Annotated in this window: 49 protein-coding genes and 1 pseudogene (2 of these 50 cut by a window edge); 24 read left to right on the top strand and 26 right to left on the bottom strand. The window is 62.3% G+C overall.

The annotated features are described in order from the left end of the window. Nucleotides 1-270 carry the end of a GNAT family N-acetyltransferase gene (locus tag D906_RS13005; protein ID WP_019099616.1) on the top strand. It extends 321 nt beyond the left edge of the window, so the window shows 270 of its 591 coding nt (coding positions 322-591); the start codon falls outside the window, past its left edge; the stop codon is at nt 268-270. 154 nt (nt 271-424) lie between these two features. Here the strand turns inward: D906_RS13005 and D906_RS13010 are convergent, their stop codons facing one another. Then, the gene (locus D906_RS13010; protein WP_012274004.1) at nt 425-1,948 is read right to left on the bottom strand and encodes a fumarate hydratase; all 1,524 of its coding nucleotides are present in this window, start codon (nt 1,946-1,948) and stop codon (nt 425-427) included. 248 nt (nt 1,949-2,196) lie between these two features. Here D906_RS13010 and D906_RS13015 point away from each other — a divergent pair, with 248 nt between their 5' ends. Beyond that, the gene (locus D906_RS13015) at nt 2,197-3,117 is read left to right on the top strand and encodes an iron-sulfur-binding ferredoxin reductase (protein WP_027615392.1); all 921 of its coding nucleotides are present in this window, start codon (nt 2,197-2,199) and stop codon (nt 3,115-3,117) included. A gap of 119 nt (nt 3,118-3,236) precedes the next feature. Here the strand turns inward: D906_RS13015 and pyk are convergent, their stop codons facing one another. After that, entirely contained in the window at nt 3,237-4,691 is a 1,455-nt protein-coding gene (gene pyk, locus D906_RS13020; RefSeq protein ID WP_016713620.1) for a pyruvate kinase, read from the bottom strand. A gap of 179 nt (nt 4,692-4,870) precedes the next feature. Between pyk and D906_RS13025 the strand changes: the two genes are divergently transcribed. The 3 genes from D906_RS13025 to sbcB all read left to right on the top strand — a co-directional run bounded on the left by D906_RS13025 (nt 4,871) and on the right by sbcB (nt 7,216). Continuing rightward, nucleotides 4,871-5,257, top strand: a complete 387-nt coding sequence (locus D906_RS13025; protein WP_019099615.1) for a hypothetical protein — start codon at nt 4,871-4,873, stop codon at nt 5,255-5,257. 123 nt (nt 5,258-5,380) lie between these two features. Further along, the gene (locus D906_RS13030) at nt 5,381-5,740 is read left to right on the top strand and encodes a PilZ domain-containing protein (protein WP_025753934.1); all 360 of its coding nucleotides are present in this window, start codon (nt 5,381-5,383) and stop codon (nt 5,738-5,740) included. 42 nt (nt 5,741-5,782) lie between these two features. Then, the gene (gene sbcB / locus D906_RS13035) at nt 5,783-7,216 is read left to right on the top strand and encodes an exodeoxyribonuclease I (protein WP_027615393.1); all 1,434 of its coding nucleotides are present in this window, start codon (nt 5,783-5,785) and stop codon (nt 7,214-7,216) included. A 73-nt stretch (nt 7,217-7,289) separates the two neighbouring features. Here the strand turns inward: sbcB and mvaT are convergent, their stop codons facing one another. Beyond that, entirely contained in the window at nt 7,290-7,667 is a 378-nt protein-coding gene (gene mvaT, locus D906_RS13040; RefSeq protein WP_019099612.1) for a histone-like nucleoid-structuring protein MvaT, read from the bottom strand. A 285-nt stretch (nt 7,668-7,952) separates the two neighbouring features. Here mvaT and purU point away from each other — a divergent pair, with 285 nt between their 5' ends. Continuing rightward, nucleotides 7,953-8,804 (top strand): formyltetrahydrofolate deformylase, encoded by an 852-nt coding sequence (gene purU, locus D906_RS13045; protein WP_016713625.1) that lies wholly within the window; start codon nt 7,953-7,955, stop codon nt 8,802-8,804. 205 nt (nt 8,805-9,009) lie between these two features. Here purU and D906_RS13055 read toward each other — a convergent pair whose 3' ends face one another. The 5 genes and pseudogenes from D906_RS13055 to D906_RS27035 all read right to left on the bottom strand — a co-directional run. Continuing rightward, nucleotides 9,010-10,002, bottom strand: coding sequence for a lysylphosphatidylglycerol synthase transmembrane domain-containing protein (locus D906_RS13055; RefSeq protein ID WP_019099611.1), 993 nt, complete (start codon nt 10,000-10,002; stop codon nt 9,010-9,012). Continuing rightward, the gene (locus tag D906_RS13060; protein ID WP_019099610.1) at nt 9,999-10,763 is read right to left on the bottom strand and encodes a DUF2334 domain-containing protein; all 765 of its coding nucleotides are present in this window, start codon (nt 10,761-10,763) and stop codon (nt 9,999-10,001) included. Before D906_RS13060 ends, D906_RS13055 begins: the two co-directional genes overlap by 4 nt. Continuing rightward, nucleotides 10,756-11,877 carry a glycosyltransferase family 1 protein gene (locus D906_RS13065; RefSeq protein ID WP_019099609.1) on the bottom strand — a complete coding sequence of 374 codons (1,122 nt, stop codon included), beginning with the start codon at nt 11,875-11,877 and terminating at the stop codon, nt 10,756-10,758. The genes D906_RS13060 and D906_RS13065 overlap by 8 nt, the downstream gene beginning before the upstream one ends. A gap of 237 nt (nt 11,878-12,114) precedes the next feature. Then, nucleotides 12,115-12,879, bottom strand: coding sequence for a methyl-accepting chemotaxis protein (locus tag D906_RS27030; protein ID WP_371105072.1), 765 nt, complete (start codon nt 12,877-12,879; stop codon nt 12,115-12,117). A 93-nt stretch (nt 12,880-12,972) separates the two neighbouring features. Continuing rightward, a pseudogene (locus tag D906_RS27035) lies at nt 12,973-13,989 on the bottom strand (cache domain-containing protein); the annotation flags it as partial. Nucleotides 13,990-14,157: 168 nt separating this feature from the next. Here D906_RS27035 and D906_RS13080 point away from each other — a divergent pair. Continuing rightward, nucleotides 14,158-15,633 carry a helicase HerA-like domain-containing protein gene (locus D906_RS13080; RefSeq protein WP_027615394.1) on the top strand — a complete coding sequence of 492 codons (1,476 nt, stop codon included), beginning with the start codon at nt 14,158-14,160 and terminating at the stop codon, nt 15,631-15,633. A 108-nt stretch (nt 15,634-15,741) separates the two neighbouring features. Here the strand turns inward: D906_RS13080 and D906_RS13085 are convergent, their stop codons facing one another. Both D906_RS13085 and D906_RS13090 read right to left on the bottom strand, forming a co-directional pair. Beyond that, nucleotides 15,742-17,214, bottom strand: a complete 1,473-nt coding sequence (locus D906_RS13085) for an inorganic phosphate transporter (RefSeq protein ID WP_025753929.1) — start codon at nt 17,212-17,214, stop codon at nt 15,742-15,744. A 308-nt stretch (nt 17,215-17,522) separates the two neighbouring features. After that, entirely contained in the window at nt 17,523-17,723 is a 201-nt protein-coding gene (locus D906_RS13090) for a hypothetical protein (RefSeq protein WP_025753928.1), read from the bottom strand. Nucleotides 17,724-18,198: 475 nt separating this feature from the next. Between D906_RS13090 and pcaR the strand changes: the two genes are divergently transcribed. From pcaR to pcaC, 7 genes are all read left to right on the top strand, one after another. Beyond that, nucleotides 18,199-19,074 carry a pca regulon transcriptional regulator PcaR gene (gene pcaR / locus D906_RS13100; RefSeq protein ID WP_019099604.1) on the top strand — a complete coding sequence of 292 codons (876 nt, stop codon included), beginning with the start codon at nt 18,199-18,201 and terminating at the stop codon, nt 19,072-19,074. A gap of 321 nt (nt 19,075-19,395) precedes the next feature. Continuing rightward, on the top strand, nt 19,396-20,742 hold the full coding sequence (locus tag D906_RS13105) for an MFS transporter (RefSeq protein ID WP_019099603.1): 1,347 nt from the start codon (nt 19,396-19,398) through the stop codon (nt 20,740-20,742). Between the two features lie 219 nt (nt 20,743-20,961). Then, nucleotides 20,962-22,164, top strand: a complete 1,203-nt coding sequence (pcaF, locus tag D906_RS13110; protein WP_027615396.1) for a 3-oxoadipyl-CoA thiolase — start codon at nt 20,962-20,964, stop codon at nt 22,162-22,164. Nucleotides 22,165-22,365: 201 nt separating this feature from the next. Next, on the top strand, nt 22,366-23,655 hold the full coding sequence (locus D906_RS13115; protein WP_025753926.1) for an MFS family transporter: 1,290 nt from the start codon (nt 22,366-22,368) through the stop codon (nt 23,653-23,655). Between the two features lie 9 nt (nt 23,656-23,664). After that, complete coding sequence (locus tag D906_RS13120; RefSeq protein WP_019099601.1) at nt 23,665-25,017, top strand: 3-carboxy-cis,cis-muconate cycloisomerase; 1,353 nt, start codon at nt 23,665-23,667, stop codon at nt 25,015-25,017. Between the two features lie 11 nt (nt 25,018-25,028). Continuing rightward, nucleotides 25,029-25,820: a 3-oxoadipate enol-lactonase gene (pcaD, locus tag D906_RS13125; protein WP_019099600.1), complete on the top strand. Its 792-nt coding sequence runs from the start codon at nt 25,029-25,031 to the stop codon at nt 25,818-25,820. Nucleotides 25,821-25,830: 10 nt separating this feature from the next. Beyond that, complete coding sequence (gene pcaC / locus D906_RS13130) at nt 25,831-26,223, top strand: 4-carboxymuconolactone decarboxylase (protein ID WP_003251949.1); 393 nt, start codon at nt 25,831-25,833, stop codon at nt 26,221-26,223. 3 nt (nt 26,224-26,226) lie between these two features. On the opposite strand, the gene D906_RS13135 is transcribed toward pcaC, so the two are convergent. The 6 genes from D906_RS13135 to ttgA form a co-directional block, all read right to left on the bottom strand. After that, nucleotides 26,227-26,736 carry a DUF962 domain-containing protein gene (locus D906_RS13135; RefSeq protein ID WP_019099599.1) on the bottom strand — a complete coding sequence of 170 codons (510 nt, stop codon included), beginning with the start codon at nt 26,734-26,736 and terminating at the stop codon, nt 26,227-26,229. A gap of 74 nt (nt 26,737-26,810) precedes the next feature. Continuing rightward, nucleotides 26,811-27,734, bottom strand: coding sequence for a LysR family transcriptional regulator (locus D906_RS13140; protein WP_019099598.1), 924 nt, complete (start codon nt 27,732-27,734; stop codon nt 26,811-26,813). A 200-nt stretch (nt 27,735-27,934) separates the two neighbouring features. Continuing rightward, complete coding sequence (locus tag D906_RS13145) at nt 27,935-29,188, bottom strand: OprD family porin (RefSeq protein WP_019097260.1); 1,254 nt, start codon at nt 29,186-29,188, stop codon at nt 27,935-27,937. A gap of 250 nt (nt 29,189-29,438) precedes the next feature. Further along, nucleotides 29,439-30,893 (bottom strand): AdeC/AdeK/OprM family multidrug efflux complex outer membrane factor, encoded by a 1,455-nt coding sequence (locus tag D906_RS13150; RefSeq protein WP_016713642.1) that lies wholly within the window; start codon nt 30,891-30,893, stop codon nt 29,439-29,441. Further along, entirely contained in the window at nt 30,890-34,042 is a 3,153-nt protein-coding gene (ttgB, locus tag D906_RS13155) for a multidrug efflux RND transporter permease subunit TtgB (RefSeq protein ID WP_025753922.1), read from the bottom strand. The genes D906_RS13150 and ttgB overlap by 4 nt, the downstream gene beginning before the upstream one ends. A gap of 3 nt (nt 34,043-34,045) precedes the next feature. Next, entirely contained in the window at nt 34,046-35,200 is a 1,155-nt protein-coding gene (gene ttgA, locus D906_RS13160) for a toluene efflux RND transporter periplasmic adaptor subunit TtgA (RefSeq protein ID WP_019097259.1), read from the bottom strand. Between the two features lie 257 nt (nt 35,201-35,457). On the opposite strand from ttgA, the gene ttgR reads away from it, so the two are divergent. Beyond that, on the top strand, nt 35,458-36,090 hold the full coding sequence (gene ttgR, locus D906_RS13165) for an efflux transport transcriptional regulator TtgR (protein ID WP_019097258.1): 633 nt from the start codon (nt 35,458-35,460) through the stop codon (nt 36,088-36,090). Nucleotides 36,091-36,173: 83 nt separating this feature from the next. On the opposite strand, the gene D906_RS13170 is transcribed toward ttgR, so the two are convergent. Then, nucleotides 36,174-37,625, bottom strand: a complete 1,452-nt coding sequence (locus D906_RS13170) for an MDR family MFS transporter (RefSeq protein WP_027615397.1) — start codon at nt 37,623-37,625, stop codon at nt 36,174-36,176. A gap of 361 nt (nt 37,626-37,986) precedes the next feature. Between D906_RS13170 and D906_RS13175 the strand changes: the two genes are divergently transcribed. Continuing rightward, nucleotides 37,987-38,856: an oxaloacetate decarboxylase gene (locus tag D906_RS13175; RefSeq protein WP_016713647.1), complete on the top strand. Its 870-nt coding sequence runs from the start codon at nt 37,987-37,989 to the stop codon at nt 38,854-38,856. 257 nt (nt 38,857-39,113) lie between these two features. Here D906_RS13175 and D906_RS13180 read toward each other — a convergent pair whose 3' ends face one another. Then, on the bottom strand, nt 39,114-40,019 hold the full coding sequence (locus D906_RS13180; RefSeq protein WP_019097257.1) for a LysR family transcriptional regulator: 906 nt from the start codon (nt 40,017-40,019) through the stop codon (nt 39,114-39,116). Between the two features lie 102 nt (nt 40,020-40,121). Between D906_RS13180 and D906_RS13185 the strand changes: the two genes are divergently transcribed. Both D906_RS13185 and D906_RS13190 read left to right on the top strand, forming a co-directional pair. Continuing rightward, entirely contained in the window at nt 40,122-40,997 is an 876-nt protein-coding gene (locus D906_RS13185; protein ID WP_016713649.1) for an MBL fold metallo-hydrolase, read from the top strand. Nucleotides 40,998-41,024: 27 nt separating this feature from the next. Continuing rightward, nucleotides 41,025-41,639: an NAD(P)-dependent oxidoreductase gene (locus D906_RS13190; RefSeq protein WP_016713650.1), complete on the top strand. Its 615-nt coding sequence runs from the start codon at nt 41,025-41,027 to the stop codon at nt 41,637-41,639. 36 nt (nt 41,640-41,675) lie between these two features. On the opposite strand, the gene D906_RS13195 is transcribed toward D906_RS13190, so the two are convergent. Beyond that, nucleotides 41,676-42,551 carry a LysR substrate-binding domain-containing protein gene (locus D906_RS13195; RefSeq protein WP_016713651.1) on the bottom strand — a complete coding sequence of 292 codons (876 nt, stop codon included), beginning with the start codon at nt 42,549-42,551 and terminating at the stop codon, nt 41,676-41,678. A gap of 114 nt (nt 42,552-42,665) precedes the next feature. On the opposite strand from D906_RS13195, the gene D906_RS13200 reads away from it, so the two are divergent. Then, the gene (locus D906_RS13200; RefSeq protein WP_019097255.1) at nt 42,666-44,303 is read left to right on the top strand and encodes a 5-guanidino-2-oxopentanoate decarboxylase; all 1,638 of its coding nucleotides are present in this window, start codon (nt 42,666-42,668) and stop codon (nt 44,301-44,303) included. Nucleotides 44,304-44,376: 73 nt separating this feature from the next. On the opposite strand, the gene D906_RS13205 is transcribed toward D906_RS13200, so the two are convergent. Continuing rightward, nucleotides 44,377-45,297: an AraC family transcriptional regulator gene (locus D906_RS13205; protein WP_025753919.1), complete on the bottom strand. Its 921-nt coding sequence runs from the start codon at nt 45,295-45,297 to the stop codon at nt 44,377-44,379. Between the two features lie 202 nt (nt 45,298-45,499). Here D906_RS13205 and D906_RS13210 point away from each other — a divergent pair, with 202 nt between their 5' ends. Both D906_RS13210 and D906_RS13215 read left to right on the top strand, forming a co-directional pair. Further along, entirely contained in the window at nt 45,500-45,793 is a 294-nt protein-coding gene (locus D906_RS13210) for a putative quinol monooxygenase (protein ID WP_025753918.1), read from the top strand. Between the two features lie 16 nt (nt 45,794-45,809). Further along, entirely contained in the window at nt 45,810-46,076 is a 267-nt protein-coding gene (locus D906_RS13215; protein ID WP_016713655.1) for a hypothetical protein, read from the top strand. On the opposite strand, the gene D906_RS13220 is transcribed toward D906_RS13215, so the two are convergent. Both D906_RS13220 and D906_RS13225 read right to left on the bottom strand, forming a co-directional pair. Continuing rightward, the gene (locus D906_RS13220) at nt 46,077-46,682 is read right to left on the bottom strand and encodes a flavin reductase family protein (RefSeq protein ID WP_016713656.1); all 606 of its coding nucleotides are present in this window, start codon (nt 46,680-46,682) and stop codon (nt 46,077-46,079) included. Between the two features lie 117 nt (nt 46,683-46,799). Further along, nucleotides 46,800-47,087 carry a hypothetical protein gene (locus D906_RS13225; RefSeq protein ID WP_027615398.1) on the bottom strand — a complete coding sequence of 96 codons (288 nt, stop codon included), beginning with the start codon at nt 47,085-47,087 and terminating at the stop codon, nt 46,800-46,802. Between the two features lie 342 nt (nt 47,088-47,429). Here D906_RS13225 and D906_RS13230 point away from each other — a divergent pair, with 342 nt between their 5' ends. Next, nucleotides 47,430-48,182: a membrane protein gene (locus D906_RS13230; protein WP_019097251.1), complete on the top strand. Its 753-nt coding sequence runs from the start codon at nt 47,430-47,432 to the stop codon at nt 48,180-48,182. 164 nt (nt 48,183-48,346) lie between these two features. Here the strand turns inward: D906_RS13230 and D906_RS13235 are convergent, their stop codons facing one another. The 4 genes from D906_RS13235 to bglX all read right to left on the bottom strand — a co-directional run bounded on the left by D906_RS13235 (nt 48,347) and on the right by bglX (nt 55,388). Beyond that, nucleotides 48,347-49,666: an MFS transporter gene (locus D906_RS13235; RefSeq protein WP_016713659.1), complete on the bottom strand. Its 1,320-nt coding sequence runs from the start codon at nt 49,664-49,666 to the stop codon at nt 48,347-48,349. Nucleotides 49,667-49,923: 257 nt separating this feature from the next. Next, nucleotides 49,924-51,258 (bottom strand): sigma-54 dependent transcriptional regulator, encoded by a 1,335-nt coding sequence (locus D906_RS13240; RefSeq protein ID WP_019097250.1) that lies wholly within the window; start codon nt 51,256-51,258, stop codon nt 49,924-49,926. Beyond that, nucleotides 51,252-53,009, bottom strand: coding sequence for an ATP-binding protein (locus D906_RS13245; protein ID WP_019097249.1), 1,758 nt, complete (start codon nt 53,007-53,009; stop codon nt 51,252-51,254). The genes D906_RS13240 and D906_RS13245 overlap by 7 nt, the downstream gene beginning before the upstream one ends. A gap of 87 nt (nt 53,010-53,096) precedes the next feature. Then, nucleotides 53,097-55,388, bottom strand: coding sequence for a beta-glucosidase BglX (gene bglX, locus D906_RS13250; protein WP_027615399.1), 2,292 nt, complete (start codon nt 55,386-55,388; stop codon nt 53,097-53,099). A gap of 187 nt (nt 55,389-55,575) precedes the next feature. Here bglX and D906_RS13255 point away from each other — a divergent pair, with 187 nt between their 5' ends. Together D906_RS13255 and D906_RS13260 are read left to right on the top strand one after the other, a co-directional pair. Beyond that, nucleotides 55,576-56,193, top strand: a complete 618-nt coding sequence (locus tag D906_RS13255; protein WP_019097247.1) for a TPM domain-containing protein — start codon at nt 55,576-55,578, stop codon at nt 56,191-56,193. Between the two features lie 56 nt (nt 56,194-56,249). Continuing rightward, nucleotides 56,250-57,453, top strand: partial view of an SAM-dependent methyltransferase gene (locus D906_RS13260; RefSeq protein WP_019097246.1) — the 5' portion only. It continues 11 nt past the right edge of the window; 1,204 of the gene's 1,215 nt are visible here — the first part of the coding sequence; its start codon is at nt 56,250-56,252; the stop codon falls past the right edge of the window.

Below are 57,453 nucleotides of genomic sequence, written 5' to 3' on the forward strand. Positions count from 1 at the left end.
GGTCAGGGCCTGGGGGTGCGCTTCTTCATCGAACGTGAATCTTACGCGCACAAGCTGGCCGAATTTGATTACTGCGCATTCTGTGCGGTCGAGCGGCCAGGCGTGCACCCCAGACGGCCAGCAGACTACAAACCATTGCACGGCTTCTGGCGTAACCGTGGTTTTCTGCACGACCCATCGTTGCGCACAAGCTTTGCCTGGCGAGACCTGGATGATACGGAAAGCACCGACAAACTGATGTCCTACTGGCTCAAGGAGCTGCCGATTTGAGCAGCGTGGCGGCCTGTACCTAGAGTCCTGTGGAAACAACGACGGCCCCTTCGCGGGCTTGCCCGCTCCCACAGGTATCGCATAGCCCTGAGGCCTGCGCTGTCCCTGTGGGAGTGGGCAAGCCCGCGAAGGGGCCGCCGCAGTTACATCAGGCTTACTTCACTTCGACTGCCAGGCTCTGGGCAATCTTGCTCTGCCACAGGGCAGGGCCAGTGATGTGTACCGACTCACCGTTGCTGTCTACGGCAACGGTCACCGGCATGTCCTTGACCTCGAACTCGTAGATCGCTTCCATGCCCAGCTCGGCGAAGGCCAGGACCTTCGACTTGCGGATGGCCTGGGCCACCAGGTAGGCAGCGCCACCCACGGCCATCAGGTAGACGGCTTTGTTGTCCTTGATCGCTTCGATGGCGGTCGGGCCACGCTCGGACTTGCCGATCATGCCCAGCAGGCCGGTTTGCTCAAGGATCTGGCGGGTGAACTTGTCCATGCGGGTAGCGGTGGTCGGGCCGGCTGGGCCTACCACTTCGTCACCGACCGGGTCGACCGGGCCTACGTAGTAGATGAAGCGGCCTTTCAGGTCTACTGGCAGCTCTTCGCCACGGTTGAGCATCTCGACCATGCGCTTGTGCGCAGCATCGCGGCCGGTCAGCATCTTGCCGTTGAGCAGGATGGTCTCGCCCGGCTTCCAGCTGGCGACTTCTTCCGGGGTGATGTCGTCGAGGTTGACGCGACGGGCGCTCGGGCCGGCTTCCCAGACGATTTCCGGGTAAGCGTCCAGCGACGGTGCTTCCAGCTCGGCCGGGCCGGAGCCATCGAGCACGAAATGGGCGTGGCGGGTAGCGGCGCAGTTGGGGATCATGCACACCGGCAGCGAGGCGGCGTGAGTCGGATAATCCATGATCTTGACGTCGAGCACGGTGGTCAGGCCACCCAGGCCCTGGGCGCCGATGCCCAGCTGGTTGACCTTCTCGAACAGCTCCAGACGGATTTCTTCCAGGCGGTTCTGCGGGCCACGGGCTTTCAGCTCATGGATGTCGATGGACTCCATCAACACTTCCTTGGCCATGACGGCGGCTTTCTCGGCGGTACCGCCGATGCCGATGCCGAGCATGCCAGGCGGGCACCAGCCAGCGCCCATGGTCGGGACGGTTTTCAGTACCCAGTCGACGATCGAGTCGGACGGGTTGAGCATGGCCATCTTCGACTTGTTCTCGGAACCACCGCCTTTGGCAGCCACGTCCACTTCCACTTTGTCGCCAGGGACGATCGAGTAGTGGATGACCGCTGGGGTGTTGTCCTTGGTGTTCTTGCGGGCACCGGCCGGGTCGGCCAGGATCGAAGCGCGCAGGACGTTTTCCGGCAGGTTGTAGGCGCGACGCACACCTTCGTTGATCATGTCGTCGACGCTCAGGGTAGCGCCGTCCCAGCGCACGTCCATGCCCACGCGCACGAACACGGTGACGATACCGGTGTCCTGGCAGATCGGGCGGTGGCCGGTGGCGCACATGCGCGAGTTGATCAGGATCTGGGCGATGGAATCGCGAGCAGCGGGCGACTCTTCACGCAGGTAGGCCTCGTGCATGGCCTGGATGAAATCGACGGGGTGGTAGTACGAAATGAATTGCAGGGCGTCGGCGACGCTCTGAATCAGGTCGTCTTGCTTGATCACGGTCATGCAGCGCGCTCCTCTTAAAGACGGGAACATTCATTAAGGCGCTCGACGGTGCCGACCAGCGTGTCGAAGCGCCTTGCAAGGCGCCGGCAGGTCAGGCCGACGGAAAAAGGCGCGGCAGTATAGCGCGCATCCGTGCCGGGCACACCTGCGGCCGGTCTGGACCATGGTCGGCAGTGGTTGGGCATCCTTTTTGCTGCCATTGCGCGCTTGGCTTACAGTGGACTGTGATTTGTGGAGAACGACCAACCATGCCCGAACTTTGCGTGGGCGAGCGCCGCTGGGCGGTGCCAACCGGCAGCAACCTGCTCGATGCCTTGAACGATGCCGGGCTCAACGTGCCTTACAGCTGCCGCGCCGGCAGTTGCCATGCCTGCCTGGTGCATTGCCTGGCCGGGCAACCGCTGGATGCCTTGCCCGAGGCCCTGGCGCTGGACAAGCATGCCCTGGGCTGGCGCCTGGCCTGCCAGTGCCGGGTGGTCGAAGACCTGCAAGTAGCGTTGTTCGACCCGCAGCGCGATGGCGTGCCGGCCCATGTCTGTGCGTTGGACTGGTTCGGTGATGTATTGCGCGTGCGGCTGCGGCCTGAGCGGGCGGTGCGTTACCAGGCGGGGCAGCATGTGGTGTTGTGGAATGGTTCGGTGGCGCGGCCGTATTCGCTGGCCAGTCTGCCGGGGGAAGAGGACTTTCTGGAGTTCCACATCGATTGCCAGCGCCCTGGCGCTTTCTGCGACAAGGCCCGTGGCTTGCGGCTGGGTGATGTGCTGCGCCTGGGTGAGTTCAGAGGCGGTGCGTTGCATTACGATCCGGACTGGCAGGATCGGCCTCTATGGCTGCTGGCTGCGGGCACCGGGCTTGCGCCGTTGTGGGGCATCCTGCGCGAGGCGGTGCGGCAGGGGCATCGCGGCGAGATTCGGGTGCTGCATGTGGCGGGGGACAGCGCCGGGCATTATCTGGCTGGGCCGTTGCAGGAATTGGCAGGTGTGACTGTCGGGTTGGTATTGGCGGAGCAGATGGAGGAGGCGCTGGCGGGGTTACGGCCGACGTCACGGCAGACGGTGGTACTGGTGTGTGGGGCACCGGGGAGTGTCGAGCGGTTTGCCCGGCGGCTGTTCATTGCCGGGGTGCCGCGGGGGCAGGTGTTTGCCGATGTATTTGTCGAGCATGCCTGAGGCATGTGTTGATTGTACCGGCCTCATCGCGACCTTCGGTCGCTCCTACAGAGAATTGCGATCCCCTGTAGGAGCGACCGAAGGTCGCGATGAGGCCGTCAAGCGGACCCCGAGGGCTATCAGCCGACCAGCGGGTCACCAACGTGCAGGATCTTCATGCCGTTGGTGCCACCGATGGTGTGGTAGCTGTCACCCTTGGTCAGAATCACCCAGTCACCTTGCTCCACCAAGCCACGCTTGAGCAGTTCGTCGACTGCGGCCTGGCTCACCTTGTCGGCCGGCAGCGAAGCCGGGTCGAAGGCGATCGGGTACACGCCACGGAACATGTTGGCGCGTGCCTGGGTGGCGCGGTGCGGCGACAGGGCGAAGATCGGCACGTGCGAACGCAGGCGCGACATGATCAGCGGGGTGTAGCCGCTTTCGGTCAGGGCGATGATCGCCTTCACGCCCGGGAAGTGGTTGGCGGTGTACATGGCCGCCAGGGCGATGCTTTCGTCGCAACGCTCGAAGGTGGTGTGCAGGCGGTGGCTGGACTTCTGGCTCGTCGGGTGCTTTTCAGCGCCCAGGCAGATGCGGGCCATGGCCTGAACGGCTTCGATCGGGTACGAACCTGCAGCACTTTCAGCCGACAGCATCACCGCGTCGGTATTGTCCAGCACGGCGTTGGCCACGTCGGACACTTCGGCACGGGTCGGCATCGGATTCTGGATCATCGACTCCATCATCTGGGTCGCCACGATCACCGCTTTGTTGTTGCGGCGGGCGTGCTGGATGATCTTCTTCTGGATGGCGATCAGCTCGGCATCGCCGATTTCCACGCCCAGGTCGCCACGGGCAACCATCACCGCGTCGGAGGCGGCGATCAGCTTGTCGAGGGTCTCGTCGTCGGCAACCGCTTCGGCGCGTTCGATCTTGGCCACCAGCCAGGCGCTGCCACCGGCTTCGTCACGCAGCTTGCGCGCGTATTCCATGTCGCTGGCGTCACGCGGGAAGGACACGGCCAGGTAGTCCAGGTCCATTTCCGCCGCCAGCTTGATGTCGGCCTTGTCTTTTTCGGTCAGGGCCGGTGCGGTCAGGCCGCCACCTTTGCGGTTGATGCCTTTGTGGTCCGACAGCGGGCCACCGATGATCACCACGCAGTGCAGGGCATCTGCAGTGGCGGTTTCGACGCGCATGACCACGCGGCCATCGTCCAGCAGCAGTTCGTCACCGACGCCGCAGTCTTTGACCAGGTCGGGGTAGTCGATACCGACGATGTCCTGGTTGCCTTCGGTCAGCGGGTGGGCGGTAGAGAAGGTGAACTTGTCACCGATCTTCAATTCGATGCGCTTGTTGGCGAACTTGGCGATGCGGATCTTCGGACCCTGCAGGTCGCCCAGCAATGCTACATGGCGGCCGTTCTTGGCGGCGATGTCACGGATCAGGCGCGCGCGGGCCTTGTGCTCGTCCGGAGTGCCGTGGGAGAAGTTCAGACGTGCCACGTCCAGGCCGGCGAGGATCAGCTGTTCGATCACTTCCGGCGAGTTGCTGGCGGGGCCAAGGGTGGCGACGATTTTGGTACGGCGGATGCTCATGCACAGACTCCTATAGTGAAGCGCAGCGAAAGGCTACTCCTGAATCTCGCTGTAGTCATTGTTCCGTTGCACTACCTGCGACCAAGGCAGGGTGGCATTTGAACGGGCAGGGTATGCTTGCAAAACGCTGTGAAGATTTGTTGGCGTTGGCCGATAAACAGGCATCAAAGGAGATCCCCATGCGAGCCCTGATCGTTTTAGCCCTGGCCGCCAGCGTCGTCGGCTGTACCCGCTGGTCCATGGACCACCACCTGAACAATGCCTACCGTGCCTACGACCGTGGCGATTGCGCCCGGGTCATGCTGGAGCTGTCGCAGGTCGACCGCACCAGCCGTGCGCGGCCATTTATCCACCCCGAGGTGTCGCTGCTACGCGGCCAATGCCTGGAGCGCCAGGCGCTTTATGTGGATGCCGCGCAGACCTATCAGTACCTGATCCAGCAGTACCCGGGCAACGAGTATGCCTATCGCGCCCAGGCCCGCCTGCAGACGCTGGAGAAACTGGGCCATTTGCGCGGCGGTGAAACGGCGGTGGCCAAGCCGGCGACGACCGTACCTTGGCGCTAACACCAAGGTGTTGTTTATTTCACGAGATTTGCAGCGCGTGCTGCGCTAATCTGTAACTCAGCTGTTACAACAACCGCCAGTTCCTTGTATTCCTGGCATCAGGTACGGAATACACTTGCGATCATGTTCAACAAGCGCCACATCGAACGCCATCAGCTGCCTTGTGTCCTCAAGGTGTTCAACCGGTTTACCAACCAGGAAATCGGCCAGCTAGGCAATGCCTCCGAAGATGGCTTGATGGTCATCAGCCAGCTCCCCGTGCTGGTCGGGCCGGATTACGAGCTGCAACTGCGCATGCCGTTGGTCGGCGGGGGGCATCAGTTCGTCAATCTCACCGCCAGTTGCCTGTGGTGCCGCGAAGACCTGACGCCTGGGCACTATGATTCGGGCTTCATGCTGCTGCAGGCCCCGCGCGAATACGACGAGTTCGTGCATTCGTTGCGTGATTACTTCAGTTTCCACCCCGCCAACGCTTCTGTCTGAGGCTACGCTAGAATCGGGTCGACCTCGATACAGGACGACCCCGTGACCTCCAGCATTTTCTGGCACGACTACGAAACCACCGGCATCAACCCGCGCTGCGACCGCCCACTGCAGGTGGCCGGTGTTCGCACTGACTTTGACCTCAACGAGATTGACGAGCCGATCAGCCTTTACTGCCGGCCCTCTGACGATATCCTGCCGCATCCGGCCGCTTGCCTGGTGACCGGCATCACGCCACAGCTGTTGGCCGAGCAGGGGCTGTGCGAAGCCGAGTTCATGACCCGGGTGCATGCCCAGCTGGCTCAACCGGGCACCTGTGGTGCCGGCTACAACACCCTGCGCTTTGACGACGAAGTGACCCGCTACAGCCTGTACCGCAACTTTTTCGACCCTTATGCCCGTGAGTGGCAGGGCGGCAACAGCCGCTGGGACCTGATCGATATCGTGCGTACTGCCTATGCCCTGCGCCCGGAGGGTATTGAATGGCCGCAGCAGGACGGCCGCACCAGCCTGCGCCTGGAGCTGCTGAGCAAGGCCAATGGCATCGATCACGGGCATGCCCACGAAGCGCTTTCCGACGTACGGGCAACCATTGCCCTGGCTCGCCTGATTCGGCAGAAGCAGCCAAAATTGTATGACTGGCTGTTCCAGTTACGCAGTAAGCATAAAGTGATGGAGCAAATCCGTTTGTTACAGCCGCTGGTGCATATATCCGGGCGCTTTTCGGCGGCGCGTAATTACCTGGGTGTCGTTTTGCCACTGGCCTGGCACCCGCGTAATCGCAATGCACTGATTGTGTGCGACCTGCATCAGGAAACCCTACCGTTACGACGGGAAAGTGCTGAAGTTTTGCGCCAGCGTTTGTACACCCGGCATGATGAATTGGCCGAGGGTGAATTACCGGTACCGCTCAAACTGGTACAGATCAATCGCTGCCCGGTACTGGCGCCGTTGTCGGTACTGCGCCCGGTCGATCAACAGCGATTGGGCCTGGACTTGACGTTTTTACAATTGCGCGGTGAAGAGTTGGCCAATCAACAGGCGCAATGGCAAGACAAGCTGGAGCACATCTATGGCAAGGATGAGTTTGTCCCGAGTGCGGACCCGGAACAGCAATTGTACGAGGGTTTTATTGGCGACCGTGACCGGCGCTTATGCGAGCAAGTTCGTGCGCTGGAACCGGCGCAGTTGAGCCATGGGCACTGGATGTTCGATGACCCGCGCTTGCCCGAACTGCTGTTCCGCTACCGGGCGCGTAATTTCCCCGACACCTTGAACAGCGAAGAGCGCCAGCGCTGGCATGGCTTCTGCCAGCAGCGCCTGAGCGACCCGCGATGGGGGGCACCGAATACGCTGGGTGACTTTGAGCAGGCACGCCAGCAAGCCTGGGAGGGCGCTGACGAAGCGGGCCGGCGTGTGCTGGAGGCTTGGCAAGTGCATGCCCGGCAATTGCAGGCACAATTTGCAGTTGGCTGATCACCAGACAAACAAAAACGCCGGCGATGTGCCGGCGTTTTTGTTGCGATAAGCAAAAGGCGTAGATGGACAATCAGTCCAGCAGGGTCGCCCAGCTTTCAACCACATCGCCACCCCAAGTGGCTTTCCACTCTTTCAGGGTTTTGTGGTTGCCGCCTTTGGTTTCGATCACTTCACCGTTGTGCGGGTTTTTGTATTGCTTGACCTTGCGTGCACGCTTGGTGGCAACAGCCTTGATCGCACCACGAGGTGCCTTGCTCAGTTTCGACTCTGGGTCGAGCAGGGCAATCACGTCGCGCAGCGACTTGGAGTACTCGCCCATCAGTGCGCGCAGTTTGCCTTCGAACTCCAGTTCTTTCTTCAGCTTGTCATCCTGCGACAGGTTGGCCAGGCGGGCCTGAAGTTCCTTGATGGCTTCTTCGGTGGCGCGGTACTCGTTGATCAGGGACATGGAGTGTTCCTTAATGCGTGTTCAGAAATGTGTGGGGCAATAATAGACAGCCGATAGTCGCAAGTAAACATGCTATTGGGCAATTAACTGTTAATTAAGCTGTGACAACATTTCTCCACGTGAACAAAAATTTACATAAAGGCCCGCTATTTCGTCATGTCTGTCAGACAAGGCGTGCCGCTGCGTTTGCAGACCTGCATAGACCCACGCGGCTGCGATCAATACTGCGTTTTTTCTGTCGGGCCGCTAGAATAGGCGCCTTTGCGAAGTTCTGGAGTCTCATTCATGCGCACCTATCGTCTGGTGATCGCCTGCCCCGACCGCGTAGGCATCGTGGCGAAAGTCAGTAATTTCCTGGCCTTGTACAATGGCTGGATCAACGAGGCCAGCCACCACTCTGATGAGCACAGCGGCTGGTTCTTCATGCGCCATGAAATCCGCGCCGAATCGCTGCCGTTCGGTATCGAAGCCTTCCGCGAGGCGTTTGCGCCAATTGCCGAAGAGTTCTCCATGACCTGGCGCATTACCGACTCGGCGCAGAAAAAGCGCGTGGTGCTGATGGCCAGCCGCGAGTCGCACTGCCTGGCCGACCTGCTGCATCGCTGGCATACAGACGAACTGGACTGCGAGATCCCCTGCGTGATCTCCAACCACAACGACCTGCGCAGCATGGTCGAGTGGCACGGTATTCCGTTCTTCCATGTACCGGTCGACCCCAAGGACAAGGCCCCGGCCTTTGCCGAAGTGTCGCGCCTGGTCAATGAGCATGCTGCTGATGTGGTGGTGCTGGCCCGCTATATGCAAATCCTGCCGCCGCAACTGTGCCAGGACTATGCCGAGAAGGTGATCAACATTCACCACAGCTTCCTGCCGTCTTTCGTCGGTGCCAAGCCTTACCATCAGGCCGCTCTGCGTGGCGTGAAGCTGATCGGTGCGACCTGCCACTACGTTACCGAAGAGCTGGACGCCGGCCCGATCATCGAGCAGGACGTGGTACGCGTCAGCCATGCCGACAGCATCGAAGACATGGTCCGCTTTGGCCGCGATGTAGAAAAGATGGTGCTGGCCCGTGGCCTGCGTTATCACCTGGAAGACCGGGTGCTGGTGCATGGCAACAAGACTGTGGTGTTTGACTGACACTGGCCGGTTGGCGCTGAGACTCTGGGGCGCAAAGCGCCCCCGGGAATCCTGAAAGGAATACCCATGGCCAAGCAACGTAACACCCCCACTGCTTCACCCCCGCCCACCCTCGGCGAAGGCTGCCTGGCCCGCTACGACCCCGAAGCCCTGGATGACACTGACGGCACCGATTTCCCTGGCGCCGCCGAACTCTGGCAGCAGCTCAACCCGCCTGACGTCGCCAGCGCTCCAGCAACGGACGCGCAAGCAGGCACACGAACACCGGCCCACCCGCCAGCAGATAAAAGTAGTAAGTAACCGCCCGCCATATCAGGATCGCCGCCGCTGCGGTCGAACTGCCCACCAAGGGCGTCAGCAGGCTGGCTGAAGTCAACTCGGCGGCACCCGCCCCTCCAGGCAACAGGCTGAACTGGCCAGCACTGAGCGATAGCATCTGCACCAGAAAGCTGGGGATCCACGCCAGGTCCACACCCAGCCCTCTCAATACCAGGTACAGCACGCTGTAGCGCAGCCCCCAGTGGACGCAGGTCAGGGTGAATACCAGGCTCAGGGTGCGTTTGGGCAGACGCCAGGTCTGCGCCAGTGCATCGATGAAGTGAAGCAGTTTGCGTGCCCAGCGGCGCTGGCGCGGCGGGCTTACGCCCAAGTGCTGCAGCAGCCTGCCGTTCATGCGCATTACCGTGCGTCGGTAGCGCAACAGCCCGATCACCCCGACCAGTGCTGCGCATAGCAGCAGTGCGCTGCCCAGCAGCATGCTTTCCTGGCTGCGGCCCAGGCTGTGGAACAAGGCGTAGCCGGCTATCGCGAGCATTGCGCAGAAGAAGAACGCCAGATCGTTCAGCTGGTCCATGGCGAACACGGCGCCGCTGCGTGCCGGGCCGATGCGGTGACGCGCCAGCAGCGCCATCAGGGTCAATGGCCCGCCACTGCCACCGGGGGTCGTGCAGATGGCAAACTCCGTGGCCATGACCACGCCGAGGCTGCGTGCATGGCTTAACTGTTTTGCCTGCTCACCCAGCAACAAGCGCAAGCGCAGCGTGTTGATGACCCAGCACGACAGAATCATGCCAAGCAATATGACCAGCAGTTGCGGGTCGAACCGGCTTAGTCTGGGAAGCAGTTGGCTACCTCCCAACAGCGCTGGCACCAGTGCTGCGCCCAACAATGCCAGCATCAGCAAGGCCCAGCGGTTCATGCTGCCACCTGGCGCTCCAGCCAGGCCGATTTGGTCAGCGGTTCGCGGCCATCCTTCAGCAGTTGTTCCAGTGTTCGCAGCCAATAGTCGCGGGACGAGCGATGGCGCATGTCTACCGGGTGCAGCCCCAGGCGTAATGTGGTCGCGCCTTTCCAGCGACGGCATTGCCAGTCGCACAGCACGCGGGACAACGTGCGACGCCATGCACTGCGGGCGCTCCAGACAAGGCCCGGCGCATCGATAGGGATGAAGTCAGGCAAACGGTACAGGTGCTGTGGTGTGCTGGTGTACTTCAGCGGCAGGCGACGCAACGCTTGCCGAGTGCCCTGGCTCATGAGCCAGGCCGGTGCGACAAACCCTGCCACAGGCCAACCTTGGCCCTCGAACAATGCCAGGCCCTCCTGCAGGCGGGTAAGTGCTTCGGCTTCATCAAGGCTGTAGAACTCGCCTTCATGGGTATAGATACGCCGCATGAAGTAGTCGATGGGGCTGCGCGGTGGTGGCCCTTCGTCCGCATGGGCGTAGCCGTGCAGCGCCAGTTCGTCCCCGTTGGCCAGGCGTTTGTCCAGCAGACGGCAGAACGAGGGCGCCAGGTGCAGCGGATTGCGCCGATGGAAGTCCGGGACCACCAGCCATGTCATGGGGACGTGGCCCAGCGCGTCGACGGCCTCTACGAAGGGCTGGTAGTCCGGCCAGGTTTCCGGGGCTACATCATGCAGTACCAGCATGAGGCTGCGGTGGCTGGAGGAGGGCTCAGGCATGGGCACGCACCTGTGGCTGATAGCCGAGCACGGCCTGGTAGTGCTGGAGCAGGCCCGCGACCACGTTATCCCACGAGTAATGCTGTTCTACATGCCGACGGGCCTGCGCACCCAGCGTGCCTACGCCAGCCTCGAACGCTTCGCGCACAGCGGTTGCCATGGCGCGGCCATCGTTGGCGCGGCACAGGATGCCGCACTGATCATTGATGATTTCACCAAAGGCACCCGCGCGCACGGCCACCACCGGCGTTGCGCTGGCCATGGCTTCGAGAATGACCAGGCCGAACGTTTCCTGGTCGCCAGCGTGCACCAGCAGGTCGGCGCTGGCCATCAGCCGGGCCACCTCTGCAGCCGGGCAGAAGTGGTCGATGACGCTGACGTTGTGTGGCACGTTGGCGGGCATGTTCGAACCTACCAACACCAGGTGGTAGGGGGCGCCGAGTTGCTGTATGCAGTCGAGCAGCACCGGCAGGTTCTTTTCCCGCGAGCCGCGGCCGGCGTAAATCAACAGGCGGCTGGTGTCGGCAATGCCCAACTGCGCGCGCAAGTGTGGGTCGCGCTGGTCGGGGTTGAACGTGGCCAGGTCCACGCCCAGGCGTTGCACATGCACGTTGCGTATGCCCAGGCGGCGCAGTTTGTCCGCCATGACCTGGCTGGGCGCCAGCACCCGGTCAAAATTGCCGTACAGCTTGCTCACGTAGGCCTCGACATTGGGCGTGAACCAGTTGCCCATGCGGTTGCTGACCAGCAACGGCAGGTCGGAATGGTAGAAGCCGATCACTGGCACATCCAGTTGGCGCCTTGCCTCCAGTGCCGCCCAGGCGGTCAGGTAGGGGTCGCCGACTTCGATCAGGTCGGGTTTGAGCGTGCGCAGCGTCTTGCACCAAGGTGCCAGGCGTACCGGAAAGCGGTAGCCCTTGCCAAACGGCAGGGGTGGGGCGGGTACCTGAAAGATGCCATCGGCATGCCGGGCGCTGGCGCCGGGAATCAACAGGCTATGGCGTACGCCTTGGATGGCGTCGAGGCGGCGGTGTTTGGCATCAAGATAAGTACGTACGCCACCGCTGGCCGGGGCGTAGAACATGGTGATGTCGGCGATGTGCACGATCAGCATCCCTCCGGGATCGTCTTCGGGTCTGTCATCCGGCGGTAACGGGCCGGCGATGACGCGCCTAAAGGTTGACCTCTCAGAAGGATAGTTTGTTCGATCGGGGTTGGGCGTGCAGGCCTCGAACGCGGTGTTGGCTTCTTCGCGGGCAAGCCCGCTCCCACAGGTCCACCACAATATTCGAGAGTTGTGGCGATTCTGGGGGAGCGGGCTTGCTCGCGAAGCAGGCGACGCGGTACGTGCTTAGATGCGGAAGCTGCCTACCAGGTGCTTAAGGCGGCCGGCTTGCTGCTCCAGGTCAGAACAGGCGCGCAGGGTGGCCTGCAGGTTCTCCACGCCTTCCTGGTTGAGCATGTTGATCTCGTTGATGTCCATGTTGATGGCCTCGACCACGGCGGTCTGCTCTTCGGTCGCAGTAGCTACGGACTGGTTCATGCCGTCGATCTCGCCAATGCGCACGGTCACGCTGTCCAGCCGCTCACCGGCCTGGTTGGCGATCTGCACGCTGTCCTGGCTGTGGCGCTGGCTCTGGTCCATGGTCTCGACCGACTCACGGGCACCGACCTGGAGCTCTTCGATCATGGTCTGCACTTGTTGCGCCGATTCCTGGGTGCGGTGCGCCAGGTTGCGCACTTCATCGGCGACCACGGCAAAGCCACGCCCGGCTTCACCGGCGCGGGCTGCCTCGATAGCGGCGTTCAGCGCCAGCAGGTTGGTCTGCTGGGAAATGCTGGTGATCACTTCGAGTATCTGGCCGATATTGACGGTCTTGCTGTTCAGCGTTTCGATATGCTCGCTGGACGTGACGATCAGGTCGGACAGGCGGTTCATCGCGGCTATGTTGCGCTCGACCACCTGCTGGCCTTCCTCGGCTAGCAGGCGCGCGGAGCTTGCATGCTGTGAAGCCTGGGCAGCGTTGCCGGCAATTTCCTGGGCGGCGGCACCCAGTTCGTTAATGGCGGCTGCCACGCTGTTGGTACGGTTGGACTGCTCGTCAGAGTTGGTCATTGACGAATTCGACGCACTGATCACGCGCAGGGCCACTTCGTTGACCTGCTCGGTGGCTGAGGATACTTCGCGGATGCTGCTGTGAATGCGCTCTACGAACCGGTTGAAGGCGTTACCGAGGATGCCGAACTCGTCGTGGTTGTGAATGCGCAAGCGCTTGGTCAGGTCGCCTTCACCTTCGGCAATGTCTTCCATGGCGCGCGTCATGGTGTGCAGCGGCTGCATCAATACGCGGATCAGCAGGCCCAGCAGGCCGATGATGATCACCACCGCTACCACCGTGGCGATCACCGCCGAGGTGCGGAAGGTGCTGAGCATCGAGAAAGCCTTGTCCTTGTCCACCGACAGGCCGATGTACCAGTTGGCCGACGGCAGGCCGGTGATCGGGGTGAAGGTCAGCAGGCGGGCCTGGCCATCGCTCTGCACTTCGGTCAGTTCACCGGTCAGTTTCGGCGTGTGCTGCGGGAACAGGTCCGACAGCGACTTCATCACCAGGTCTTTGTCCGGGTGCACCAGGATCTTGCCCTGATCGTTGACCAGGAAGGCGTAGCCCATGCCGCCAAAGTTCAGCGAGTTGATGATCTGCACCAGGCCGTCCAGGGCCAGGTCGCCACCCACCACGCCGACACTGCTGGACACCTTGCTGAGGATGCCAATGACCATCTTGTTGGTGGTCATGTCGATGTACGGCTCGGTCAGGGTCGCGCCCGCCGCATTCATGCCGTCCTTGTACCAGGGGCGGGTGCGCGGGTCGTAGCCATCGGGCATCTTTGCGTCCGGGCGTACGCTGAAGCCGCCGTCGGTTTTGCCCAGGTAAACGGTAAGGAAGCTGGAAATCAGGGCATTCTGGCCCATCAGTGTTTCGGCGTTGGTCGGGTCCTGGGCAATGTTCTGCGCCAGGTTCTCTACCAGTTTGATACGGCCTTCGAACAGGTTGCGAATGTTGGTCGACGTGGAGGCGCCCATTTCAGCCAGATAGTTTTCCAGGTCCTCGCGGATCGCATTACGCTGGAGGTAATCGTTGTAGAGGGTGAAAAGGCTGAAGGCGAGCATCACGATCAGTGATGCGGCCAAAAGAATCTTGTGGCTGAAACGAAGGCTTTTGTTCATGGCGTAATCGGTTCCGCTAAGGTGTTATATCAGGCGTTCGCTCCGGGGGAGCGCAAGGCAGTGCAACATCCCGAAATATCCCTTTTCGGTTGTTCCTCTCTATTAAGGCGAATATCACCCAAAGGTATCGGCCGAATTAAGGTAAAGCTTGAGCAGAGGATTAATGAGATGTCGGAATCTTCGACCATCGTTGTAGGTGCTGGCCCGGATGGCCAGCCAGTAGGGCAAGCGATGCGGCTGGCTAACCGTCACGGTCTGGTGGCAGGTGCAACGGGGACGGGCAAGACCGTCACCTTGCAGCACCTGGCGGAAGTGTTCAGCGACGCAGGGGTGGCGGTGTTCGCGGCCGACGTCAAAGGTGACCTCTGTGGCTTGGGGGCCGCCGGTGCACCACAGGGCAAGGTGGCCGAGCGCATCGCCGGCATGCCCTGGCTGGGGCATACGCCTCGGGCCTATCCCGTGAGCTTGTGGGATATAGCGGGGCAGTCCGGGCACCCCTTGCGCACCACCCTCAGTGAGATGGGGCCGCTGCTGCTGGGCAACCTGCTGGAGCTGACCGATAGCCAGCAAGCCGCGCTGTACGCTGCCTTCAAGGTTGCCGACCGGGAGGGCCTGTTGCTGCTGGACCTGAAAGACCTCAAGGCGCTGCTCGCGCACCTGAAGGACAACCCGCAACTGCTGGGTGAAGACAGCGCGCTGATGACCACTGCCTCTACCCAGGCGTTGTTGCGGCGGCTGGCGACTCTGGAGCAGCAGGGCGCCGAGGCACTGTTCGGTGAGCCGGCATTACAGCTTGAAGACCTGCTACGGCCGGGCCCGGATGGCTGTGGGCGTATCCACCTGCTCGATGCCAGCCGGTTGGTGCACGAAGCGCCCAAGGTTTACGCCACCTTCCTGCTGTGGCTGTTGGCGGAGTTGTTCGAGCAGTTGCCCGAACGCGGGGATGCCGACAAACCGGTGCTGGCATTGTTCTTCGATGAAGCGCACTTGCTGTTCAATGGCACGCCCAAGGCGTTGCAGGACCGGCTGGAGCAGGTGGTGCGGCTCATTCGATCCAAGGGTGTGGGGGTGTACTTCGTTACCCAGTCGCCCGGCGACCTGCCGGATGCGGTGTTGGCCCAGCTGGGCTTGCGTATTCAGCACGGCTTGCGGGCCTTTACCGCCAAGGAGCAGAAGTCGTTGCGAGCGGTGGCCGATGGCTTTCGCCCCAACCCGGCGTTCGACACCCTGGCAGTGTTGACCGAGCTGGGGATTGGCGAGGCGCTGGTGGGTACGCTGGAAGAGAAGGGCACGCCGGCCATGGTGCAGCGGGTGCTGGTTGCGCCGCCGCAGTCGCGTATCGGGCCATTGTCTGCGGCTGAACGCAGTGCGCTGATTGCCGCTTCGCCGCTGGCGGGGCGTTATGACAAACCGGTGGACCGCGAATCGGCGTATGAAATGCTGACCCAGCGCAAGGGCGAGGCCGTGGAACCGGCGCCGCAGCCGAAGGCGGATGAAGAGAGCTTTGCCGACAAGGCGGGGGACTTCTTGCAGAGTGCGGCGGGGCAGGCGATCAAATCGGCGGTGCGCCAGGCGGCCAATCAGCTGGGGCGGCAACTGGTGCGGGGGTTGATGGGGTCGTTGCTGGGGGGCAAGAAGAGGTGATCTGCCTGTGCCGGCCTCTTCGCGCCGAACCACCGTCAACAGGCCGGCACAGGAATAACGCTCATGAAAAAGGCGCCACGGGGGCGCCTTCATTCATTGCGGTATCACTCAGCCAATGGCTTTGGACGCCAGCCAGAACAGGCCGGCCGCCAGGCCCATCGAGGCCGGCAGGGTGAGGACCCAGGCCAACAGGATGGTCTTCACGGTGCCGCCTTGCAGGCCGCTTTTGTTGGCGACCATGGTGCCGGCCACGCCGGACGACAGCACATGGGTGGTCGATACCGGCAGGGCGAACACGTTGGCCATGCCGATGGCGCAGGCCGCGGTGATCTGTGCCGACATGCCCTGTGCATAGGTCATGCCCTGCTTGCCGATCTTCTCGCCGACGGTCAGTACCACGCGCTTCCAGCCAACCATGGTGCCCAGGCCCAGGGCCAGGGCGACGGCCACGATCACCCAGAACGGGGCGTATTCGGTCGTGGCAGTAAGGTCTTTGCGCAGTTTTTCCAGGTCGGCCTTTTCACGGGCCTCCAGGCCTGGCAGCTTGCCAACCTTCTTCGCCGTGTCATCCAGGCACAGCAGGTAGCGGCGCACTTCGACACGCTTGTCGGCACTCAGGCTGTGGTAGTCGGTCACGCCTTGCAGCGAGGCCTGCAGCGCGGCAATGGTCGGCTCGGTCTGCTGCGGGTTGCAGCTGAACTGCTCCGGCAGGTCGCTGGCCTTGGCTTTGCCCAGCGCCAGGAACTCGCCCAGGGTGGCGGCGTTGCGCTGATAGAACTGGCTCATGTGCAGGGTGGCGTCGCGGGTACGTTCGATCTGGTAGGTGGTGCTGTTCAGGTCGAGGACGAACTTGGCCGGGACGATACCGATGAGCACCAGCATGATCAGGCCGATGCCTTTCTGGCCGTCGTTCGAACCGTGCACGAAGCTGACGCCCATGGCGGAAACCACCAGCACCATGCGGTTCCAGAATGGCGGGTGCTTCTTGTCGTCGAGTTTGCGGCGCTGGTCGGGGGTTTTGTGCATCTTCGACAGCGGGCGCCACCACTTCAGGCCGATCAGCACCAGGGCGGCAACGGCGAAGCCGGCCATTGGCGAGACCACCAGCGACATGGCGATGTCGATCGCCTTTTGCCAGTTGACGCCGTCGCCCAGCGGAATGTCGTTGATCAGGGCGTTGGCCAGACCGACGCCGAGAATGGAGCCGATCAGCGTGTGCGAGCTGGAAGCGGGGATGCCAAAGTACCAGGTGCCCAGGTTCCAGGTGATGGCCGCAGCCAGCAGCGAGAAGACCATGGCCAGGCCGTGTCCGGTGTTCACGTTGATCAGCAGCTCTACCGGCAGCAGGTGCACGATGGCATAGGCCACCCCGACACCGCCGAGCAGAACGCCAAGGAAGTTGAACACGCCGGAGAAGAACACGGCGAGGTGCGGCGGCATGGCTTTGGTATAGATGACGGTAGCTACCGCGTTGGCGGTGTCATGAAAGCCATTGATGAACTCGAAGGCGAGTACGAAGGTCAAGGCGAGCAGCAGGCTCACCAACACCCAGGCATCCAGTCCGCTGAATAAATCGATCATGAAGGTTGTCTGGCGGTCATAGGGGGGCGGGATTATGCCAGAAAACCTTGGCAATCGATGCACCTGCTACAGACCGATGGCGATTTTCATGGCGAGCACGTGCTATGCACATCAGCGCTTGCAGGTAGGAAAATGTCCTTTAAATGACGCTAAAACTGGCGAAAACCCGAAAAAATATCGCGAAATGGCTCTTCTTCCGAAATTCAAACGGATGTATGAAATTTGTGTAATTCCATTTCACCTTCGGCCTGACGGTAAAGATAGACCGCGCTCGGGGCCGGGCGACGACGCGCTGGCGTGGCCTGGGTTCAGGGATTGTCGCTGCGCAGTTCCTTCTCCATACGTTGCAGTTCCTGATTGAAGGACTGGTCACGGATGCTGGCACGTTTGCGCCAAGGTTTGCGTTCTGGATCCGGTTGTGCGGCGTAAGTGGTGACTTCGCCACCGTAGACATCTTTGAAGCGCTCAGCCTGGCGCTCGAGTTCTGCGCGCAGTTCGTCTTTTGTCACATGTAGTACCTGAATAAGTGGGATGACTGTTGTTATGCGTTGTGCAGCGTGCACATGCCTTGCAGCCTGCAACGGCTTCAAACAGCGGAAGGTTGCACTGTCACGGACGCATCGGGCCTGCGTTATCGATTATAGCAACCGATAATTCACCGAACATCGTTATTTACCCAACACTGACATCATCTGACATAAGTAATGGGCAGTGTCGGGAAACAGTTTGGACCTTTCGTACAAGTTTGAAAGGCAAGGCGGATAAAAGTTCGCTGCAACGCCGGGATGAGGCCCGAATGAAAAACGGCCTCGCCAAAAGGCGAGGCCGTTGCCTGGGGACTTCTACGGTGGGTACCTGACCAGTCTCTCCAAAGAAGCCACAAGTGGCATGAGCAAGGTATAAGCAAACGTGTCGGCGGTCAATTGCGATTATCGGCCGTTTGTTCGATAATCGCACGAACCGGCGTTTTTTTTGAGGTGTGCGATGAGTGACGAAACCCTGGCCAACGAATCCGGCAATTCGGAAGTGGCACGGCCTGCTTCGGCTGCCATGGCGCCGCCGATCGTGGCTTCTCCGGCCAAGCGCATCCAGGCCTTTACCGGCGACCCGGACTTCATGACCTCCCTGGCACGTGGCCTGGCCGTGATCCAGGCGTTCCAGGAGCGCAAGCGCCACCTGACCATCGCCCAGATCAGCCACCGTACGGAAATCCCTCGTGCAGCGGTGCGCCGTTGTCTGCATACGTTGATAAAGCTGGGTTACGCCACCACCGACGGGCGTACCTATTCGCTGCTGCCCAAAGTGCTGACCCTGGGGCATGCCTACCTGTCGTCGACACCGCTGGCGATTTCTGCCCAGCCATACCTGGACCGTATCAGCGATCAGTTGCACGAGGCGGCCAACATGGCCACGCTCGAAGGTGACGACATCCTTTATATAGCCCGCTCGGCCACGGTGGAGCGGCTGATTTCGGTCGACCTGTCGGTGGGCGGGCGCCTGCCGGCCTACTGCACGTCGATGGGGCGCATTCTGCTGGCGGCCCTGGACGACACCAGCCTGCGCGAGTACCTGGAGCGTGCCGACCTTAAAGCGCGCACCAGTCGTACCCTGCATGACCCTGAATCGTTGTTCGCCTGCATCCAGCAGGTGCGCGCTCAGGGATGGTGCGTGGTGGACCAGGAACTGGAGCAGGGGCTGCGATCGATTGCGGTGCCGGTGTATGACGCTTCGGGGCAGGTGTTGGCGGCGTTGAACGTGAGTACCCACGTAGGGCGAGTGACGCGCAGTGAACTGGAGCAGCGTTTCTTGCCGATTTTGCTCGCTGCCAGCCGCGACCTTTGCCATCAGTTGTTTGGTTGAATTTGCCGGGGCCGCAAGGCGGCCCCCAAATAGAACAGGCAAAACCGTTTCCTGTGCGATAAACGCACAGTGTCGTTCCGGGTGAATTGCTTCACTTGCGCCCGCTGATTAATGTTTCTCGCAACGGTCGGCCCTGCCTACCGAACAAGAAAAACATAAGAGGCACATAACATGAATACTGTCCCCTCGCTGCCGCGGCCGCACCCGCGCGCAGTACCGTTGTATCCAGGCTGACGCAGGCCATATTCCCCACTCATCGCCCTCTGTGCCGGTTGCCCGTGTGCAGTGGTCTGGCTGTGCCCTACATTCTGGATAACAACAATGAACCAAGCGCAAAACAACGTCGGCAAAAGCCTCGACGTTCAGTCGTTCATCAATCAGCAGCCGCTGTCCCGCTATCAGTGGCGGGTCGTGCTGTTGTGCTTCCTGATCGTCTTCCTCGATGGCCTGGACACTGCCGCCATGGGCTTCATCGCCCCGGCCCTGTCGCAGGAGTGGGGGATCGACCGTGCCAGCCTCGGCCCGGTCATGAGTGCCGCATTGATCGGCATGGTGTTCGGCGCCTTGGGCTCCGGGCCGCTGGCTGACCGCTTCGGCCGTAAAGGTGTCCTGGTGGGCGCGGTGCTGGTGTTCGGCGGTTTCAGCCTGGCTTCGGCCTATGCCACCAACGTCGACCAGTTGCTGATACTGCGCTTTCTGACGGGCCTGGGCCTTGGTGCCGGTATGCCCAACGCGACCACGCTGCTGTCCGAATACACCCCTGAGCGCCTCAAGTCGTTGCTGGTCACCAGCATGTTCTGTGGTTTCAACCTGGGCATGGCGGGTGGTGGCTTCATTTCCGCCAAGATGATCCCGGCTTACGGCTGGCACAGCCTGCTGGTTATCGGTGGGGTGCTGCCGCTGCTGCTGGCGTTGGTGCTGATGGTCTGGCTGCCGGAGTCGGCGCGGTTCCTGGTGGTACGCAACCGAGGCACCGACAAGGTGCGCAAGACCCTGTCGCCCATCGCGCCACAGGTGGTGGCCGAGGCCGGCAGCTTCAACGTACCGGAACAAAAGGCCGTGGCCGCACGCAACGTGTTTGCGGTGATCTTCTCCGGCACTTATGGCTTGGGCACCCTGCTGCTGTGGCTGACCTACTTCATGGGCCTGGTCATCGTCTACCTGCTGACCAGCTGGCTGCCAACCCTGATGCGGGACAGCGGCGCGAGCATGGAGCAGGCCGCATTCATCGGTGCGCTGTTCCAGTTTGGCGGCGTGCTCAGTGCGGTCGGTGTGGGTTGGGCCATGGACCGTTTCAACCCGCACAAGGTCATCGGCATTTTCTACCTGCTGGCCGGGGTGTTCGCTTACGCCGTGGGGCAGAGCCTGGGCAACATTACCGTGTTGGCCACGCTGGTACTGATTGCGGGTATGTGCGTGAACGGCGCGCAGTCGGCAATGCCTTCGCTGGCTGCACGCTTCTACCCGACCCAGGGCCGGGCCACGGGTGTATCGTGGATGCTGGGCATTGGCCGCTTTGGCGCGATTCTCGGGGCCTGGAGTGGCGCAACGCTGCTGGGCCTGGGCTGGAACTTCGAGCAGGTGCTGACGGCATTGCTGGTGCCGGCGGCGCTGGCGACCGTGGGCGTGATCGTGAAAGGGCTGGTGAGCCACGCAGACGCGACCTGAGGCCGGTAAAGCGCAAGAAGGGGATCGGTAGGTTTGCAACAAATGGTTCGTTAATCGCACAAATAGTCGATTATCGGATTGTAAGCGACCTGCCAGTCTCCTTAATCTGAGCTCACTGAAGCACCCTGACCAGTAGCCTCCAGCAGACCACCCCCGAACCACTGAAGTCGAGCCGTCCGCCCTGCGTGACCTCGAAGCCCGTACCGCAGGAGAAGCTTAATGCGCGACGTATTTATCTGTGACGCTATCCGCACCCCGATCGGCCGCTTCGGCGGCGCCCTGGCCGGCGTGCGTGCCGACGACCTGGCTGCCGTGCCGCTGAAGGCGCTGATCGAGCGCAACCCGAGCGTACAGTGGGATCAAGTCGACGAAGTGTTCTTCGGCTGCGCCAACCAGGCCGGTGAAGACAACCGTAACGTGGCGCGCATGGCGCTGCTGCTGGCCGGCCTGCCCGATAGCATCCCGGGTGTTACCCTGAACCGCCTGTGCGCGTCAGGCATGGATGCCATCGGCACTGCCTTCCGCGCCATCGCCAGCGGCGAAATGGAGCTGGCGATTGCCGGTGGCGTCGAGTCGATGTCGCGTGCCCCGTTCGTCATGGGCAAGGCCGAAAGCGGCTATTCGCGCAACATGAAGCTGGAAGACACCACCATCGGCTGGCGTTTCATCAACCCGCTGATGAAGAGCCAGTACGGCGTGGACTCCATGCCGGAAACCGCCGACAACGTGGCCGACGATTATCAGGTTTCGCGTGCTGACCAGGACGCCTTTGCCCTGCGCAGCCAGCAGAAAGCGGCAGCCGCCCAGGCCGCCGGCTTCTTCGCCGAAGAAATCGTGCCGGTGCGCATTGCGCACAAGAAAGGCGAAACCATCGTCGAGCGTGACGAACACCTGCGCCCGGACACCACGCTGGAAGCCCTGACCAAGCTCAAGCCGGTCAACGGCCCGGACAAGACAGTGACCGCCGGCAATGCCTCGGGCGTGAACGATGGTGCTGCGGCGCTGATCCTGGCGTCGGCTGAAGCGATGAAGAAGCACGGCCTGACGCCACGCGCCCGCGTTCTGGGCATGGCCAGTGGCGGTGTTGCCCCACGGGTAATGGGCATTGGCCCGGTGCCGGCGGTGCGCAAGCTGACCGAGCGCTTGGGTGTGGCAGTCAATGATTTCGATGTGATCGAGCTGAACGAAGCTTTTGCCAGCCAAGGCCTGGCGGTGCTGCGTGAGCTGGGTGTGGCCGATGATGCGCCGCAGGTGAACCCTAATGGCGGTGCGATCGCCCTGGGCCACCCGCTGGGTATGAGCGGTGCGCGCCTGGTGCTGACGGCACTGCACCAGCTGGAGAAGAGTGGTGGGCGCAAGGGCCTGGCAACCATGTGTGTAGGGGTTGGGCAGGGTCTGGCTTTGGCCATCGAGCGGGTGTGACCTGTACCGGCCTTTTCGCGGGCAAGCCCGCTCCCACAGGATGATTGTTGCCCACTGCACAACAAAAACCTGTGGCAGCGGGCTTGCCCGCGAAGAGGCCGGTCTTGTTAGACACAAGGCCAATTGCCAGCCAGAAAGCGGAACGAGTGTGTTACCAGGTATGTCTAGACTTACCTGGGACCCTCTTGGAGTAAAACCGTCATGACCTCAACCTATTACACCGGCGAAGAACGCAGCAAGCGCATCTTCGCTATTGTTGGTGCCTCATCAGGCAACCTGGTGGAATGGTTCGACTTCTACGTCTACGCGTTCTGCGCGATCTACTTTGCCCCGGCCTTCTTCCCTTCCGACGACCCTACCGTGCAATTGTTGAACACGGCAGGTGTGTTCGCCGCAGGCTTTTTGATGCGCCCCATCGGTGGCTGGATCTTCGGCCGCCTCGCTGACCGCCATGGTCGCAAGAATTCCCTGATGATCTCGGTGCTGATGATGTGCTTCGGCTCCCTGATGATCGCCTGCCTGCCCACCTATGCCAGCATCGGCACCTGGGCGCCAGCGCTGCTGTTGCTGGCCCGTCTGATCCAGGGCCTGTCGGTAGGCGGCGAATACGGCACCACTGCCACCTACATGAGTGAAGTGGCGTTGCGCGGTCAGCGCGGCTTTTTTGCTTCGTTCCAGTACGTCACCCTGATCGGCGGCCAGTTGCTGGCGGTGCTGGTGGTGGTGATCCTGCAACAGTTGCTCACAGAAGACGAGCTGCGTGCCTGGGGCTGGCGTATTCCGTTCGTGGTTGGCGCCATCGCCGCGCTGATCTCGCTGATGCTGCGCCGCTCGCTGCACGAAACCAGCAGCGCCGAAACCCGTCAGGACAAAGACGCCGGCACCATCAAGGGCCTGTTCCGCAATCACGCCGCGGCCTTTGTGACCGTGCTTGGCTATACCGCGGGTGGCTCACTGATCTTCTATACCTTCACCACTTACATGCAGAAATACCTGGTGAACACGGCCGGCATGACGGCAAAAAACGCCAGCTACGTGATGACCGGTGCGTTGTTCCTGTTCATGGTGCTGCAGCCGTTCTTCGGCATGCTGTCCGACCGCATCGGCCGGCGTAATTCGATGCTGCTGTTCGGGGCGCTCGGTACCCTGTGCACCGTGCCGCTGCTGATGGCGCTGAAAACGGTGACCAGCCCGTTCATGGCCTTTGTACTGATCAGCCTGGCGTTGTGTATCGTCAGTTTCTACACCTCGATCAGCGGCCTGGTGAAGGCCGAGATGTTCCCGCCGCAGGTGCGTGCGCTGGGTGTGGGCCTGGCCTATGCAGTGGCGAACGCGGCATTCGGCGGCTCTGCCGAGTACGTGGCCCTGGGCCTGAAGACCCTGGGTATGGAAAACACTTTCTACTGGTACGTGACGGCCATGATGGCGATTGCCTTCCTGTTCAGCCTGCGCCTGCCGAAGCAGGCGGCGTACCTGCACCACGATGATTAAGGACGTGGCATGACCAACCAACTGTTCGACGCCTATTTCACCGCGCCGGCCATGCGCGAGATCTTCTCCGACCATGGCCGCTTGCAGGGCATGCTCGATTTCGAAGCTGCGCTGGCCCGTGCCGAAGCCGCTGCCGGGCTGGTGCCGCATAGCGCCGTGGCCGCCATCGAGGCAGCTTGCCAGGCCGATCGCTATGACGTTGGCGCGCTGGCCAATGCCATCGCCACTGCGGGTAATTCGGCAATCCCGCTGGTGAAGGCGTTGGGCAAGGTGATTGCCAGCGGCGTGCCTGAGGCCGAGCGCTATGTGCACCTGGGCGCCACCAGCCAGGATGCGATGGACACCGGGCTGATCTTGCAACTGCGCAATGCCCTCGACCTGATCGAAGCCGACCTTGGCACGCTGGCCGATACCCTGTCGCAGCAAGCCTTGAAGCATGCTGATACCCCACTGGTTGGCCGCACTTGGTTGCAGCATGCCACCCCGGTGACCCTAGGCATGAAACTGGCTGGCGTGTTGGGCGCCTTGACCCGCCACCGCCAGCGCTTGCAGGAACTGCGCCCGCGCTTGCTGGTACTGCAGTTCGGCGGTGCCTCGGGCAGCCTGGCAGCCTTGGGTAGCAAGGCGATGCCGGTTGCCGAGGCGCTGGCGGAACAGCTGAAGCTGACGCTGCCGGAGCAACCCTGGCACACCCAGCGCGACCGCCTGGTGGAGTTTGCCTCGGTGCTGGGCCTGGTGGCCGGCAGCCTGGGCAAGTTCGGCCGCGATGTCAGCTTGCTGATGCAGACCGAGGCGGGGGAGGTGTTCGAGCCTTCCGCGCCGGGCAAGGGGGGGTCTTCCACCATGCCGCACAAGCGCAACCCAGTGGGCGCTGCCGTGCTGATCGGCGCCGCCACCCGCGTCCCTGGCCTGGTATCTACCCTGTTCGCCGCCATGCCGCAGGAACACGAGCGCAGCCTGGGCCTGTGGCATGCCGAGTGGGAAACCCTGCCGGATATCTGCTGCCTGGTTTCCGGCGCTCTGCGTCAGGCCCAGGTCATCGCCGAGGGCATGGAAGTGGATGCAGCGCGCATGCGCCGTAACCTCGACCTTACCCAAGGCCTGGTGCTGGCCGAAGCGGTGAGCATCGTGCTGGCCCAGCGCCTGGGCCGCGACCGTGCCCACCACCTGCTGGAGCAATGCTGCCAGCGCGCCGTGGCCGAACAGCGTCACTTGCGTGCCGTGCTGGGGGACGAACCGCAGGTCAGTGCCGAACTGTCTGCCGAAGAACTTGATCGCCTGCTCGACCCTGCCCACTACCTGGGCCAGGCGCGCGTCTGGGTGGCGCGCGCCGTGACCGAACATCAACATTTTACTGCCTGAAGGAGACCGCTGTGGCGCACTTGCAACTGGCCGATGGCGTTTTGAACTACCAGATCGATGGCCCGGAAAACGCCCCGGTACTCGTCCTGTCCAACTCGCTGGGCACTGACCTGGGCATGTGGGACACCCAGATTCCACTGTGGAGCCAGCACTTCCGGGTGCTGCGCTACGACACCCGTGGCCACGGTGCCTCGCTGGTCACTGAAGGCCCCTACAGCATCGAGCAACTGGGGCGGGACGTGCTGGCCCTGCTCGATGGCCTGGACATCCAGAAAGCGCACTTCGTCGGTCTGTCGATGGGCGGCTTGATCGGCCAGTGGCTGGGCATCAACGCCGGTGATCGCCTGCGTAGCCTGACCCTGTGCAACACTGCCGCCAAGATCGCCAATGACGAGGTGTGGAACACCCGTATCGATACCGTGCTCAAAGGCGGCCAGCAGGCCATGGTCGACCTGCGCGATGCGTCCATCGCCCGTTGGTTCACTCCAGGCTTCGCCCAGGCCCAGGCAGACGAGGCCCAGCGCATCTGCCAGATGCTGGCGCAAACCAACCCGCAAGGCTATGCCGGCAATTGCGCAGCCGTGCGTGATGCCGATTACCGTGAGCAACTGGGCCGCATCCAGGTGCCGGCGCTGATCGTTGCCGGTACCGAGGACGTGGTGACCACCCCTGAACATGGCCGCTTCATGCAGGCCGGTATCAACGGTGCCGAGTACGTCGACTTCCCGGCTGCACACCTGTCGAACGTCGAAATCGGTGAGGCCTTCAGCCGCCGCGTGCTCGACTTCCTGCTCGCTCACTGAGGACAACGCCATGGACGAGAAACAACGTTACGACGCCGGCATGCAAGTGCGCCGCGCGGTGCTGGGCGATGCCCATGTGGACCGCAGCCTGGAAAAGCTCAACGACTTCAACGGCGAGTTCCAGGAGATGATCACCCGCCATGCCTGGGGTGATATCTGGACCCGCCCGGGCCTGCCGCGCCATACCCGCAGCCTGATCACCATCGCCATGCTGATCGGCATGAACCGCAACGACGAGCTGAAACTGCACCTGCGCGCGGCGGCCAACAACGGTGTGACCCGCGACGAGATCAAGGAAGTGCTGATGCAAAGCGCGATCTACTGCGGCATCCCGGCGGCCAACGCCACCTTCCACATGGCCGAGTCGGTGTGGGACGAGCTGGGCGTAGAATCGCGCCAGTAAGCGTTATTGCTGAAGCCTGACCGGCCCTGCAGAGGTTTCCACGGCCGACTTCAGGGCCGGGCACAGGCCCAGCATGAACGCGGCTTCTGCCACCACGAACAGCGGCCCGATGATCAGGCCGCTGACATCGTCGACAAAGGCCGGTTTACGGCCTTCGTAGTAATGGCCGACGAACTGGATGACCCAGCCCAGCACGAATGCCCCCAGCCCGGCGCTTAGCCACAGCACTGTGGTCTGCATTGCCAGCACCTGGCCTACCCACAGGCACAACCCCAACAGCAGCCCCATCACCAGCCCGAAGCGCAGGTCCAGGCGCAGGTAGAACCATACCGATGCCGCTGCTGCCAGCAGGGCAGGGGATAGCCACATGCCGGCCACCTCCCAGCCTGGGCGCGATAGCAAGATGGTGACGGCCAGCACGATCATGGGGATGCCGACGAAGTGGGTGGCGATGTTGCGTGGGTCGCGGTGGTAGCTGGCGTACTGGCTCAGGTGGTCGACGAGGTTCTTCATTGTTGTGCCTCCCTGTTCAGCGTTGTTTTGCCTGATAGTGAACAGGATAGCCCGCAGCCACCAGCATCATCAGCTCAGCGAATGGCAGCAGCCCGTACTGGCGTATCCAGCCCCACCAGCGTCTCGATCATCGCCCGCGCAGCCGGCGACAATCGATAACCACTGCGGCTGACCACCCCACAGCGCACGCTCAACACTTCCAAAGCAGGCGGTAAGTTGCGCCAGTGCAGGCGCACCAGTGTGCCGGCGGCCAGGTCTTCGGCCACGGCCTCTTCGCTGGCGGTACCGATGGCATCGCTGGCCTGTACCACGCTGCGCAGCACCGCCAGATGCTCGGTTTGCAGGTGCGGAGTGAAGTCGTTGCGCCCGCTCAGGTTGGCCAGGCGCTTGCGCACACCGGGGGCGAGCAGGGCGCTGGCCAGTGGGTAGCTGAACAGGTCGTTGGTCGACAGGCTGTCCTTGGCCAGCAGCGGATGGCCCGGGCGGCAGAAGAACAGCCCTGGGCGTGGCGACAAGGGCTCGGTGTGGAAATTGGGGTCGGCTTCGAACGGGCGGATATCATCGACGAAAAACTCGATCTGTTCGCGGCGCAAGGCCTGACCGAGGCGTTCGCTGTTGTCCACGAGCAGGGAAGTGCGGATACCGGGATGGCGCTCGATGAAGTGGCGCAGGGCGTCGGGCACCAGGCGCACGGCCAGGGCCGGGCCGCTGCCGAAGTGCAACTCGCCGGCGTCGAGCTTGGTCATCTGCAGCACTTCGTTGCTCAGCTGCGCGGCGCCTTGAACCAACCGGCGGGCATGTTGCAGCACCACCAGACCTTCGGGGGTAGGCGGCAGGGCTTTGCTGGCGCGGTCTACCAGCGGGCAGCCGAAGGTGTGTTCCAGGCCTTGGATGGCACGGCTGAAGGCGGGCTGGGTGATGCCCATGGCCTCGGCGGCACGGACGAAACTGCGGTATTCGGTAAGGGCGATGAAGTAGCGCAGCTGGCGGAGGTCCATGTCACGGCTCTGGGGCGGGGATCAGGGGCCTATTCAAGCGGTTACAGCTTATGTCGTCAAAGAAGGTTTTAGGATTTGTTTATAGCTTAAAGTTATTTTATTGGGCATCTGGCCTCTTCGCGGGCACGCCCGCTCCCCAGGGTCACCACAGTTTTCAAAAGCTTTGGTGACCCTGGGGAGCGGGCGTGCCCGGAAAGATTTTAAAGGAGGTTCAGCGGGTAACTCACAATCAACCGGTTCTCATCGAACGCGTTGGTGCTGAAGTCCCGGCGCATGGTGGAGTTGCGCCATTTCACCGACAGGTCCTTGAAGCTGCCCGACTGCACCACGTACGCCAGTTCGGTCTCGCGTGCCCACTCCTTGCCATCATCCACGCTGCCCACGGTGACGTTGTCACCCTTGATGTAGCGGTTCATCAACGTCAACCCAGGCACGCCAACGGTGGCGAAGTTGAAGTCATGGCGCACCTGCCAGGAGCGTTCTTTGGCATTGTCGAAGCTGGAGTTGTAGCTGTCGTTAGCCAAGGTGCCACCACTGGTGCCGTTGACCCGCATCCAGGCATCGTCGCCGCTGACCTTTTGCAGGCCGACGTAGAAGGTGTGGCCTTGGTAGCGTGCCGAGAGCATGGCCGAGGCGGTGCGGTTGTCCAGCTTGCCGGCGCGTTCGGCACCGTCTTCCTTGCCGATGAAGTAGCCCAGGTTGGCACCCAGGGTCCAGTCGCCCAGCGGTTGGCTGTGCGTCAGGTTGAGGTATTGCTGGCGGTAGATGTCCTTGAGCTGGGCATCCCACAGGCCAATCATGGTGCGCTTGTCGTTGAAGGTGTACTCACCGCCGCCGAAGTTGAAACGGTCGGAGGTGAACGCGCCTTTGCCGTTCATCGACATGTCTTCCATGCTGGCGTCGTTACGCGGGCTGTTGCCGCGGAACTGGCCGGCGTACAAGGTCAGACCGGCGATTTCCTTCGAGGTCAGCTGGCCGCCGCGGAAGGTCTGTGGCAGCGAGCGGCCGTCGTCCGAGCGCAGGATGGGCAGTACCGGCATCCATTCACCGACTTTCAGCTCGGTTTCGGACAGTTTGGCTTTCAGTGCGACACCCAGTCGGCCGAAGTCATCGGCCGGGCGGCCGTCATCATGCACGGGCAGCAGGTGCGTGTTGGTGGTGCCTTTGCCGCCGTCGAGCTTGACCGAGTACATCCCCAGTACGTCCACGCCGAAACCGACGGTGCCTTGGGTGAAGCCGGAGCGGGCGTCGAGAATGAAGCTTTGTGTCCATTCTTCGGCCTTGGCCTGCGGGTGGGCGGGGTCGACGAAGTTGCGGTTGATGTAGAAGTTGCGCAGGTTGAGGGTGGCCTTGGCGTCCTCCATGAAACCGCCTTCGGCGGCGAACAGCGGGAAGGCGCAGGACATGGCCAACAGGCCGGGCAGCAGCTGGCGTGCGGGTTGCAAAGTGCTCATCTGTCGTGGATCTCTTGTTTTTATGGGTCGAGCCGGTGCACTGCTGGATCGAGCCTGCAGGTGCGGGTCTTTTGGATGAACTTGGGCAACGTTGCGTGAGGGGATGGTGCGGGGTTGTGCGGGGCTGAGGCAATTCGCCGCAAGCGGAATGGGGCGATAATCGAACGGAATGTTCCGGTTGGTTAATTAATTTCCTCCGGCAAATAAAAAGCCCACCGCAAGGGTGGGCCTGATGCTGTTACATCACCAGTCAGCTTTTCGGTACGTCCACCGATGCCTGCTGATTGGCCTGCCCGGTCTGCTCATACCAGCCACCACCGAGCGCCTTGTACAGGTTGACCTCGCTGGTCAGCTGCGACAGGCGGTCGGTGATCAGCGATTGTTGGGCACTGAACAGGTTGCGCTGGGCATCGAGGAAGGTCAGGTTGCTGTCGATCCCGATGCGGTAGCGGCGTTCGGCCAGGCGGTAGTAGTCCTGGTTCGCCTGCACCAGGTCACGCTGTGCCTGCAGTTGCTCTTCGAAGGTTTTTCGTGCCGCCAGGCCATCGGAGACTTCCTGGAAGGCGGTCTGGATGGTTTTTTCGTACTTGGCGACGTTGATGTCCTTCTGGATCTTCGAGTAGTCCAGGCTGGCCTTCAGGCTGCCGGCGTTGAAGATCGGCAGGTTGATCTGCGGCTGGAACAGCCAGGTGCCCTGGCCGCCCGAGAACAGGTGGCCCATGTCGGGGCTCAGGCTGCCAGCGTTGGCCGTCAGGCTGATGCTCGGGAAGAACGCTGCGCGGGCGGCGCCAATGTTGGCGTTGGCGGCCTTGAGCAGGTGCTCGGCTTCCTGGATGTCCGGGCGACGCTGGAGGATGTCCGATGGCAGGCCGGCTGGCACTTCGGCCAGTTGGTCGGCATCGAGCTGCAGCGGCTTGGCCAGGTCGGCCGGAATACCGGTGCCCAGCAACACGGTCAGGCTGTTGACGTCCTGGGCGACCAGGCGCTGGTACTGCGAGTACTTGACGCGGGCGCCTTCCACGGCGGTGCGCGCCTGGCTGACATCCAGTGCCGAAGCCACGCCGACTTCGTTGCTGCGACGGGTGAGGTTGTAGCTTTCCTCGTAGGTCTTCAGCGTTTCTTCGGTCAGCTTGAACAGCGCCTGATCGGCCTGCCAGGTGTAATAGGCGTTGGCCACGCTGGCCACCAGGGCGATCTGCGTGGAGCGGCGCGCCTGCTCGCTGGACAGGTAGGTTTCCAACGCCTGCTCGGTGAGGCTGCGCACACGGCCGAACAGGTCCAGCTCATAGGCACTGACGCCCAAGGTGGCCGAGTACTGGCTGGTGATGCCCGATTCACCGGTCTGCGACATGTTTGCCGGCACGCGCTGGCGGCTGCCGCTGCCGGTGGCCGAAACCGCCGGGAACAGGTCGGCACGCTGGATGCGGTATTGCGCGCGGTAGGCGTCGATGTTCAACGCGGCGACGCGCAAGTCGCGGTTGTTGACCAGCGAGGTCTGGATCAGCTGCTGCAGTGCCGGGTCGTGGAAGAACTGGCGCCAGCCCTGTTCGGCGGCGGCAACGTCTGCCGACTGGGTCGGCGAGTACGCAGGGCCTTGCGGCCACTGCGCTGCCACCGGCGATTCCGGGGTCTGGTAGTCGGGAATCAGCGAGCAGCCGCCAAGAATGAAAGCGGTTACCGCCAGGGACAACAAAGACTTGGTCATTGCCCAGCCTCATAACGTGGAGTTTCAGGGGTGACGTCTTTTTCCGGCTCTTTGCTGCCGAACAGCGACGACACTGCGACGAAGAATAGCGGTACCCAGAAGATAGCCAGCACGGTCGCACTGATCATGCCACCGATCACGCCGGTACCAATGGCGTGCTGGCTGCCGGCACCGGCGCCACTGGCGATGGTCAACGGTACCACGCCGAGGATGAACGCCAGCGAGGTCATGATGATCGGGCGCAGACGCATGCGGCACGCTTCGATCGCCGCGTCGTACAGGCTGCGGCCTTGCTCGTGCAGTTCCTTGGCGAACTCGACGATCAGAATGGCGTTTTTCGCCGCCAGGCCGATGGTGGTCAACAGGCCGACCAGGAAGTACACGTCGTTGGACAAGCCGCGCAGGCTGGTGGCGATCAGGGCACCGATGATACCCAGCGGTACTACCAGCACTACGGCGATCGGGATCGACCAGCTTTCGTACAGGGCGGCCAGACACAGGAACACGAACAGTACCGAGAGGGCGAACAGCGCCGGCATTTGCGAGCCGGAGAGTTTTTCCTCGTAGGACATGCCGGTCCAGGAGAAGCCAATGCCGCTTGGCAGTTCGCCAGCAATGCGCTCGACCTCGGCCATGGCTTCACCGGTACTGTAGCCCGGCGCTGGCGCACCCAGGATTTCCATCGCCTCGACACCGTTGTAGCGCGACAGCTTCGGCGAACCGTAGGTCCACTCGCCCTTGGCGAAGGAGGAGAACGGCACCATCTCGCCAGCGCCATTGCGCACGTACCACTTCTGCAGGTCTTCCGGGCTCATCCGGGCGTTTGGTTCGCCCTGGATGTACACCTTCTTGACCCGGCCACGGTCGATGAAATCGTTGACGTAGCTGGCACCCAAGGCAATCGACAGGGTGTTGTTGATGTCGGCGATGGTCACGCCCAGGGCGCTGGCACGTTCGTCATCGATGGTCAGTTGGTACTGCGGCTCGTCGTTCAGGCCGTTAGGGCGTACGGCACTGAGGATCTTGCTTTGTGCAGCCTTGGCCAGGAACTGGTTGCGCGCTTCCATCAGCTTCTCGTGGCCGACACCGCCGCGGTCCTGCAGGAACACGTCGAAGCCGGTGGCGTTACCCAACTCCAGTACTGCTGGCGGGGCGAAGGCGAACACCATTGCATCGCGGAAGGTGAAGAAGTGCTGTTGGGCACGTTGGGCCAAGGCGAACACGCTGTTCTCCTTGGAGCGCTCGTCCCAAGGCTTGAGCATGATGAACGCCATGCCCGAGCTCTGGCCGCGACCGGCGAAGTTGAAGCCGTTGACGGTGAACACGGAGGATACGGTGTCGGCTTCTTCCTTCAGCAGGTACTCACGCATCTGGTCGACCACCACCTGGGTACGCTCGGCACTGGAACCGGCCGGGGTCTGTACCTGGGCGAACAATACGCCTTGGTCTTCCTCAGGCAGGAAGGCGGTAGGAATACGGGCGAACAGCCAGATCATGCCAACCACGATCAGGGCATAGGCCAGCAGGAACGGCACCTTGTTGCGCAGGATGGTACCAACGCTGCGTTCGTAGCCGGTTACGCTGCGGTCGAAGTTGCGGTTGAACCAGCCAAAGAAGCCACGCTTGGCCACATGGTGCTCGCCCTTCTTCAGCGGCTTGAGCATGGTGGCGCACAGGGCCGGGGTGAAGATAAGCGCCACCAGCACCGACAGGCCCATGGCCGAGACGATGGTGATGGAGAACTGCCGGTAGATCACCCCCGTGGAACCACCGAAGAACGCCATGGGCAGCAGTACCGCCGACAGCACCAGGGCAATACCCACCAGGGCACCCTGGATCTGCTCCATCGAGCGCTTGGTCGCTTCCTTGGGCGGCAGGCCTTCCTCGGACATTACCCGCTCGACGTTCTCCACCACGACGATGGCGTCGTCCACCAGCAAGCCGATGGCCAGGACCATGGCGAACATGGTCAGGGTGTTGATGCTGAAGCCCGCAGCGGCCAGGATGCCGAAGGTACCCAGCAACACCACCGGAACGGTCATGGTGGTGATGATGGTGGCGCGGAAGTTCTGCAGGAACAGGTACATCACCAGGAACACCAGGACCACGGCTTCGATCAGGGTGTGGATCACGCCGCTGATCGATTCGGTGACCACCGGGGTGGTGTCATACGGGAATACGGCTTTCACCCCCGGCGGGAAGAACGGTTCCAGGTCGGCGATGGTCTGGCGCAGCGCCTTGGCGGTGTCCAAGGCGTTGGCGCCGGTTGCCAGTTTTACCGCCAGGCCGGAAGCCGGCTTGCCGTTGAACTGGGCGCTGACCGCGTAGTTTTCGCCGCCCAGGCCTACCTGGGCGACATCACCCAGACGCACCTGCGAACCATCGCTGTTGACCTTGAGCAGGATCTTTTCGAACTGCTCGGCAGTCTGCAGACGGGTCTTGCCGATGATGGTGGCGTTCAGCTGGGTACCCGGCAACGCTGGCAGGCCGCCGAGCTGACCGGAAGACACCTGCACGTTCTGCGCGGCCACGGCGGTCTTGACGTCGACCGGGGTCAGCTGGAACTTGTTCAGCTTGGCCGGATCGAGCCAGATACGCATGGCGTACTGGGCACCGAACACCTGGAAGTCACCCACGCCCGCAGTACGCGAGATCGGGTCCTGCATGTTGGAGACGATGTAGTTGGCCAGGTCGTCCTTGGTCATGCTGCCGTCTTCGGACACCAGGCCGATCACCAGCAGGAAGTTTTTAACGGCCTTGGTAACGCGGATACCTTGCTGCTGCACTTCTTGCGGCAGCAGCGGGGTGGCCAGGTTCAGCTTGTTCTGGACTTGCACCTGCGCAGTGTCGGCGTTGGTGCCTTGTTCGAAGGTAGCGGTAATGGTCATGCTGCCGTCGGAGTTACTTTCCGACGACACATAACGCAGGTTGTCGATACCGTTGAGCTGCTGCTCGATCACCTGTACCACGGTGTCCTGCACGGTTTGCGCCGAGGCGCCCGGGTAGGTCACGGCGATGGCGATGGCCGGCGGCGCGATGCTGGGGTACTGGTTGATCGGCAACTTCAGGATCGACAAGGCGCCGACCAGCATGATCACCAAGGCGATCACCCAGGCGAAGATCGGGCGATCGATAAAGAACTTCGACATGGTTTACTCCGCTTTGGCGTCTGCTTTCGCCGCGTTGGCCTGATCAGGGCTGGCCGGCTTCTTGACGTTGGTGGCTTCGCTGACCTTCACTTCGACGCCCGGGCGCACGTACTGCAGCCCTTCGGTGATCAGGCGGTCACCCGGGTTGAGGCCTTCCTCGATCAGCCAGTCGCTGCCCAGGGTACGGTTGGCCTTGAGCTGGCGCAGCTCGACCTTGTTCTCCTGGTTGACCACCAGCGCGGTCGGCGCGCCTTTGAGGTCGCGGGTCACGCCCTGTTGCGGCGCCAGGATGGCGTTGGCGTTGACACCGGCCTTCAGCCGCGCATGCACGAACATGCCAGGCAGCAAGGTGTGGTCGGGGTTGGGGAAGATGGCGCGCAGGGTGACCGAGCCGGTGGTCTCGTCAACCGCGACTTCGGAGAACTCCAGACGACCTTCCTGCTTGAACAGGCTGCCGTCTTCCAGCACCAGCTGTACCGAGGCGGTGTTGTCGCCGGCCTTCTGCAACTGGCCGCTTTCCAGGTCACGGCGCAGCTTGAGCAGCTCGGCGGTGGACTGGGTGACGTCGACGTAGATCGGGTCGAGCTGCTGGATGGTGGCCATGGCGTTGCTCTGGCCATTGCTCACCAGCGCACCTTCGGTGACCGAAGAACGGCCGATACGGCCACTGATCGGTGCCAGCACCTTGGTGTAGCGCAGGTCGATCTGGGCGCTTTTCAGCGAAGCCTCGGCCTGCAATCGTTTGGCATTGGCGTCGTCGTATTCCTGTTTGGAAACGGCTTGCTCGTCGATCAGTTGCTTGTAGCGCTCGGCCAGCGAGCGGGTAGCCTGCAGGTTGGCCTGGGCATTGGCCAGGGTGGCTTCGTACACGGCAGGGTCGATCTGGTAGAGCTGCTGGCCTTCCTTGACCTCACTGCCTTCCTTGAACAGGCGCTTGAGGATAATGCCGTTGACCTGCGGGCGCACTTCGGCGACGCGGTAGGCACTGGTACGCCCCGGCAATTCCGAGGTCAGGGTGAAGGCTTGGGGCTGGATGGTCACGACGCCGACCTGAGGAGCCTGCGCCGCTGGCGCTGCTTCTTCTTTCTTACAGCCACTGAGCAGGGTTGCCAGGGCGACGGCGGAAACCAGAGCGGTAACGGCTGGCTTGAATTGCATGAGGATCCTCGGGTCGCTGGAGCAGGGAGACGCTCAAGAGTAGTGGAAGTGTCTTGATCTGGAAAAGTTGCTATCCGGTGGATAAATAGCTTGCTAAGGAATATACTTACATTCATGGTTGTTTGTAAATACCGCTGAGTTGTACTGAGGTACCGCCACAGCCCTTGATTAGCTCATCCGCGAGGCCCCCTGCAGAGGTGCCCCCGGAGCGTTCCCCGTACGCGCTGCGCGTTCGGTCCAGATGAGGTTGTACTGCCATGGTCCGTCGAACCAAAGAGGAAGCCCAGGAAACCCGCGCCCAGATCATCGAGGCGGCGGAAAAGGCCTTCTACAAGCGCGGGGTTGCGCGAACCACCCTGGCCGACATCGCCGAACTGGCGGGTGTGACGCGCGGGGCGATCTACTGGCACTTCAACAACAAGGCCGAACTGGTGCAGGCGCTGCTCGACAGCCTGCACGAGACCCATGACCATTTGGCGCGGGCCAGCGAAAGCGAGGACGAAGTCGACCCGCTTGGCTGCATGCGCAAGCTGTTGTTGCAGGTGTTCAACGAGCTGGTGCTCGATGCCCGAACCCGGCGTATCAATGAAATCCTGCATCACAAGTGCGAGTTCACCGATGACATGTGTGAAATTCGCCAGCAGCGCCAGGGCGCGGTGCTGGATTGCCACAAGGGCATCACCCTGGCGCTGGCCAATGCCGTGCGCCGGGGCCAATTGCCTGGCGAGCTGGATGTCGAGCGCGCGGCGGTGGCCATGTTTGCCTATGTCGATGGCCTGATCGGGCGCTGGCTGTTGCTGCCTGACAGTGTCGATCTGTTGGGTGATGTCGAACAATGGGTCGACACCGGGTTGGATATGCTGCGCTTGAGCCCGGCGCTGCGCAAATGACACTTTGTTAAGGATTGTGAGGGAGTGTTTCCCCTTTGTATTAAGCGGGGATTAAAGGCTGGGCCGGCGGGTGGCCCAGTGCCTCAGCGCCCCCGCAGTTGCCGGTCGGGCAATGCCACTGCTGCTGCCAGCCCGAGCACCGCAATCAGGGCACTCCCCATCAGCAAATGACGGAATGTTTCAGTCAGGCGCGCCTGTGTCACCAAGTCCACTTCACCGGCCTTCAGGCTCCCTAGCAACGGGTTACCCAGCATTTCAAATCCGCCCTGATGCAGCAGCGCCAGCAACAGGCTGGACATGCAGGCCACGCCCATGGCCCCGCCCAGCGAACGGAAAAGGTTGGTGGTACTGGTGGCCACACCAATGTCTTTGCTTTCCACCGCGCTTTGCGTGCCCACCAGCGATGTCGGGAACTGCAGCCCGCAGGCGATGCCGGTCAGCAGCATGAACAGCGCGCTGAGCAAAGCCGATTGTGGCGGCGTCAGCGCCATGGCGAAAATGGCCACGGGCATCAACAATGCACCGGCCAGGATCTGCGGCTTGTAGCGCCCCGTGCGGCTGGTCATGCGACCGCCGGTGAAGGCGCCAAGGGGCAGGCCCATGGCCAGTGGCAACAGGTGCAGCGCGGCGCTGTCGGCGCCACCACCCGTGATGCCCTGGTAGCGCAACGGCATGAGCATCGTCAGGGAAATCGACTGGAAGCTGGCGAAAAAGATCACCCCCCAGCACAGCACCGCCACCCGATTGCTGAACAGGCCCAAGGGCAATAGCGGCTCCGGGCAGCGCCGCTCATGTGCGATGAACAACGCAAGGCCCAGTACAGCGCAGGCGAACAGGGCCAGTACGGCAGGATCAATCCAGGCGTGGCCCTGACCGACCAAGGTGATGCCCAGCAACAAGCTGCCCAGGCCGAGGATCAGCAGCACGGCACCGAGGTAATCCACCTGGGCCTCGCGGCGTTGCGCCGGCATGCCACCGAGGGCACGGCGGATCGCCCACAAGGCAACCAGCCCCAGCGGCAGGTTGATCCAGAATACCCAGCGCCACGACAAGTACTCGGTCAGCCAGCCGCCCAGCACTGGCCCGGCTACGCTGGCCACGGCGTACATGCTGCTGAAATAACCTTGGTAGCGGCCGCGCTCACGCGGTGGCACGAAATCGCCGATGATCGCCTGGCTGACCGAGACCATGCCGCCCGCGCCAATGCCTTGCAGTACACGGGCCAGCACCAGCTGTTGCATGTCCTGGGCCATGGCGCACGCGATGGAGGCCAGGGTGAACAGGCTGATACCGGTCAGGATCATCCGCCGCCGCCCGTACAGATCGCCCAGTTTGCCGTAGATCGGCACGGCCACGGTCATCGCCACCATGTAGCCGGAGATGACCCAGGCCAGCAGGCCGACATCGTTGAACTGGGCCGAGATTGCCGGCAGCGAGACAGCGACGATGGTCTGGTCCAGTGCGCCGAGGAAAATGGCCAGCATGAGAGCGGTGAGCACGTTGCGCAGGGTGGTGGGGGGCAGGGCGGCGGTCACGGGAATACCTTGTCTGTCTGTTACGGCCTCTTTGGGCAAGTCGGATTGTAACCTGAGTTAGGTAGCTTCCTATGTACTATCTGCATCCCCTATGCCGAATCGGCATTGGCGCATTCATCCAGTGCTGCATGGCTGCGTGATATCGTTGGTATGCCACAGAGGCTGAAATTCGCGGCCCGCACCAGCTTGGTGCAACATTCTGCCGCAGGTTTTTCAGTGTGCTGTCTCCCACACCTTTTATTCCTCTGCCTGCATGTCGAGCATGACCGCCCAGATGGCGACGGTTGGAACAGGTCAGGTAGACCCGATTACAGGGGTCGGTAGTTACCGTTCAAATTTCAACTCAAATTGCGGAGTGATCATGCCCAAGGCTTCCCATCAAGATCTGCGTTTTGCCTTCCGCGAGCTGCTCGCTTCAGGTTCCTGTTACCACACTGCATCGGTGTTCGACCCGATGTCGGCGCGCATTGCCGCAGACCTCGGCTTCGAGGTCGGTATCCTCGGTGGTTCCGTTGCTTCGTTGCAGGTATTGGCCGCGCCGGACTTTGCCCTCATTACCCTCAGCGAGTTCGTCGAACAAGCCACCCGTATTGGCCGGGTAGCGCAGCTGCCGTTCCTGGCTGACGCCGACCATGGCTATGGCAACGCATTGAACGTGATGCGCACGGTGATCGAGCTGGAGCGCGCCGGCGTGGCTGCGCTGACCATCGAGGACACCCTGCTGCCCGCCCAGTTCGGGCGCAAGTCCACCGACCTGATTCCGGTCGAGGAGGGCGTTGGCAAGATTCGTGCGGCGCTGGAGGCGCGGGTCGATTCGTCGTTGTCGATCATTGCCCGCACCAACGCAGGCGTGCTCACCACCGAAGAAATCATCGTGCGCACCCAGAGTTACCAGAAAGCCGGTGCCGATGGTATCTGCATGGTGGGGGTAAAAGACTTCGAGCAGCTTGAGCAAATTGCCGAGCACCTGACCGTACCGCTGATGCTGGTCACCTATGGCAACCCGAACCTGCGCGATGACGAGCGCCTGGCGCGCCTGGGCGTGCGTATCGTGGTCGATGGTCACGCGGCCTACTTTGCTGCCATCAAGGCCACCTACGACTGCCTGCGCCTGCAACGTGGCCAGCAGAACAAGTCGGAAAACCTCAGCGCGACCGAACTCTCGCACACCTACACCCAGCCCGAGGACTACATCCGCTGGGCCAAGGAATACATGAGCGTGGAAGAGTGACCGGCGGCGCGCCGTCAACTCAACGGACGGCGCTCAAGGTTGCGGTGTGAGGCACGCAATGTGCCTGCTCGCAGCTGTTGGCGGCACTGGGCTGGCTGCGTAGCAGCTCGGCGCGCCAACAGGCTGAGCCGTACAGCCCTGCGACAGCAGTCAGGGCCATGACAAGGGCGACTCTTCTTGATTTGATGCCCATGGTACTCACCTCCTGTTACAGCGACAGGTGATACCTTTAATCGTAGGTCATTTCTCACGTTACATCACAGATCCCGGTCCCACTCGGGTTCGTCCTTGAACCGCTGCACCAGAAAATCCAGCATGCTGCGCAAGGTGGGCGGCATGTGCTTGCGTGACGTGTACACCGCATTCAGGTTCAGTTCGCGGGGCTTTGCCTCGGGCAGCAGGCGCACCAGTTCGCCCCGGCGCAGGGCATCGGCGGCCTGGTAGGTTGGCAGCATGGCGATACCCGCGCCAGCCAGCGCGGCCTTTTGCAATGTCATGGCTTCGTTGGCACTGATGTTCCCTGTTATCGGCACGGCGATCTGTTGGCCGCCCACCTCGAAATGCCACAGGCTATGGCCGAAATAGGCATGGGTCAGGCAGTTGTGCCGGCTCAGTTCTTCGACCCGCTGCGGCGTGCCATGCTCAAGCAGGTAGGCGGGGGACGCACACACCACCGAGCGGCATATGCTCAGGCGCCGGGCGATCAGGTTGGGGTCCAGGTCGTTGCTGGTGCGGATGGCCAGGTCGATACGCTCATCCACCAGGTTGACGGTACGGTCGAGCATCTGCAGTTCCACCTTCACGCCTGGGTAGCGCCGCACATAGGCAGCCACCGCATCCACCAGTTGCGCCTGGCCAAAGGACGTACTGACGCTGATGCGCAATGCGCCCTTGGGCGCGTCATCTGGCTGTTGCACGGCAGCCTGCAGGTCACCGGCCAACTCCAGCAACTGCCGACAGCGTGGCAGGGTTTCCTGGCCGGCGGCGGTGAGGCTGAGCTTGCGTGTGGTGCGCTGCATCAGGCGCGCGCCCACCCAGTCTTCCAGCTCTGCCAGATAGCGCGACACCACCGGCCGCGATAGCTGCAAATGATCCGCCGCTGCCGACTGGCTGCCCAGGTCGACGACGGTGACGAAAACGCGCATGGCGTTGAGACGGTCCATGATTTGCCCGGTTTCAGAAACAAACTATGTTCGAGCATCGCATTTTTTGTCATGGATCGGGCAACTAAGCTGGTGGCCAACGTTATCTGGAAGGCGTTGCCAATGTCCCTGTTCACTCCCTTGCGCGGCCTGCTGCTGGCCTGCGTTACCCTGGCCGGCCCGGCGCTGGCCGCCGAACCCTTGAAGCTGGAAGTCTACAACCCTGGGCATGAGGCCATCTTCCCGGTCAGTTCGGTGATTGTCAGTGGCGAGCACGATGCCGTGCTGGTCGATGCCCAGTTCGGTAAGGCCCAGGCCCAGCAACTGGTGCAGCGCCTGCGAGCTGGCGGCAAGCACCTGACTACCATCTATATCAGCCACGGTGACCCGGATTACTACTTCGGCCTGGACACCCTGACAAACGCTTTCCCCGACGCCAAGGTGCTGGCCTCGGCCGCCACTGTCGCGCATATCCGTCAGACCATGGACGCCAAGCTGGCGTACTGGGGCCCGCAGATGGGGGCGGACAAACCGGCACGGCTGGTGTTGCCACAGGTACTGGAAGGCAACCGATTGACGCTGGAAGGGCAGGCCCTTGAGGTGGTTGGCCTTGACGGTCCGCAACCAGACCGCAGCTTTGTGTGGATCCCGTCGATCAAGGCGGTGGTCGGCGGCGTTGTGGTGTCCGAGCACATTCATGTGTGGATGGCCGATACCCAGACGGCCCAGTCGCATGCCGACTGGCTCGGCACCCTGGCGCACATCGAAGCGCTGGCGCCGCGTACGGTCATCCCGGGTCATTACCTGAGGGACAGCAGCCGCTCGCTGGAGGCTGTGCGTTTCACGGCGAACTACATTCGTGACTTCGATGCCGAAACGGCCAAGGCAAAAGACGCGGGTGCCTTGATCGAGGCGATGAAGCAGCGTTACCCGGGCCTGGCCGATGAAAGCTCCCTGGAGCTGGGAGCCAAGGTCGCCAAGGGCGAGATGAAGTGGTAATTCCGTTCAATTGATGGAGAGTATCCCATGAGCAAGATCGCAATCATTGGTGCCACTGGTCGTGCTGGCAGCCAGTTGCTGGAAGAGGCCCTGCGCCGTGGCCACAGTGTATTGGCCATCGCCCGTGACCCTTCGAAACTGGAGGGCCGGGAAGGCGTGACCGTCAAGGCGTTGGATGCCAAGGACAGCGCGGCCCTGCAGGCCGCGGTCGCGGGCGTGGATGCCGTGCTGAGCGCCGCGCATTTCTCGACCATTGAGCCGCACGCGATCATCGAGCCGGTCAAGCGGGCCGGGGTCAGGCGCTTGCTGGTGGTAGGCGGTGCGGGCAGCCTGCTGTTGCCGTCGGGGCACCGGGTGATCGACAGCCCGGACTTCCCGGAAGCCTACAAGGCCGAGGCGACTGCAGGCGTGCGCTTTTTGGAGGCGTTGCAGCGGGAGCCGAACCTGGACTGGACCTTCCTGTCGCCATCGGCGGAGTTCGTTGAAGGTGAGCGCAGTGGGCGGTACACGCTGGGCAAGGATTATCTGCTGATTGGTGCAGACGGCAAAAGCTGGATCACCTTCGCCGACTTTGCGATTGCCTTGATCGATGAGCTGGAAAAGCCGGCGCATACGCGGCAGCGTTTTACCGTCGGGTATTGAGTCACCCCCTTCGCGGGCACGCCCGCGAAGAGGCCTTCATAGGCTGGCCTGGCTCTCCAGCCAGTCCAGCAATTCCACCAACCCCGGCGGCAAGCTCCTGGCCTGGCTCACCAGGTAGTACGCCTTACCGGTCATCACCTTCAGCGCAAATGGCATGCATAGCCGCCCCCCGCGCAGGTCATCACCAATCAGCGACCAGTCGCCAATCGCCACTCCGGTCCCCTGCGAGGCCATGGCCATTGCCATGTCCAGCGTCTCGAAGTGCTGCTTGGGCCCATGAGCGGCCAACGTCACCCCGGCCGCCTGCAACCACAACCGCCAGTCATGCTCGTCCCGCGAGGGGTGCAGCAACATGTGCCGCGACAGGTCATCCACCTGCCGCAAGGGTATTGGCCCGTCGCATAGCGACGGCGCACACACCGGCGTCAGCTGTTCATCGAACAACTTGCGCACCTGTAACCCGTGGTTCGGCGTGTCGCCATAGACCACTGCCGCATCGAAGCCCTCCCGGCGAAAGTCCACCCCGTGCTGCACCGTAGTCGTCAGCTCCACCGGCACATCCGGGCGCAGTGCTTGCCACTCCATCAGGCGTGGCAGTAACCAACGCATCACGCAGGTGGGTGCCTTGAGCTGCAAGGTCGTGCTGCGTCCGCCCACCTCATTCACGCCTTGTTCGATCAGTGCGAACACCTGCTGCACCCGTGGCAGCCAATCCTGGCCTTCACGGGTCAGGCTCAGCCCACGGGCCTGACGCTGGAACAGCGCATACCCCAGGTGCTCCTCCAGGGCCGCGATCTGGCGACTGACGGCGCCTTGCGTGATGTGCAACTGTTGCCCGGCACGGGTGAAGTTGCAGTGCTGGGCGGTCACCAGAAAGGTGTACAGGGCGGGTAAGGGCGGTAGGCGTTTCATTGCGATAAGCCATGATTACAGGACATGGGTAGTATGTGTTTTTTTGCATTGTGGTGGTAGTCGTGGGTTGGGTCCAATAAGCACATAACCCAAGCAGATTCATGGTGAACCCTTATGGCAACGTGCGGCGAAGTACTGGTCAAACTCCTTGAAGGCTATGGCGTGGACCATGTCTTCGGCATTCCCGGTGTGCATACCGTGGAGCTCTATCGCGGGCTGGCGGGTTCGTCCATTCGACACATCACTCCGCGCCACGAGCAGGGTGCCGGGTTCATGGCTGACGGCTATGCGCGCACCCGTGGTAAACCCGGAGTGTGCTTCATCATCACCGGCCCAGGCATGACCAACATCACCACGGCGATGGGCCAGGCCTATGCCGATTCGATCCCGATGCTGGTGATTTCCAGCGTGCAGTCCCGTGACCAGTTGGGCGGTGGCCGTGGCAAGCTGCACGAGCTGCCCAACCAGGCGGCGCTGGTGTCGGGGGTGGCTGCGTTTTCCCACACCTTGATGAGTGCAGCAGACCTGCCGCAGGTGTTGGCCCGGGCATTTGCCGTGTTCGACAGCGCCCGACCACGCCCGGTGCATATCGAAATCCCGCTAGACGTGCTGGTCGAACCGGCCGATTTCCTGCTGCCGGGCCGGCCCGTGCGCGGTAGCCGTGCGGGGGCTGCCCCGCAAGCTGTAACACAGATGGCCGAGCGCCTGGCCGGTGCAAAGCGGCCGTTGATTCTGGCCGGCGGTGGCGCGTTGGCAGCCGGTGCTGCCTTGGCACGCCTGGCCGAACACCTTCAGGCACCGGTGGCGTTGACCATCAATGCCAAGGGTTTGCTGCCGGCCAGCCACCCGCTGCAAATCGGTTCGACCCAGTCGTTGCCTGCCACGCGGGCGCTCGTCGCCGAGGCCGACGTGGTGCTGGCGATCGGCACCGAATTGGCCGAAACCGATTATGACGTGACCTTCAAGGGTGGCTTCGAGATCCCGGGAAGCCTGCTGCGCATCGATATCGACCCGGACCAGACCGTGCGCAATTACCTGCCGGAGCTGGCGCTGGTGGCTGATGCCGAATTGGCCGCCGAAGCGCTGCTCGTTGCTTTGCAGGCTCAGCCGCAACCCGTGCGTGAAAGCACCTGGGGTGTGGCCCGGGTGGCCAACCTGCGCAAGGCTCTGGCGGCAGGCTGGGATCAGCCGACATTGAGCCAGACGCGTTTGCTGAGCGCCATTCTTGAGCGCCTGCCCAATGCCATTCTGGTGGGCGACTCGACCCAGCCGGTGTACACCGGCAACCTGACCCTGGACATGGATCAGCCACGTCGCTGGTTCAATGCCTCGACCGGCTATGGCACCCTGGGTTATGCGCTACCTGCGGCCATGGGCGCCTGGCTCGGGAGTGCGGAGCAAATCTGCCAGCGTGCGCCTGCCGTGTGCCTGATTGGCGATGGTGGTATGCAATTCACCCTGCCGGAGCTGGCCAGCGCGGTGGAGGCGCAGGTGCCGCTGATCGTGCTGCTGTGGAATAACCAGGGGTATGAGGAAATCAAGAAGTACATGGTCAACCGGGCGATCGAGCCGGTTGGCGTGGATATTCATACGCCGGACTTCATCGGCGTGGCGCGGGCGTTGGGGGCTGCGGCGGAGAATGTGACGAATGTGGCGCAGTTGCAGGCGGCGCTGGGGCAGGCGGTGGAACGCAAGGGGCCTACCTTGATTCAGGTTGACCAGAATCAGTGGCAAGGGACAGTTTTGGGTTGAAGTGAAGCTGTTGCCTGTACCGGCCCTTTAGCGGGCGAGCCCGCGAAGAGGCCGGTACAGCCACCAAAAAGTCCTAGACAGCAGTGGCTCTCAATCTGGCGACATCCCGAATCGGCGGCGCTCCATACAGCCTGCTGTACTCCCGGCTGAACTGCGATGGGCTTTCATACCCCACCCGATAAGCCGCCACCGCCGCCTCCAGCCCGTCATTGAGCATCAACCTGCGCGCCTCCTGCAGGCGCAGCTGCTTCTGGTACTGCAACGGGCTCATCGACGTCACGGCCTTGAAGCGGTGGTGCAGGGTCGAGGTGCTGAGGTTGACCTCCCGGGCCAGGTCCTCGATACGCAGCGGCTGTTGATAGTTGTTGTTGAGCCAGGTAATGGCCTGGCAAACCCGGTGCGTCTGGCTGTTGGCCAAGGCAATTTCGTACAGCCGATAACCCTGTGGCCCGCGCAACAAACGGTAGAGAATTTCACGGCGGAACAACGGCGCCAACATCGCGATATCGCGCGGCGTGTCCAGCAGTCGGATCAACCTCAGCAGGGCATCAAGCAATGGCGCATCGGTTCTGTCCACATACAAACCGCGGCCGGAAGGCCGGTTAGGCACCAGCATCGGCCCGCTCTCGGCAATCAGCTGGCTGATCTCTGCCGGGTCCAGGTCTATGCGCAACCCAAGGCTGGGGTGTTCGGGGCTGGCGTCGAGCTTTACGCCGCTCAGTGGCAAGGTTACCGAAACCACCATGTAGTGCAGCGGGTCGTAGGCATATTGTTCGTCACCGAGGAACAGGCTTTTGCTACCCTGGGCCAGGATGCACAGCGCGGGTTGAGCGAGAGTCGGCACCGAGCGCACGTTCTCGGTGTAGCGCACCAGGAACAAGCCATCGATGGCCGAGGCCGGGCCGTGGGGATCGCCGGCATGGCGGCGGATCAGTTCCGCAAGCTCCTGGCGCTGCAATTCCAGGGGCGGGTCGATGGGTGTCGGTGTGGTCATGGTGGATTTCCTCTGCTGACCGACGCAGCATAGGTTTGGGCAAGGACGGGCGCTAGTCGAAAGCTGCACGTCGATTGCCTGATCCTGTCGCGCTGCAGGATTAGGCAATCGGCATGCAGTAATGGCCTAACGCGTCGCGCGAGGTAGCCCCTAACCTTGGCAGCCTGGCTTTTCCGTCCGCCTGCTTCAAGGAGATTGTGCAATGACCTCAACACAACCGGTCACCCACCTTGCTTTCATCCGTGCCAGCAGCGGGCGCTCAGCCGAGTTGGGTGCGCGACTGCGTGACCTGCTCGAACCCTCGCTGCGGGCGCCGGGTTGCCTGAGTTTCACGGTGCAGCGCTCCCAGGCGGATGCCGACCTTTGGTTACTCAGCGGTAGCTGGCAGGACCAGCAGGCGATGAGTGGCTACTTTGCTTCGCCAACGTTGGAGGTGTTTGGCGAGCTGGTACAGGCACAGGTGGTCAGAAGCTTGGACCTGCATACCTTCGATTGATCAGTGATGGGGTAAAATGACCGCCTTGTTCAATCAAGTGGATAGCAACATGGCACGTAGGGAATTCCCGCATTTCGAAGCAGTTTCGGCAATGGTCCCGGTCGAGGGGGGCGGCTACAACGCGGCTATCGCGGTCAAGGCCTTGGGCATGGGCGGCGCGCCGCGTTTTCACAAGGTACTGGACGGGCAGGTGTTCAAGGGGGCCGTGGCCGCCGACGAAGCGGCTACGGCCGAGCTGCAACGCCTGCAAGGCGTAAGCGAAGAGGGCGAGCTGATCTGGTGATCAGGCCGGCGGGCGGGCCATCTTGAACAGGTTGCCCAGCTCGAAGTAGTCCGCCGGGCCACCGCCACGCAGGATCGGTTCGGCGGCAGCGGTGTCGTAGATGCCGTTTTTCAGCAGGTGCTCGGCAATGTGCACCGCCACCACTTCACCCAGGATCAGCCAGCTGGGCACCAGCGCCTGGTCTGCCCGCTTGAGCTGCACGATCTGGCTGACCTTGCACTCGAAGGCCACGGGTGTTTCCCCCACGCGCGGTACGTTGACGATGCTCGACGGCGTGGCAGTGAGGCCGCTCAATTCAAATTCGTTTACTTCGGCCGCAACCGGTGCGCAGCTCTGGTTCATCTGCTCAGCCAGCGGGCGGGTGGCCAGGTTCCAGACAAATTCGCCGGTCTGTTCGATGTTGTTCAGGCTGTCTTTGCGCCCGACGCTGCAGAAACCGATGATCGGCGGGATGTAGTTGAACGCGTTGAAAAAGCTGTAGGGCGCCAGGTTCAGGCGGCCTTCACGGTCTTGCGAGGAGATCCAACCGATGGGGCGGGGGCCGACGATAGCGTTGAACGGGTCGTGGGGCAGGCCGTGGCCTTTGGCGGGTTCGTAGTAATACATCTGTGCTGGGCTTGCTGGCCCACCTCCTGGGTTACGAGGTGCCTAGTGTGCCAAGCCTGTGCCCGTCTGCAAATGATCAAGCCCGGCGAAAGCCGGGCTGGGTGCACGCATCAGGGATCAGCTGATGCGGTGGGCGTTGGTGCGGTCGAAGCCGTCTTCGGCGAAGCGTTGGCCGCCAGTGCGGTCGAAACCGTCTTCGGCGAAGCGTTGGCCACCAGTGCGGTCGAAGCCGTCTTCGGCGAAGCGTTGGCCACCGGTGCGGTCGAAACCATCTTCAGCGTAGGTAGCGGACTGGCTCTGTACCGCTGCAAATGTGTGGGCGTTGGTACGGTCGAAGCCATCTTCGGCGTAAGCGCCAGCTGCGAAAACCGAGAGGGCCAGAGTAAGGATCAGTTTGTTTTTCATGGTCGTTGCTCCAAGGGCTACAGGGGTTGTTTGTTTCTATGGGTTTAATCCTACGCCGATTAATTTGATTAAAAAGCGCAAAAAATAGCGATTAAAAATCTAATTATTCGATGTATATAGGAGCGCTTTTCGTGAATCAGGCTGTGGCATCACCCAGGAGCCGCATGCCCGCGCGTTGTCGTTCTTTCAGCTATTTCAGCTTGAAGGGTGGGAATTAATGGGACGTTAAGAACGAAATATCTTGTTTCAAAGATTTATCAACGCTTTTTTCATGCATCACCAACCGATTTTTTAGGTAACGATCAGCACCATCGCCGCACCTCAAACTGGAGCGGTACAACAATGAACAAACTCCCGCAAATCACCTTGGCCTTCTGGGTCATGAAGATCTGCGCTACCACCCTTGGCGAAACGGCGGGCGACTTGCTGTCGATGACGCTGAACGTTGGCTATGCCGTCAGCTCGCTGCTGCTGATCAGCGTGTTCCTGCTGACGTTGCTCGGCCAACTCTACTCGCGCCGTTACCACCCAATGCTGTATTGGCTGGTGATCCTCTCCACCAGTACCGCCGGCACCACCATGTCCGACTTCATGGACCGCACTCTGGGCCTGGGTTATGCCACGGGGTCGGCCTTGCTCATCGGCATCCTGCTGCTGACCTTCCTGGTGTGGCGCCTGAGCGGCAACCCACTGGATGTCACCCGTATCAAGAACCGCACGGGCGAGCTGTTCTACTGGGTGGCGATCCTGTTTTCCAACACGCTTGGCACCGCTCTGGGCGATTACCTGGCCGATGATTCGGGGCTCGGTTTTGCTGGCGGCGCGTTGCTGATCGGCAGTGCCATTGCCTTGGTAGTGGTGGCCCGCTACTGGACGCGTATTCCAGGCGTTGTGCTGTTCTGGGTGGCGTTCGTGCTTACCCGTCCGTTTGGCGCCACGCTGGGCGATGTCCTGACCAAACCCCATGAAAAGGGGGGCCTGGACTTTGGCACGGTCGGATCTTCGGCTGTGCTGGGCGGGGTGTTGCTGGTGCTGGTGCTGATGGCCAGTTGGTACCAGCGCCGTGAGCCGCGTCAGGCGTTGGAGATGTCCTGAGCCAGGTTTCAGGCGCTGGTGAGACGATTAATTGAGCTATTCGGCTCACATGATGAGCCGAATAGGATTAATCATTGGCTCATCGAATCACATCATGCATTCACAATGCATGAAAAAAGGGCGCCCGAAACGGTGCGCCCTTCTTCATTGCGGCAGGTTCAAACTCACTCAGTAGTAATCCGCGAGTGCTGTTTGGTGTCTTTCATGGTTGCGTATACCAGCAGCGAACAGGCGATACAGGCAGTGACGTACCAGTAGAAGCCGCTTTCCATACCTGCGCTCTTGAACCACAGGGCCACGTATTCGGCGGTGCCGCCGAAGATGGACACGGTCAGGGCGTACGGCAGGCCCACGCCCAGAGCGCGGATTTCCGTCGGGAACAGCTCTGCCTTGACCACGGCATTGATCGAGGTGTAGCCGCTGACGATGATCAGCGCGGCCATGATCAGGAAGAACGCGCCCCACCAGGTCTGGATGGTGTGCAAGGTGCTGAGGATAGGGACGGTGAACAGGGTGCCGAGCACACCGAAGGCGATCAGGATCGGGCGACGGCCGATCTTGTCGGACAGCCCACCAATCAACGGCTGCAGGCACATGAACAGGAACAGCGTGGCGGCCGAGATGGTGGTCGAGTCGCTGATGCTCATGCCCACGGTGTTGACCAGGTACTTCTGCATGTAGGTGGTGTAGGTGTAGAAGGCCAAGGTGCCGCCCATGGTCAGGCCGACCACGGTCATCAGCTCTTTGGGGTGGCGCATAAGGGTGCGCATCAGGCTTTCCTTGGCCTTTTCCTTCTTGGTGAAGGAGGCGGTTTCTTCCATGCCGCGACGCAGGTACAGGGCCACCACGGCGCACAGCGCACCGATCACGAACGGCACGCGCCAGCCCCAGGCGTACAGCTGCTCGGTGGTCAGGGTCTGCTGCAGGATGATCAGTACCGCCAGGGCAATGAGTTGCCCGGAGATCAGGGTCACGTACTGGAAGCTGGAGAAGAAACCACGGCGGTCCTTGCTGGCCATTTCGCTGAGGTAGGTGGCCGAGGTGCCGTATTCACCACCCACCGACAGGCCCTGCATCAGGCGCGCGATCACCAGCAGGATCGGTGCGGCGACACCGATGGTTTCGTAGCCCGGGGTCAGGGCGATGACCAGCGAGCCTGCGCACATCAGCAGTACCGAGGCCATCAATGCAGCTTTGCGGCCCTTGCGGTCGGCGTACAGGCCCATCAGCCAGCCACCGATCGGGCGCATCAGGAAGCCCACGGCGAAAATCGCGGCGGTGTTGAGCAGTTGTGCGGTGGAGTCGCCGGCCGGGAAGAAGGCCTTGGCGAAGTACAGCGAGAATGCGGCGTAGACGTACCAGTCGTACCATTCGACCATGTTGCCGATGGACCCGCTGAAGATCGACTTCAGGCGGCTGGCGGTGGTTTTTTCCGCGGCGGGCGCAGTGGCCGCCCCGGCGGGCAGGGAGGTGGCGTTATCCATCAGAGATACCTTCTCGTTGTTTTTGTGTGGAGCGCGCCGTGGCGCAGCTTGCCAAGGCAATAGCAGAAGGTGTGCCAAATGGTGGCAGGGTGATTCATTTGAAGGCGTTGCGAGTTTCTTGAGCCCCGAAATAGACGGCTTTGAACGGCCCTTGTAGGAGCGGCCAGGTGTCGCGACGGGCTGCAAAGTAGCCCCAAAATCTCACAAGAATAAGCGGAAACCCGCCTATCTCCAGTCGTTCATAAGCGGAAATCCGCTCATTCTCGCTCGACAAAATCCTCGCGCACCAACCCGTGCCGCTGCATCTTTTCATTAAGCGTGCGCCGCGGCAGCTGCAAGGTCTCCATCACCGCCTTGATCTCGCCCCCATGCTGTCGCAACGCTGCGCGCAGGCATTGCGCCTCGAACGCCTCCATCTGCTCGCCCAGCGATTGCCCGGCAGGCGCTACCTCGATGTTCGGCGAACCTAGCCCCAACGCGTGCCGCTCCGCCGCATTGGCCAGCTCGCGAACATTACCTGGCCAGTCATGCGACAGCAGTTGTGCCAGCTGTGCCCCCGACAGCGGCGGTGCGCAGCGCCCAAGCTTTTCGCCTGCTGCACGGGCAAAGTGTTCGAACAGCAGCGGAATGTCCTCACGCCGCTCACGCAACGGCGCGAGGCGCAATTCGGCCACGTTCAGGCGGTAGGCCAGGTCTTCGCGAAAACGCCCGGCACGGGCCTCGTCGAGCAGGTCGGGCTTGGTCGCGGCAATGATTCGCAAGTCGATGCTGATGCTCTGGTTAGCCCCCAAACGCTCCAGTTTCTGCTCCTGGATCACCCTTAGCAGCTTGGCCTGTTGCGCCAGTGGCATGCTCTCGATTTCGTCGAGGAACACCGTGCCACCGTTGGCGTACTCCAGTTTGCCGATGCGCTTGCCTTGGGCGCCGGTGAAGGCACCGCTTTCATGGCCGAACAGTTCGGCTTCGAACAGCGCTTCGGGGATGGCCGCGCAGTTGAGGGCAACGAATGGTTTGCCGGCGCGCGGGCCAAAATCGTGCAGGCAGCGGGCGACCCGCTCTTTGCCGCTGCCGGTTTCACCACGAATCAGCACGTTGACTGGCAGGCCGGCCAGGTCCAGCACCTGCCGGCGCAGTTGCTGCAGGCCCTGGGACATCCCCAGCAGTGTGCCTTCCAGGCGTGACTTGAGGTCAGCCTGTTCGTGCAGCCGACGGTTTTCAAGGACCAGCTGGCGCTTTTCCAGTGCCCTGCGCAGGCTACCCAGCAGGTGCTGCGGGGTGAAGGGTTTTTCCAGGAAGTCATAGGCCCCGTTGCGCATGGCTTCTACTGCCATGGGCACATCACCGTGGCCGGTCAGCAGGATCACGGGCAGGTCGGGGTCGTCCGCCTGCAGGCGCTCGAGCAATTGCAGGCCGTCCATGCCTGGCATGCGCACATCGCTGATGATCACCCCCGGGAAGTGCCGTGGCAGGTGTGCCAGGCATTCTTCAGCCCGAGCGAACAGCTGCACAGTGAAGCCGGACAGGCTCAGCCATTGCTCGACGGCAGTACGGATGCTGGCTTCATCGTCGACGACGATCACTGAATTCAACATACAGGCTCCAGGTCACGGGGCAGGGTAAGGCTCAGGCGTGCGCCACCAGGTACGTTTTCGGCCCGCAGTTGGCCACCGGCCTCGTGGACGATGCCGTAGGAAATGGCCAGGCCCAGGCCCAGCCCTTCACCCACCGGTTTGGTGGTGAAGAACGGGTCGAACACCTTGGCCAGGTCGGCCTCGGCAATGCCGCCACCTGAATCCAGCACGCTCAGGCGCCACAGCTCGCCATCTGGCTCGATGCGCACCTCCAGGCGTTTGTAGCGCTTGTCGGCCATGGCGTCGAGGGCATTGCGCAGCAGGTTGATCAGCACTTGCTCCAGACGAATGGCATCGCCGCGTACCCAGGCCGGGCGTGCCAGGTACAAGGCCACCTCGACCTCTTCACTCCGGATGCGGGTTTCCAGCAGGTGCAAGGCCTGGTCGACCACGGTGGCCAGATCGAGGCGCTCGCGCAGGCCGACCGGGCTGTTGCGGGCAAAGGTTTTCAGGTGGCTGGTCAGTGCGGCCATGCGTGTGAGCATTTGCTCCAGCGGTTCGAGGGCCTGGCGCGCTTCGTCGTAACGGCCGTGGTCCAGCAGCAGCCGTAGGGTTTCCAGTTGCATGCGCTGGGTGGTCAGCGGCTGGTTGATTTCGTGGGCCATGGCGGCCGACATCTGCCCGAGGGCGGCCAGTTTGGCCGACTGCACCAGCCCCTCCTGGGCGGTGCGCAACTCACGGGTGCGTTCTTCGACCTGGCGTTTGAGCTCTTGCCGGCTGCGCTGGCGCAGGCGGGCCAGGCGCAGGCGCTGGCTGACGAACAGGGCGGCGAACACCAAGCTCAGCCACACGGCTGCGGCGCCCAAGGCGGCATTGCGGCCATCGGCGGCCACCTGTGGCTTGCGCAACAGGTGCAAGGTCCAGTGGTCACCTTCCAGCGGCAGGCTTTCCCACAGGTACTCGGCACTGCCCTGCGGGCCTTCCACGCGGCTAAGGGTGCTGTACTCGGCAAAACGGGTCAGCACCTGGTGCTGCAGGGGCACCAGCGGCTGTTTGTCGTACTGGCGTGTTTCAGCCAGCTCGGCACGGTCGGCACCACTCAGCGGCTGGAGCTCGCGGTAGCGCCAGCCATCCTGGTTGGCGATGAAGGTGATGCCACGGGCGTCGCTGACCAGCAGGATATCGCTGCCCTGGCGCCACTCGCGTTCCAGCTCGGGGAACTCCAGCTTGACCACCATGGCACCGAGAAAGCGGCCATGCTCGTCATTTACCGCGCTGGCGAGGAAGTAGCCCGGTACGCCACTGGTTACGCCCACGGCGTAGAAGCGGCCACTGCCTTGGCTGCGGGTTTGCTTGAAATAGGGGCGGAAACCGTAGTTGGAGCCGACGTAGCTACTGGGCAGCCGCCAGTTGCTGGCGGCAATGGCCAGGCCGGTGCGGTCGAGCAGCTCAAGGGTGGAGGAATTGGCCGCGCCATTGATGCGTTCCAGCTTGCGGTTCAGGGCGTCCTGCACCTGTTCATTGACCGGGCCGCGCAGGGCGGCGATCAGTTCCGGGTCCAACGCCAGTACAGCGGGCAGGGCGCGGTAGCGGTCGATCAGAGTGTGCAGGCCATTGGCGTACAGCCCCAGTTGCTGACTGGCACGCCGGGCGTCGTCTTCCATGGCCTGGCGCTTGGCCTGGTGCATGGCCCAGCCGGCACTGAGAGCGGTGCCCAGCAGGATGAGCAAGGTGATCAGCCCCAGACGCAGGGCGCGAAAGGAAAAGGGCATTGGGGCGGATCCGGAATATTTGGGGATCGGGGCCGGCCCTTTCGCAGGTCTACCTGCGAAAGGGCCGGTACAGGCGGCCGGTTTCAGTTACAGCAGTTCAAAGCTCTGCTGTTGCACCGCCTGGGAGTCCAGCCCTACCTGGACATTGAACTCACCTGGCTCGGCAACCCGCTGCAGCTGGCCATTGTAGAACCTCAGGTCATCCTCGTTGATGCGGAAGGTCAAGGTCCGCGACTCACCCGGCTTGAGCATCAGCTTCTGGAAGTTTTTAAGTTCCTTGACGGGGCGGCTCATCGAAGCCGACACATCTTGCAGGTACAGCTGCACCACGGTCTCGCCGGCCACCTTGCCGGTATTCTTCACCGTCACCTTGGCCTCCAGGTTGTCACCGCGCTTGAGGTCCTTGTGCGACAGCTTCAAGCCGGACAGCTCGAAGCTGCTGTAGCTCAGGCCATAGCCGAACGGGTACAGCGGGCCGTTAGGCTCTTCGAAGTACTGCGAGGTGTAGTTACCCGGCTTACCCGGCGTGAACGGCCGGCCAATGCGCGTGTGGTTGTAGTACATCGGGATCTGCCCGACCGAACGCGGGAAGGTGATTGCCAGCTTGCCGGATGGGTTGTAGTCGCCAAACAGCACGTCGGCGATGGCATTGCCGCCCTCGGTACCGGCGAACCAGGTTTCGAGGATGGCGTCGGCCTGCTCGCGTTCCCAGCCGATCGACAGCGGCCGGCCGTTCATCAATACCAGTACCAGCGGCTTGCCGGTCGCCTTCAGGGCCTTGATCAGCTCACGCTGGCTGGCTGGAATTTCCAGGGTGGTGCGGCTGGACGACTCGTGGGACATGCCACGCGACTCGCCGACAACCGCTACGACCACGTCGGACTGCTTGGCAGCCTTCACGGCTTCGTCGATCAGCACCGCAGGCGGGCGTGGGTCGTCGACGATTTCCGGTGCGTCGAAGTTGAGGAAGTTCAGGTAATCGAATATCGCCTTGTCGCCGGTGACGTTGGAGCCTTTGGCGTAGACCAGCTTGGCTTTGCCTTCTACGGCGCGGCGCAAGCCTTCACGCACTGTCACCGAGTGCACGGGTTTGCCGTCGGCGGCCCAGCTGCCCATCATGTCGATCGGTGCATCGGCCAGCGGGCCGACCAGGGCGATGGTGCCGGCTTTTTTCAGTGGCAGGGTCTGGTTGTGGTTTTCCAGCAGTACCAGGCTGCGGCGGGCCACATCGCGCGCGGCTTCACGGTGCAGGCGGTCGTTGCCGTAGTAGTCTTTCAGGTCGGTTTCGGCCTTGCCGATGCGCACGTAAGGGTCCTTGAACAGGCCCATGTCGTACTTGGCTCCGAGTACTTCGCGCACCGCCTGGTCCAGCTCGCCCTGGGTCACTTCACCGGACTTCAGCAGGCCTGGCAGCTCTTCGCCGTACAGGGTGTCGTTCATGCTCATGTCGATGCCGGCCTTGATCGCCAGCTTGGCGGCTTCGCGACCGTCCCGGGCGACACCGTGGCGGATCAGTTCCTGGATGGCGCCATGGTCGCTGATGGTCACACCCTTGAAGCCCCACTCCTTGCGCAGCAGGTCGTTCATCAGCCAGGTGTTGGAGGTGGCCGGCACGCCGTTGATCGAGTTCAGTGCCACCATCACCCCGCCGGCACCGGCGTCGAGGGCGGCGCGGTAGGGCGGCAGGTAGTCGTTGTACATCTTCGGCAGGCTCATATCGACCGTGTTGTAGTCGCGCCCGCCTTCCACGGCGCCGTACAGGGCGAAGTGCTTGACGATGGCCATGATGCTGTCGGGGTTGGCCGGGCTGCTGCCCTGGAACGAGCGCACCATCACCTGGCCAATCTTCGAGGTCAGGTAGGTGTCTTCACCAAAGCCTTCACTGGTGCGGCCCCAACGTGGGTCGCGGGCAATATCGACCATGGGGGCGAAGGTCATGTCCAGGGCGTCGGCCGAGGCTTCGATGGCGGCGGTGCGGCCAACCTTGGCCACGGCGTCCATGTCCCAGGTGGCGGCCATGCCCAGGCCGATCGGGAAGATGGTGCGCTCGCCGTGGACGGTGTCGTAGGCGAAGAACATCGGGATCTTCAGGCGGCTGCGCATGGCCGCGTCCTGCATCGGGCGGTTTTCGGGCGCGGTGCGTGAGTTGAAGGTGCCGCCGATGCGGCCGGCGGCGATTTCCTCACGAATCTTGTCGCGAGGCATTTCCGGGCCGATGCTGATCAGGCGCAACTGGCCGATTTTCTCGGCTTCGGTCATCTGGCTGATCAGATGGTCGATGAACGCCTGCTTGTCCTGCAGGGGCGGGGCGTTGGGGGCGGCGAGGGCCGCCTGACTGGCAAGGCCCATGGCCAGGCCCAGCAAAGACAATTTCATCATCAATTCCGTTGTGGGGCCTCTGCCGTATCCAGCGGTGATACGTGCGCGGCCGAAGTTTTCAGGCGGCTATTGTTGTACGATTGACACGCTCATTTTCCAGCGGCGGATTATGCCTGAATATGTCGCCTGGGGACGAAGCCCCGAATGCCGGGACAACAACTATAAGAACGCTAAAGAGACCGACGGCATGACCCCCTTCGACGAATACCATCAACGGCAGATTGCCGAAGCCATTGCCCGTGCTGAAAAGCGAACCGATGCCGAACTGGTGACGGTACTGGCCCGCCGTGCTGACGATTACGCGTATTGGCCGCTGTTGTGGGCCGCCGTGCTGGCGCTGGCTGTGCCGGGGCTGTTGCATTGGCTGCTGGGTTGGCCCAGCGTGCGTGGCTTGCTGGTGGCCAACGTGTTGCTGTTCGTCGGTTTGTGCCTGCTGCTGCGCAACCCGCTTCTGGCCGGCTGGCTGATTCCTCGGACTTTGCGTCGCTGGCGCGCCTCGCGGCTGGCTCGGCAGCAGTTCCGCGAGCAGAACTTGCAGCGCACGGCAGGCGCTACGGGCGTGCTGATCTTCGTCAGCGAGGCGGAACGGCATGTGGAGATCCTGGTCGACCGCGGTATCGAGCATTATCTGGATACCAACGCGCGGGCGGCCATTGTCGCCCGCTTTGCCGAGCAGGTGCGTCAGGGGCGGACCTTGCAGGGGTTTGTCGAGTGCATCGATGCCTGCGGCGAGCTGCTTAGCGAGCATGTGCCGCCTACCCGTGCGCGCAACGAGTTGCCCAACCGGTTGGTGATCTTGGACTGACTTGGAACCTGCAGGGTGTAGAATGCGTTTCCCGCTATTCGAGGCACCGTTTCTCCATGTCCGCCAGTTCTTCCGCCCTCTCTGCGTCAGATGCACGCGCCCGGTTTCTCGGCCTTCTGAATGCAGCCTTGCACGGCAACACCTTGGTCAAACTGGTGCTGGCGCGCCATGTCGGTGCCGACCAGACCTTGCAACGGATCATCGCCAAGCCGCTGCAGGTCAAGGGCCAGCCATGCCTGTCGCTGGTCTACCGCCACCAGACCCGCGACATCACCCGCAACTTGTCGCTGGAACAGGCGCAGGCGCTGGTAGCCGAGCTGCTGCCGGACAGCTTCCGCAATGCCCACCTGTTCGACGCAGATGGCGAAGTGCAACTGACCTTCAGCAAGAAGGGCAAGCCGATGTTGCAACGTCACGGCGCGCAGGCTCCACGCGAGGCCGCGGCGAGCAGTGGCCATGACCGCGAGAAGAAGCGCTACCTGGATTTGTCCAGGCCGTTCCTGCGTGACCTTGGCGTGACCGACGCACAAGGTGCATTGATCCCGTCCATGTCGCGCAAGTGGAAGCAGATCAACAAGTTCATCGAGGTCTTCGACCACGCCCTGGCCAGTGCGCCGGTACCTGCGAAACAGGCACTTCGGGTGGCCGACTTCGGCTCGGGCAAGGGCTACCTGACCTTTGCCATGCATGACTACCTGAGCAACAGCCTGGGCCGTGAGGCGCAGGTGACCGGTGTAGAGCTGCGCCAGGACATGGTCGACTTGTGCAACGCCGCCGCTTCGCGCCTGGAGCACCCGGGCCTGGAATTCCAGTGCGGGGATGTACGTAGCGTGGTTCCCGAGGCCATCGAAGTGATGATCGCCCTGCATGCGTGCGATATCGCCACCGACTACGCCATTCACACCGGTATCCGCTGCAACGCCGCGATCATCATGTGCTCGCCGTGCTGCCACAAGCAGATCCGCCCGCAACTGCACAGCCCGGGGTTGCTGCAACCCATGCTGCAATACGGCTTGCACCTGGGCCAGCAGGCCGAAATGCTCACCGACAGCCTGCGCGCGTTGTACCTGGAAGCCTGCGGTTACGAAACCAAGGTGTTCGAGTTCATCTCGCTGGAGCACACCAACAAGAACAAGATGATTCTTGCGGTGAAGCGGCGGCAGCCGGTGGCTAACGGCGAGTTGCTGGAGAAGATTGGCCAGCTCAAGGCGTTTTATGGGGTACAGGAGCATTGCCTGGAAACATTGCTGCGGGCGGATG

This window comes from Pseudomonas sp. LAIL14HWK12:I1 (assembly GCF_003202095.1).
Lineage (GTDB): Bacteria > Pseudomonadota > Gammaproteobacteria > Pseudomonadales > Pseudomonadaceae > Aquipseudomonas > Aquipseudomonas monteilii.

Bases quoted from the DNA above. Each gene is read 5' to 3' on its own strand.
- D906_RS13010 (WP_012274004.1), bottom strand. From the start codon at position 1,948: ATGACCGTGATCAAGCAAGACGACCTGATTCAGAGCGTCGCCGACGCC.
- D906_RS13015 (WP_027615392.1), top strand. From the start codon at position 2,197: ATGCCCGAACTTTGCGTGGGCGAGCGCCGCTGGGCGGTGCCAACCGGC.
- pyk (WP_016713620.1), bottom strand. From the start codon at position 4,691: ATGAGCATCCGCCGTACCAAAATCGTCGCCACCCTTGGCCCCGCCAGC.
- D906_RS13025 (WP_019099615.1), top strand. From the start codon at position 4,871: ATGCGAGCCCTGATCGTTTTAGCCCTGGCCGCCAGCGTCGTCGGCTGT.
- D906_RS13030 (WP_025753934.1), top strand. From the start codon at position 5,381: ATGTTCAACAAGCGCCACATCGAACGCCATCAGCTGCCTTGTGTCCTC.
- mvaT (WP_019099612.1), bottom strand. From the start codon at position 7,667: ATGTCCCTGATCAACGAGTACCGCGCCACCGAAGAAGCCATCAAGGAA.
- purU (WP_016713625.1), top strand. From the start codon at position 7,953: ATGCGCACCTATCGTCTGGTGATCGCCTGCCCCGACCGCGTAGGCATC.
- D906_RS13055 (WP_019099611.1), bottom strand. From the start codon at position 10,002: ATGAACCGCTGGGCCTTGCTGATGCTGGCATTGTTGGGCGCAGCACTG.
- D906_RS13060 (WP_019099610.1), bottom strand. From the start codon at position 10,763: ATGCCTGAGCCCTCCTCCAGCCACCGCAGCCTCATGCTGGTACTGCAT.
- D906_RS13065 (WP_019099609.1), bottom strand. From the start codon at position 11,877: ATGCTGATCGTGCACATCGCCGACATCACCATGTTCTACGCCCCGGCC.
- D906_RS27030 (WP_371105072.1), bottom strand. From the start codon at position 12,879: ATGACCAACTCTGACGAGCAGTCCAACCGTACCAACAGCGTGGCAGCC.
- D906_RS13080 (WP_027615394.1), top strand. From the start codon at position 14,158: ATGTCGGAATCTTCGACCATCGTTGTAGGTGCTGGCCCGGATGGCCAG.
- D906_RS13085 (WP_025753929.1), bottom strand. From the start codon at position 17,214: ATGATCGATTTATTCAGCGGACTGGATGCCTGGGTGTTGGTGAGCCTG.
- pcaR (WP_019099604.1), top strand. From the start codon at position 18,199: ATGAGTGACGAAACCCTGGCCAACGAATCCGGCAATTCGGAAGTGGCA.
- D906_RS13105 (WP_019099603.1), top strand. From the start codon at position 19,396: ATGAACCAAGCGCAAAACAACGTCGGCAAAAGCCTCGACGTTCAGTCG.
- pcaF (WP_027615396.1), top strand. From the start codon at position 20,962: ATGCGCGACGTATTTATCTGTGACGCTATCCGCACCCCGATCGGCCGC.
- D906_RS13115 (WP_025753926.1), top strand. From the start codon at position 22,366: ATGACCTCAACCTATTACACCGGCGAAGAACGCAGCAAGCGCATCTTC.
- D906_RS13120 (WP_019099601.1), top strand. From the start codon at position 23,665: ATGACCAACCAACTGTTCGACGCCTATTTCACCGCGCCGGCCATGCGC.
- pcaC (WP_003251949.1), top strand. From the start codon at position 25,831: ATGGACGAGAAACAACGTTACGACGCCGGCATGCAAGTGCGCCGCGCG.
- D906_RS13135 (WP_019099599.1), bottom strand. From the start codon at position 26,736: ATGAAGAACCTCGTCGACCACCTGAGCCAGTACGCCAGCTACCACCGC.
- D906_RS13140 (WP_019099598.1), bottom strand. From the start codon at position 27,734: ATGGACCTCCGCCAGCTGCGCTACTTCATCGCCCTTACCGAATACCGC.
- D906_RS13145 (WP_019097260.1), bottom strand. From the start codon at position 29,188: ATGAGCACTTTGCAACCCGCACGCCAGCTGCTGCCCGGCCTGTTGGCC.
- D906_RS13150 (WP_016713642.1), bottom strand. From the start codon at position 30,893: ATGACCAAGTCTTTGTTGTCCCTGGCGGTAACCGCTTTCATTCTTGGC.
- ttgB (WP_025753922.1), bottom strand. From the start codon at position 34,042: ATGTCGAAGTTCTTTATCGATCGCCCGATCTTCGCCTGGGTGATCGCC.
- ttgA (WP_019097259.1), bottom strand. From the start codon at position 35,200: ATGCAATTCAAGCCAGCCGTTACCGCTCTGGTTTCCGCCGTCGCCCTG.
- ttgR (WP_019097258.1), top strand. From the start codon at position 35,458: ATGGTCCGTCGAACCAAAGAGGAAGCCCAGGAAACCCGCGCCCAGATC.
- D906_RS13175 (WP_016713647.1), top strand. From the start codon at position 37,987: ATGCCCAAGGCTTCCCATCAAGATCTGCGTTTTGCCTTCCGCGAGCTG.
- D906_RS13180 (WP_019097257.1), bottom strand. From the start codon at position 40,019: ATGGACCGTCTCAACGCCATGCGCGTTTTCGTCACCGTCGTCGACCTG.
- D906_RS13185 (WP_016713649.1), top strand. From the start codon at position 40,122: ATGTCCCTGTTCACTCCCTTGCGCGGCCTGCTGCTGGCCTGCGTTACC.
- D906_RS13190 (WP_016713650.1), top strand. From the start codon at position 41,025: ATGAGCAAGATCGCAATCATTGGTGCCACTGGTCGTGCTGGCAGCCAG.
- D906_RS13195 (WP_016713651.1), bottom strand. From the start codon at position 42,551: ATGAAACGCCTACCGCCCTTACCCGCCCTGTACACCTTTCTGGTGACC.
- D906_RS13200 (WP_019097255.1), top strand. From the start codon at position 42,666: ATGGCAACGTGCGGCGAAGTACTGGTCAAACTCCTTGAAGGCTATGGC.
- D906_RS13205 (WP_025753919.1), bottom strand. From the start codon at position 45,297: ATGACCACACCGACACCCATCGACCCGCCCCTGGAATTGCAGCGCCAG.
- D906_RS13210 (WP_025753918.1), top strand. From the start codon at position 45,500: ATGACCTCAACACAACCGGTCACCCACCTTGCTTTCATCCGTGCCAGC.
- D906_RS13215 (WP_016713655.1), top strand. From the start codon at position 45,810: ATGACCGCCTTGTTCAATCAAGTGGATAGCAACATGGCACGTAGGGAA.
- D906_RS13220 (WP_016713656.1), bottom strand. From the start codon at position 46,682: ATGTATTACTACGAACCCGCCAAAGGCCACGGCCTGCCCCACGACCCG.
- D906_RS13225 (WP_027615398.1), bottom strand. From the start codon at position 47,087: ATGAAAAACAAACTGATCCTTACTCTGGCCCTCTCGGTTTTCGCAGCT.
- D906_RS13230 (WP_019097251.1), top strand. From the start codon at position 47,430: ATGAACAAACTCCCGCAAATCACCTTGGCCTTCTGGGTCATGAAGATC.
- D906_RS13235 (WP_016713659.1), bottom strand. From the start codon at position 49,666: ATGGATAACGCCACCTCCCTGCCCGCCGGGGCGGCCACTGCGCCCGCC.
- D906_RS13240 (WP_019097250.1), bottom strand. From the start codon at position 51,258: ATGTTGAATTCAGTGATCGTCGTCGACGATGAAGCCAGCATCCGTACT.
- D906_RS13245 (WP_019097249.1), bottom strand. From the start codon at position 53,009: ATGCCCTTTTCCTTTCGCGCCCTGCGTCTGGGGCTGATCACCTTGCTC.
- bglX (WP_027615399.1), bottom strand. From the start codon at position 55,388: ATGATGAAATTGTCTTTGCTGGGCCTGGCCATGGGCCTTGCCAGTCAG.
- D906_RS13255 (WP_019097247.1), top strand. From the start codon at position 55,576: ATGACCCCCTTCGACGAATACCATCAACGGCAGATTGCCGAAGCCATT.